The 47022-nt window shown below is 44.2% G+C and carries 41 protein-coding genes and 1 tRNA gene; 11 read left to right on the top strand and 31 right to left on the bottom strand.

Annotation, left to right across the window (positions count from 1 at the left end):
• Positions 1-100: 100 nt before the first annotated feature.
• The 20 genes from AC5EF3_RS10535 to dapA form a co-directional block, all read right to left on the bottom strand.
• Positions 101-889 (bottom strand): type III pantothenate kinase, encoded by a 789-nt coding sequence (locus AC5EF3_RS10535; RefSeq protein WP_015827563.1) that lies wholly within the window; start codon positions 887-889, stop codon positions 101-103.
• Between the two features lie 45 nt (positions 890-934).
• Positions 935-1696, bottom strand: coding sequence for a biotin--[acetyl-CoA-carboxylase] ligase (locus tag AC5EF3_RS10530; RefSeq protein WP_493548019.1), 762 nt, complete (start codon positions 1694-1696; stop codon positions 935-937).
• On the bottom strand, positions 1696-3123 hold the full coding sequence (locus AC5EF3_RS10525; protein ID WP_015827565.1) for an NADH-quinone oxidoreductase subunit N: 1428 nt from the start codon (positions 3121-3123) through the stop codon (positions 1696-1698). The genes AC5EF3_RS10530 and AC5EF3_RS10525 overlap by 1 nt, the downstream gene beginning before the upstream one ends.
• 13 nt (positions 3124-3136) lie before the next feature.
• Positions 3137-4618, bottom strand: coding sequence for an NADH-quinone oxidoreductase subunit M (locus AC5EF3_RS10520; RefSeq protein ID WP_015827566.1), 1482 nt, complete (start codon positions 4616-4618; stop codon positions 3137-3139).
• A complete protein-coding gene (gene nuoL / locus AC5EF3_RS10515) occupies positions 4618-6903 on the bottom strand; it encodes an NADH-quinone oxidoreductase subunit L (protein WP_493548018.1) in 2286 nt (761 codons plus the stop codon). Before nuoL ends, AC5EF3_RS10520 begins: the two co-directional genes overlap by 1 nt.
• 20 nt (positions 6904-6923) lie before the next feature.
• Entirely contained in the window at positions 6924-7232 is a 309-nt protein-coding gene (gene nuoK, locus AC5EF3_RS10510; protein ID WP_015827568.1) for an NADH-quinone oxidoreductase subunit NuoK, read from the bottom strand.
• 12 nt (positions 7233-7244) lie between these two features.
• Entirely contained in the window at positions 7245-7859 is a 615-nt protein-coding gene (locus tag AC5EF3_RS10505; RefSeq protein WP_015827569.1) for an NADH-quinone oxidoreductase subunit J, read from the bottom strand.
• 88 nt (positions 7860-7947) lie between these two features.
• Positions 7948-8436, bottom strand: coding sequence for an NADH-quinone oxidoreductase subunit NuoI (nuoI, locus tag AC5EF3_RS10500; RefSeq protein WP_015827570.1), 489 nt, complete (start codon positions 8434-8436; stop codon positions 7948-7950).
• Between the two features lie 20 nt (positions 8437-8456).
• A complete protein-coding gene (nuoH, locus tag AC5EF3_RS10495; protein ID WP_015827571.1) occupies positions 8457-9536 on the bottom strand; it encodes an NADH-quinone oxidoreductase subunit NuoH in 1080 nt (359 codons plus the stop codon).
• A gap of 9 nt (positions 9537-9545) precedes the next feature.
• Positions 9546-11675 (bottom strand): NADH-quinone oxidoreductase subunit NuoG, encoded by a 2130-nt coding sequence (gene nuoG / locus AC5EF3_RS10490; protein WP_493548017.1) that lies wholly within the window; start codon positions 11673-11675, stop codon positions 9546-9548.
• A 5-nt stretch (positions 11676-11680) separates the two neighbouring features.
• Entirely contained in the window at positions 11681-12991 is a 1311-nt protein-coding gene (nuoF, locus tag AC5EF3_RS10485) for an NADH-quinone oxidoreductase subunit NuoF (RefSeq protein ID WP_015827573.1), read from the bottom strand.
• Positions 12991-13191 carry a hypothetical protein gene (locus tag AC5EF3_RS10480; RefSeq protein ID WP_015827574.1) on the bottom strand — a complete coding sequence of 67 codons (201 nt, stop codon included), beginning with the start codon at positions 13189-13191 and terminating at the stop codon, positions 12991-12993. The genes nuoF and AC5EF3_RS10480 overlap by 1 nt, the downstream gene beginning before the upstream one ends.
• 7 nt (positions 13192-13198) lie before the next feature.
• Entirely contained in the window at positions 13199-14299 is a 1101-nt protein-coding gene (gene nuoE, locus AC5EF3_RS10475; protein WP_493548016.1) for an NADH-quinone oxidoreductase subunit NuoE, read from the bottom strand.
• A gap of 3 nt (positions 14300-14302) precedes the next feature.
• On the bottom strand, positions 14303-14653 hold the full coding sequence (locus AC5EF3_RS10470; protein WP_493548015.1) for a nuclear transport factor 2 family protein: 351 nt from the start codon (positions 14651-14653) through the stop codon (positions 14303-14305).
• Positions 14650-15849 carry an NADH-quinone oxidoreductase subunit D gene (locus AC5EF3_RS10465; RefSeq protein ID WP_015827577.1) on the bottom strand — a complete coding sequence of 400 codons (1200 nt, stop codon included), beginning with the start codon at positions 15847-15849 and terminating at the stop codon, positions 14650-14652. The genes AC5EF3_RS10470 and AC5EF3_RS10465 overlap by 4 nt, the downstream gene beginning before the upstream one ends.
• Before the next feature lie 3 nt (positions 15850-15852).
• Positions 15853-16482 carry an NADH-quinone oxidoreductase subunit C gene (locus tag AC5EF3_RS10460; protein ID WP_493548014.1) on the bottom strand — a complete coding sequence of 210 codons (630 nt, stop codon included), beginning with the start codon at positions 16480-16482 and terminating at the stop codon, positions 15853-15855.
• The gene (locus AC5EF3_RS10455) at positions 16479-17036 is read right to left on the bottom strand and encodes a NuoB/complex I 20 kDa subunit family protein (protein ID WP_493548021.1); all 558 of its coding nucleotides are present in this window, start codon (positions 17034-17036) and stop codon (positions 16479-16481) included. The genes AC5EF3_RS10460 and AC5EF3_RS10455 overlap by 4 nt, the downstream gene beginning before the upstream one ends.
• A gap of 10 nt (positions 17037-17046) precedes the next feature.
• Positions 17047-17421, bottom strand: a complete 375-nt coding sequence (locus AC5EF3_RS10450; RefSeq protein WP_015827580.1) for an NADH-quinone oxidoreductase subunit A — start codon at positions 17419-17421, stop codon at positions 17047-17049.
• Between the two features lie 510 nt (positions 17422-17931).
• Positions 17932-18408, bottom strand: a complete 477-nt coding sequence (smpB, locus tag AC5EF3_RS10445) for an SsrA-binding protein SmpB (protein ID WP_015827581.1) — start codon at positions 18406-18408, stop codon at positions 17932-17934.
• A 9-nt stretch (positions 18409-18417) separates the two neighbouring features.
• Positions 18418-19296 (bottom strand): 4-hydroxy-tetrahydrodipicolinate synthase, encoded by an 879-nt coding sequence (gene dapA, locus AC5EF3_RS10440; protein WP_493548013.1) that lies wholly within the window; start codon positions 19294-19296, stop codon positions 18418-18420.
• 114 nt (positions 19297-19410) lie between these two features.
• On the opposite strand from dapA, the gene AC5EF3_RS10435 reads away from it, so the two are divergent.
• From AC5EF3_RS10435 to meaB, 6 genes are all read left to right on the top strand, one after another.
• Positions 19411-21456, top strand: a complete 2046-nt coding sequence (locus tag AC5EF3_RS10435; protein ID WP_493548012.1) for a lytic transglycosylase domain-containing protein — start codon at positions 19411-19413, stop codon at positions 21454-21456.
• Between the two features lie 115 nt (positions 21457-21571).
• Positions 21572-23596 (top strand): methylmalonyl-CoA mutase family protein, encoded by a 2025-nt coding sequence (locus tag AC5EF3_RS10430; RefSeq protein WP_493548011.1) that lies wholly within the window; start codon positions 21572-21574, stop codon positions 23594-23596.
• A gap of 85 nt (positions 23597-23681) precedes the next feature.
• A complete protein-coding gene (scpA, locus tag AC5EF3_RS10425; protein ID WP_493548010.1) occupies positions 23682-25871 on the top strand; it encodes a methylmalonyl-CoA mutase in 2190 nt (729 codons plus the stop codon).
• A gap of 27 nt (positions 25872-25898) precedes the next feature.
• The gene (locus AC5EF3_RS10420; RefSeq protein ID WP_015827586.1) at positions 25899-26225 is read left to right on the top strand and encodes a hypothetical protein; all 327 of its coding nucleotides are present in this window, start codon (positions 25899-25901) and stop codon (positions 26223-26225) included.
• A gap of 30 nt (positions 26226-26255) precedes the next feature.
• Complete coding sequence (locus tag AC5EF3_RS10415; protein WP_149037389.1) at positions 26256-26774, top strand: CC0125/CC1285 family lipoprotein; 519 nt, start codon at positions 26256-26258, stop codon at positions 26772-26774.
• Positions 26775-26776: 2 nt separating this feature from the next.
• On the top strand, positions 26777-27742 hold the full coding sequence (gene meaB, locus AC5EF3_RS10410; RefSeq protein ID WP_493548009.1) for a methylmalonyl Co-A mutase-associated GTPase MeaB: 966 nt from the start codon (positions 26777-26779) through the stop codon (positions 27740-27742).
• Between the two features lie 50 nt (positions 27743-27792).
• Here meaB and AC5EF3_RS10405 read toward each other — a convergent pair whose 3' ends face one another.
• Both AC5EF3_RS10405 and AC5EF3_RS10400 read right to left on the bottom strand, forming a co-directional pair.
• Positions 27793-30363 (bottom strand): helix-hairpin-helix domain-containing protein, encoded by a 2571-nt coding sequence (locus AC5EF3_RS10405; RefSeq protein ID WP_493548008.1) that lies wholly within the window; start codon positions 30361-30363, stop codon positions 27793-27795.
• Positions 30363-31826 (bottom strand): OmpA family protein, encoded by a 1464-nt coding sequence (locus AC5EF3_RS10400; RefSeq protein WP_493548007.1) that lies wholly within the window; start codon positions 31824-31826, stop codon positions 30363-30365. The genes AC5EF3_RS10405 and AC5EF3_RS10400 overlap by 1 nt, the downstream gene beginning before the upstream one ends.
• A 157-nt stretch (positions 31827-31983) precedes the next feature.
• On the opposite strand from AC5EF3_RS10400, the gene AC5EF3_RS10395 reads away from it, so the two are divergent.
• On the top strand, positions 31984-32811 hold the full coding sequence (locus AC5EF3_RS10395; RefSeq protein WP_493548006.1) for a TrmH family RNA methyltransferase: 828 nt from the start codon (positions 31984-31986) through the stop codon (positions 32809-32811).
• The gene (locus tag AC5EF3_RS10390) at positions 32792-33709 is read left to right on the top strand and encodes a class I SAM-dependent methyltransferase (RefSeq protein ID WP_493548005.1); all 918 of its coding nucleotides are present in this window, start codon (positions 32792-32794) and stop codon (positions 33707-33709) included. The genes AC5EF3_RS10395 and AC5EF3_RS10390 overlap by 20 nt, the downstream gene beginning before the upstream one ends.
• Positions 33710-33716: 7 nt before the next feature.
• On the opposite strand, the gene AC5EF3_RS10385 is transcribed toward AC5EF3_RS10390, so the two are convergent.
• The 5 genes from AC5EF3_RS10385 to AC5EF3_RS10365 all read right to left on the bottom strand — a co-directional run bounded on the left by AC5EF3_RS10385 (position 33717) and on the right by AC5EF3_RS10365 (position 42176).
• Positions 33717-34622 carry a hypothetical protein gene (locus tag AC5EF3_RS10385; RefSeq protein ID WP_015827593.1) on the bottom strand — a complete coding sequence of 302 codons (906 nt, stop codon included), beginning with the start codon at positions 34620-34622 and terminating at the stop codon, positions 33717-33719.
• 157 nt (positions 34623-34779) lie between these two features.
• Positions 34780-36084: a NupC/NupG family nucleoside CNT transporter gene (locus AC5EF3_RS10380; protein WP_233356657.1), complete on the bottom strand. Its 1305-nt coding sequence runs from the start codon at positions 36082-36084 to the stop codon at positions 34780-34782.
• A gap of 125 nt (positions 36085-36209) precedes the next feature.
• Entirely contained in the window at positions 36210-37064 is an 855-nt protein-coding gene (locus tag AC5EF3_RS10375) for a universal stress protein (protein ID WP_493548004.1), read from the bottom strand.
• A 61-nt stretch (positions 37065-37125) separates the two neighbouring features.
• Positions 37126-38619 carry a SulP family inorganic anion transporter gene (locus tag AC5EF3_RS10370; RefSeq protein WP_493548020.1) on the bottom strand — a complete coding sequence of 498 codons (1494 nt, stop codon included), beginning with the start codon at positions 38617-38619 and terminating at the stop codon, positions 37126-37128.
• Between the two features lie 200 nt (positions 38620-38819).
• Complete coding sequence (locus AC5EF3_RS10365) at positions 38820-42176, bottom strand: YhdP family protein (RefSeq protein ID WP_493548003.1); 3357 nt, start codon at positions 42174-42176, stop codon at positions 38820-38822.
• A gap of 106 nt (positions 42177-42282) precedes the next feature.
• Here AC5EF3_RS10365 and bcp point away from each other — a divergent pair, with 106 nt between their 5' ends.
• The 3 genes from bcp (at position 42283) to AC5EF3_RS10350 (ending at position 44703) form a co-directional block, all read left to right on the top strand.
• Positions 42283-42759, top strand: a complete 477-nt coding sequence (gene bcp, locus AC5EF3_RS10360; RefSeq protein WP_493548002.1) for a thioredoxin-dependent thiol peroxidase — start codon at positions 42283-42285, stop codon at positions 42757-42759.
• A 245-nt stretch (positions 42760-43004) separates the two neighbouring features.
• Complete coding sequence (locus tag AC5EF3_RS10355) at positions 43005-44240, top strand: peptidoglycan DD-metalloendopeptidase family protein (protein ID WP_493548001.1); 1236 nt, start codon at positions 43005-43007, stop codon at positions 44238-44240.
• Complete coding sequence (locus AC5EF3_RS10350; RefSeq protein WP_493548000.1) at positions 44224-44703, top strand: bactofilin family protein; 480 nt, start codon at positions 44224-44226, stop codon at positions 44701-44703. Before AC5EF3_RS10355 ends, AC5EF3_RS10350 begins: the two co-directional genes overlap by 17 nt.
• 201 nt (positions 44704-44904) lie before the next feature.
• Here the strand turns inward: AC5EF3_RS10350 and AC5EF3_RS10345 are convergent.
• The 4 genes from AC5EF3_RS10345 to AC5EF3_RS10330 all read right to left on the bottom strand — a co-directional run bounded on the left by AC5EF3_RS10345 (position 44905) and on the right by AC5EF3_RS10330 (position 46965).
• Positions 44905-44979 (bottom strand) — tRNA-Phe (locus tag AC5EF3_RS10345).
• A gap of 72 nt (positions 44980-45051) precedes the next feature.
• On the bottom strand, positions 45052-45243 hold the full coding sequence (locus tag AC5EF3_RS10340) for a DNA gyrase inhibitor YacG (protein WP_015827601.1): 192 nt from the start codon (positions 45241-45243) through the stop codon (positions 45052-45054).
• A complete protein-coding gene (locus AC5EF3_RS10335) occupies positions 45240-46328 on the bottom strand; it encodes a ribonuclease E/G (protein WP_493547999.1) in 1089 nt (362 codons plus the stop codon). Before AC5EF3_RS10335 ends, AC5EF3_RS10340 begins: the two co-directional genes overlap by 4 nt.
• 10 nt (positions 46329-46338) lie before the next feature.
• Positions 46339-46965 carry a Maf family nucleotide pyrophosphatase gene (locus tag AC5EF3_RS10330; protein WP_493547998.1) on the bottom strand — a complete coding sequence of 209 codons (627 nt, stop codon included), beginning with the start codon at positions 46963-46965 and terminating at the stop codon, positions 46339-46341.
• Between the last annotated feature and the right edge of the window lie 57 nt (positions 46966-47022).

Here is a 47022-nt window from a genome sequence, read left to right as displayed (position 1 = left end):
CGGTTAGCCCCGGAGCCAATAGCATAAGCATTTAGATTCATACCGATTTCTCGGCATCCGCCTACTGGCAGAAACAGTAATTCATCTTGAGTCATATTTTTTACTTTTTACGCGCGATATCTTTGTTGCGCTGATATAAAACCAGTAGACCGCGAATGGTTAGGTCTGGATCGAAATGATCAATGGTTGATGCTGCACCTTCAAAAAGAGATGCAACGCCTCCCGTAGCAACGGTTGTCATATTGGTTCCATACTCTTCTTTAATACGTGTGACTAGCCCATCTATGAGCGCCATATATCCCCAGAACACGCCTGATTGCATAGCGCTGACAGTGTCAGTCCCAATAATTTTTCCGGATGCGGGAGGTTGTATAGCAACCCTCGGTAATTTTGCTGATGCATCATGCAGGGCGCGCATGGATAAATTTATTCCGGGTGCAATAATGCCGCCTTCAAAACCACCATCAGCACCAACGATATCAAAAGTCGTCGCCGTTCCTGAATCTATAACAATCATCGGGCCATCATACACCTCTAATGCACCCACTGCATTTACGAGACGGTCTGCTCCAACCTCAGATGGTTTGGGAATTTTAACGGCAACATCCATTTCGACATTTTCGCCAATAACAAATGGTTCTACATTCAAATAGCGACGTGCAAGGTTTCTCATATTGAACAAACCTTGAGGCACAACAGAAGAAATTATGCATGCATCAATATCTTCTATTTTCAATCCGCCCAAATGCATAAGCTGCGTCAACCATACAGCATAATCATCTGCTGTTTTTGTTGAATCAGTTGCACTGCGCCATTGCGCGCGCCACTCTTTGCCATCGTGTATTGCAAAAAGTGTGTTTGTATTCCCCGTATCTACTGCAAGTAGCATTTTGATGTACCAATTGTTAGAATGTGCAATATTTTAGATTAGAGATTATCCAACCAAATTTACATCACCTGTTGTTACCAATTTGATTGTTCCATCTCCCATCTCCAGCATTAGTGCGCCCGTTTCATTGATCCCACGCATAATACCAGTCATGGTTGATTGAGAGTCTTTTACTGAAATTGAATGATTATAACCTTCAGCATTGGCCAACCAATCTTGTCTTATAGGTTCAAAACCAAACTTTATAAGTGAATGCAAGCGGTTACCAAAGGTCACCTTCAGACGATCAAGGAAATTATCTGCATTCACAATCGCATTTGCCGATAAATCCTTCAAGCAAACCGTTGGTTGATCTATGTCTGGCGCTCTTAAAATATTAACGCCAACCCCCAATGCGACCCAGCTCAAATCTTTTGAGACTTGACCGGTTTCTATAAGAACACCTGAAAATTTGTGACGCTCACACCGAACATCATTGGGCCATTTTAGCTGTAATTTACTTGCTGGCACCCCCTCAAGAAGCGCTGCATCATAAATAGCTAAACCTGCCAGAAAGCTCAATTTTGATATTTGATCGAAGCTACCATCAAATGGAAACAATGCCGTTGCCGACAGATTTCCTTCAGGGGCTTGCCAAGGGCGACCTAGCCGCCCCTTGCCATTTATTTGTTTTCTAGCAGCAATCCAACATGGTCCAAACTCACCTGTTGATGCACGCCGTTTGGCTTCAGCGTTTGTACTGTCTAACTCGTCATACCATTGAACCGGCCACGCATGCGCCAGCGCAGATTCAATAAGTTTGGTCATTATCCAGCAGCCGCAGCAGTTCCTATAATTCCGGTCATCCATCCAATCCAGATAACGAGAACAGGGAAAGCTAGAATAGTCGCACCATAAATAGACACTGACACCATACCATCGGCAGGTTCCAGAGCTTCTTCGTCTGATGTTTTGGCCCACATCGCCCAGATGAGACGAAGATAATATCCAAGAGATACAACCGACCCAATAACACCCACAGCAACCAACCAATAGAGCTCAGATTTAAGAGCTGCTTCAAACACAACCCATTTACCAAGGAAACCTGCCATTGGCGGAATACCTGCAACGGAAAACACAAGCACTGTCATTGCTACAGCTAAACCAGGACGAGATGTCGATAATCCATTCAGGTCTGAAATTTCTTCCACTTGTCCGTCCCGGCGACGCATAGCAAGCACTATCCCAAACATACCCAATGTCGTGATGACATAAATAGTCATGTATGTGAGAACAGATGCCGCACCATTTACCTCACCTGCAGCAACCCCCATCAGAGCATAACCAACATTTGCGATAGAAGAATATGCAAGCAAGCGTTTAATGTTGTTTTGAGCAAGTCCGCCAAAAGCACCAACCAGCATTGAAATCGCAGATACAATCGCAATAATCAGCATCCATGACTCTTCATACACACCAAATACGGTGAACATGATATTTGCCAACACTGCAACAGTTGCCAATTTTGGAGCTGTCGAGAAGAAGGTTACGACCGGTGTTGGAGCACCTTCATAAACATCAGGCGTCCAAACATGGAATGGAGCAGCGGATGCCTTGAAGGAAAGCGCCATCAAGATAAGTACAAGCCCGAATGTCAGCCCTATGCTTTGGTCTGCTGCCGCGATTTGTTCGAAACTTGCAAATCCCGTGTAACCATAAACCAAGGAACAACCAAAAAGCAGTAATCCAGATGCAAGTGCACCCAATACAAAATACTTCAAACCAGCTTCAGCGGATCGACGACTATCTCTGTTAAACGCAGCTAACACATATGAAGACAGAGAAAGTGTTTCTATCCCCATATAAAGCGTCATCAAATTATTGGCTGAAAGCATAACGCCCATACCAGCACTACCGAACATAACAAGTAGAGTATACTCAAACTTATTCATGTTCTCGCGATGCAAATATCCACCTGCAACGAGCAGAGCGATAGCACCAACACCATAAGATACAGCTTTAGCAATCGCGATAAATGGTGTGACTTTATAAAGCCCATTAAACGCTGTACTTGCATCTACCGCAGACTGGCTAGCAGCAAGAAATGCAGCACCAGCTAAAGCAAGAGCACCGAGCAATCTCGACAATCCATTGAAGGATTGTTTGAAAGTTGCACCGAGCAAAACACCTATAAGTGCGACCCCAATGAGCAACGCTTCAGGCGCTGCTATGGAAATGTCGTTTAGAATATCCATTTTACACCTCTACCTATTTGCTCATTAAACTTAGAATTTCGACAGCTGATGTTTCTGAAATGTCGAAGACCAATGATGGGAACACACCTAGAAGCAGTGTACCAATCGCAAGGATCGCCAATATGGCTCCTTCGATAAATGTGACATCATAGGCTATTTCTGGTTTCTCGAGTTCAGGGTTTTTAATAACGCCAAACACAGTCGCTCTAAACAATGTAAGCATGTAAACAGCCGACAAAATCATACCAATAGCTGCACCAGCAGCCGCCCAAGGGTTAGCTTTAAATCCACCCACCATAGACACGATTTCACCGATAAATCCTGATGTTCCCGGCAAACCAACATTCGCCATTGTAAAGAACATAAACAAGGCTGCATAAATCGGCATTCTATGAACGAGACCACCATATGCGGCGATATCCCGAGTGTGCAGACGGTCATATACAACACCAACACACAAGAAGAGCGCACTAGATATCAGACCGTGAGAAAACATCTGAAAAATCGCACCTTGGATACCTTCTTCATTAAAAGCAAAGATACCAAGCGTCACAAGCCCCATGTGAGCGACGGAAGAATAAGCAATGAGCTTTTTCATATCGGTCTGACGGAATGCAACAAGCGACGCGTATATAACGGCGATAACCGACAAAGTGAAAACCAATGGTTGGAAAAGCACAGATGCATCTGGGAACATCGGTAAAGAGAAGCGAAGCATCCCATAACCACCCATTTTCAAGAGCACACCAGCTAGAATAACAGATCCAGCGGTTGGTGCTTGCACGTGCGCGTCAGGTAACCAAGTATGCACTGGGAACATTGGTAACTTAACTGCAAATGAAGCAAAGAAAGCTAACCACAACCAAGTTTGCACTTCCGGTGCAAAGGCGTGTTGTTGCAACGTTGGAATATCTGTTGTTCCTACAGTTACGTATATGTAGATCAAAGCAGCCAACAGCGCTAACGATCCAAGCAATGTGTAGAGGAAGAATTTAAACGCAGCATACAAGCGATTTGCGCCACCCCAGATACCAATGATGATAAACATCGGTATCAATCCACCTTCAAAGAAGATGTAAAACAGCACGAGATCCATCGCACAGAAAACACCTAACATAAGCGTCTCTAAAACGAGGAAAGCAATCATATATTCAGCAAATCTGATCTTGATGTTATTCCAGCTAGCTAGAACACATATCGGCATCAGAAATGTCGTCAGCAATATAAGCAGCATGGACATTCCATCCACACCGAGCTTGTACGAAATCTGCCCAAACCAAGAAACATCTTCAATGAGTTGATATCCCGGTGCAGAAGGGTTGAACTCGGACATTGCCCACAATGACAACACGAATGTTGCAAGTGTCACCACAAGTGCCGCGAGACGAACTGTTTCGCGAGATTGCTCTCCGACAGCTGCTCGCGTCAATAAAATGATCAACGCCCCGACGAGAGGTAAGAATGTGATCATTGAAAGGATGGGAAATGATGCCATCAGTTCGCTCCTGATTGGCCAGATAAGGCCACTGCACCAAACACCACTGCTGCAATGAGAATGATGAATGCGTAATGATAAAGGTAACCAGTGTGAAGACGAGAAAGTCCACCGGCACTAGCTTTTGTTAAGTTCGAAATTCCATTCGGTCCCAGTCCATCAATGATTTTCATATCAATGATTTTCCAGAAAAAGTCTCCCAACGCTTTCGATCCCTTTACGAACACAAAGTCGTAAATCTCATCAAAATACCATTTGTTAGACAAGAATGCGTGCATTGGCCCTGAGCGCTCACCCATTGATCTTGGAATGTGCGGCACAAATCCATAGAAAATTATTGCTAACACTAGACCAGACATCCAAGCACAGAATGGTGCCCATAGGACCCATGTTGGAGGGTGGATACCGTGATGACCGTCCCCATGGTCTGCGTCTGCAGCAGCATGACCAGACGCCTCAGCATGATCATCACCGTGGTTTTCTTCACCATGAGAATTGGCCGCAACAACATGTTCTGTAACAGGAGCATGACCATCTTCACCGTCGTGTGACGTTTCCGCAATCTCTGCTTTATAGATAGAACTTCCCCAGAAGTCTTTGTTGACCTTAGTTAAGTCTCCAATAAACGCGCTGTAGAATACCACACCAGCTAAGACTGCTCCCCCTGCGAGTAGATAAAGAGGCATTCCCATTACCAGTGGCGCGTCATGAGCGTGATCGAAATCATGTTTATTCGCACGTGTTTTTCCGTGGAACGTCATGATCATGAGGCGCCATGAATAGAAACTTGTTAGGAGTGCTGCAACTATACCTGCCCAGAAAGCAAATTGTGCATACATACCGCCCGATAAAAATGCTTCTTCCAAGATAGCATCTTTAGAGAAGAACCCAGCAAAACCAATGTGTGTTCCCGGAATACCAACCCCAGTAATTGCCAATGTTCCAATCAACATCATCAACCAAGCAATTGGCATTTTGGCGCGCAGACCACCCATTTTGCGCATATCTTGTTCATCAGCCAATCCATGAATGACGGCACCAGCAGTCAAGAACAACATGGCTTTAAAGAATGCGTGTGTGAAAAGGTGGAACATTGCAGCATCATAAGCGCCCACACCTGCCGCAAAGAACATGTACCCAAGCTGAGAACAGGTTGAATACGCGATAACGCGTTTGATATCATTCTGCATAAGCGCAACGGTCGCGGCAAAAATTGCAGTGGCTGCACCAATGAAAGTTATCATTGCCGACGCATATGTTGTGAATTCATAGATCGGAGAACAAAGAACGACTAGAACAACACCAGCCGTCACCATTGTTGCAGCATGGATCAGAGCGGATACGGGGGTCGGCCCTTCCATCGCATCTGGCAACCAAACGTGAAGAAGTAGCTGAGCTGATTTACCCATTGCACCGATAAAGAGAAGCACACCGATAATTTCCATCGCAGGCGCAGTTACGCCCAGAACAGAAACAACCACATCTTGAGCGTGACCTGCTTCACCAAATGCAAATGGAGTAACTGTTGCATTTGTTTTGATGGCTTCAAAAACTGGCGCGAATTCAACTGTCCCAAATACCAAGAAGACAGTCATAATCCCCAAAGCGAAGCCAACATCACCAACACGGTTTGTAACAAAAGCTTTTATTGACGCCGCATTTGCTGAAGGCTTGTGATACCAAAACCCGATCAAAAGATATGAAGCCAGTCCCACACCTTCCCAACCAAAGAATAGTTGGAGAAAATTGTCGGCTGTAATCAACATCAGCATCATGAAGGTGAACAATGATAGATATGTGAAGAAACGAGCGCGGCCCATATCGTGGGACATATATCCCCATGAATATATGTGAACCAGCGAGGATACGCTTGTTACAACAAACATCATCACAATCGACATTGTGTCGATACGAATAGCCCAATTAGCCTGCATCGCACCCACATCAATCCAACGCGCAATCAACACTGATTGAGTTTCAGCAACGCCTGAACTCGCAGCAAAAAACTGCGCGAAGAACAATGATGCCGCACATAGTGCAGCCATCACAACTAAGCCAGTTGTGACTATCATCGCTAATTTATCGAGTTTTGCTCGATTTGCAGGAATAGATGCGTGACCGTGATGATCATCATGATCGTCATGCCCGTGCGCACCATCATCTGCGGTTGCTAATTTCGTGAAAGCGTCATTGAGAGGCGTGAATAAATTCACGGCTCCACCAATAATCGCACCAATAAGTGGTGCAAAAACAACAACTACTGCAGCAAATGTTTGCCAGCTCATGCCCCGGTCTCCTTACCCGCTCAACCGCGCATCATGTTCACGTCATCCACGGCAATTTGGCCGCGGTTACGGAAGTAAACAACGAGGATAGCCAAACCTACGGCGGCCTCCGCTGCTGCAACCGTCAAGACGAGCATGGCGAATACCTGACCAGTGATAGTTCCGTTAAAAACAGAAAACGCTGCCAGATTTATGTTAACAGACAACAGGATGAGTTCGATTGCCATCAAGATGACAATGATATTCTTCCGGTTTACGAATATTCCAAAAACACCAATGGTGAATAGAGCTGCCGATAAGGCTAGAAAGTGTCCTAATGTTAGGTCCATTTGAGCCTCCTACTAATCCTGTTCAGGGTGAACATTAATACCCTGACCTGGATTGACTTTAATTAGTTCTACCGCTTCTTCGCGACGACGTGCTGTTTGCTCTTCTACTTTCTGGCGTTTCACATCAGGTCTATGACGCAAAGTCAGAACAATCGCTCCAATCATCGCAACCAGAAGGACAATCCCTGCCATTTGAAAGAGAAGTAAATAATCTGTGTACAAGACATTTGAGAGCGCTTCTGCATTCGTATCAGCGCCTGGTGAAGGATCGAAATTACGCCCTTCAACAGAGTTTGCAGACGCTGCAACAACTCCGATTTCTGCGAGCAGTGCCAGTGCAACCAATCCACCAACGACAAAATAATCTGCAAAGCCTTTTCGCATTTCAGCAAAATCGACGTCCAACATCATAACAACGAACAAGAACAGAACTGCCACCGCCCCGACATAGACAACGATGAGTAGCATAGCCAGGAATTCAGCACCGATCAAAACAAGCAAACCTGCCGCCGTAAAAAACGATAGGATCAACCACAATACTGAATGAACAGGATTGCGTGATGCAATAACAGATATAGCCGAAATGAGAACGACTGTTGAGAGTATATAAAAAGCGATCAGCTGCACGCGCCCGCCTCGTCTTTCTTCTTGCTTCAGCAACTAATATCAGTTGCCAATCAGCTAGTTGCCTAGCGGTTCATAGTTTCACTCACACCTAACGGTAACGAGCATCCAGTTCTAAATTCTTAGCGATCTGTCTTTCCCAACGGTCACCGTTAGAAAGCAAACGATCCTTGTCGTAAAACAATTCTTCCCGAGTTTCTGTGGAGAACTCAAAATTAGGTCCCTCCACAATTGCATCAACGGGACAAGCCTCTTGGCAAAATCCACAATAGATACATTTCGTCATATCAATATCGTAACGAGTCGTCCTACGTGATCCATCAGAACGCGGCTCAGCTTCAATAGTAATCGCTTGAGCAGGGCACACCGCTTCACATAATTTACATGCAATACAACGCTCTTCACCATTGGCGTAACGACGCAATGCATGTTCACCACGAAAACGCGGACTCAACGGCCCTTTTTCAAATGGATAATTCACCGTTGCTTTTCGCGTAAACATGTAGCGCAGAGCGAGTCCAAGAGCTGACACGATATCAGAAAGCATTGCGCCTTTAATAGCTTGGGATATTCGAGACATTGAAATCTATCCTTTCTGAACTACGCGACTGCGCCGTTTTTAACGAAAACCACGTAAGCAGAAACTGCGATTACGGCGATAAGTGATGTTGGGAGGAATATTTTCCAACCAAGGCGCATCAACTGGTCATATCTGTAGCGTGGAACAATTGCCCGAACGATAGCAAATAGGAAAAACAAGAATGTGATTTTGACCATAAATGCAATGCAGTAAATGCCGCTAGACAGCCAAGAAGGCATTGCATCAGGTAAAGACAAAAATGGCAAATGCCATCCACCCAAAAACAGAACAGTCATCAACGCGCACATCAACACGATAGCGACCTGCTCAGCGAGGTAATAAAGCAAAAATGGTGTCGAGGAATATTCAACCTGATACCCAGCCACCAATTCTGACTCAGCTTCTGGAAGATCAAATGGAGCACGGTTGGTTTCCGCAAGTGCGGATACAAAGAAGATCACAAACATTGGGAACATAATCACCAACATTGGAAGATGACCTCCTCCAAAGATGTTCCAGTTCCAGAAACCACCTGATTGAGCTGCGACGATAGTGGAAAGATTCATTGAACCTGCCAACATCAACACTGTGACAATCACAAACCCAATAGACACTTCATAGGAAACCATCTGCGCGGCTGAACGAAGTGCGCCAAGAAATGGGTATTTCGAGTTGGAAGCCCACCCGCCCATGATGATCCCATAAACACCAAGAGATGACATGGCGAACAGATAGATCACTCCAACATTTAGGTCAGCATTCACCCAACCCGGCGCAACAGGAATAACGGCCCAAGCCATCAAAGCTGTTACAGTTGAAATAATAGGTGCTAGAATAAAGACAGTTTTGTTCGCACCGGCAGGAATGATAATTTCTTTTAAAAGAAACTTTCCAAAATCAGCAAATGACTGAAGCAAACCAAAAGGACCAACTACGTTTGGACCTTTTCTCAGCATAGACGCGGCAAGCACTTTGCGGTCCATCCACAAAAGCATCGCAATTGCCAGCAGTAATACGACCATAAATGCCAAAACTTGCGCAGCAGCCAATGCCACTGCAAGCCAAGGGTTGTTGTTTGTCCATTGCAGAAAGAGTTCCATATTCTTTTCCTATTCTGCAGCTGTTGCAACTGATTGCGCAGCAAGCTCGGCACATTCGGCCATGGTTTTTGATGCCCGTGCGATAGAGTTTGTTAAGTGAAATGCACCAATGGCAGCGGCAAAACTTGCATCGGCAACTTCTCCAGCTTTACCGTAAGGCGGCGCAACACTCTCTTCTGTCGTAAGGGGTGCATAATCCATCCCTTTGAAAACTGGCAACGTCTCGTTCAAATCTGCGCGGAGCGCTGTAAGGCTATCATAAGGCAATGGTTTATCTAATTTTGCAGACAACGCGCGGAAGATAGACCAATCCTCACGTGATTCACCTTTAAGGCCAACAGCTCTCTGAGTGCGCTGAACACGTCCCTCAGTGTTTACATAAGTTGCAGATTTTTCGGTGTAGGCAGCAGACGGCAGGATGACATCTGCACGATGCGCACCTTCATCGCCATGCGTGCCGACATAAACTACGAATGCCTTGCCAAATGAATCCCCAACGATTTCGTCAGCACCGAGTGAAATAATCGTTTCAATACTGCCATCTTGAGCACCCGCTAAAATACCAGCGAGATCCAATCCGCCATCTATTGGCAAGAAACCAAGATCTAGACCACCGACACGAGCAGCGGCATTGTGAAGAACATTAAAGCCATTCCAAGCAGGTTCGTTTTCTGTCTTCGCTGTAAAGCAACCAACATCCGCTGCGAGTTGAGATGCCAAAGCTAATACAGCAGAACCATCTTCTCTAGCTAGCGCGCTTTGTCCAACAATAATCATTGGGCGCTTCGCTGCCTTCAGGGCTTCAAACACACCGTCGCCAGACTTAATTCCTTTGAGTGTCTCTGATCCATTACCCAAATGAGTGTATTCATAGGAGAGATCAACAGCTTCACCGATTAAGGCAACCGGCATATCACGGTGTAACCAGTTTTTGCGTATTCTTGCGTTTAGAACTGCAGCTTCTTTACGAGGGTTTGCACCAATAATTAATACGGCATCAGCCTCATCAATCCCCATAATGGAAGAATTGAAAAGATAACTTTCACGCGGCAGTTTGTTGCCCTCATTATCAAGCGCCAATTTAGCACCATCTTGACGACAATCAGTTGACTTCACACCGATTGATCGCAGCAAATCAAGAGCAGCTTTCATACCTTCAACACAGGCTAGATCACCAGCTATTGCAGCAATCTTAGACGCGTCACCTTTAAGCTTGCTTGCGACAACCTCTAAAGCTTCATCCCAAGAGGCTGGAGCCAGCTTACCATTTTTACGGATATAAGGCTTATCTAAGCGTTGACGCCCAAGACCATCAATCGCGAAACGTGTCTTATCAGAAATCCACTCTTCATTGATTTCTTCATTTATACGCGGCATGACTCGCAAAACAGCAGATCCACGTGCATCAACACGAATAGCTGCTCCCATTGCATCCATAACATCTACTGATTCTGTTTTACGCAATTCCCATGGACGTGCGTTGAAAGAATAAGGTTTAGACGTCAATGCGCCGACTGGACAAAGATCAATAACGTTACCTGACAGCTCCGACTCAAGCGACGCCTCTAGGTAAGTCGTGATTTGTGCGTCTTCACCACGGCTGATAAGACCAATTTCTTCAACTCCAGCAACCTCAGCAGCAAAACGTACACACCGCGTACATTGTATACACCGCGTCATCACTGTGCTGACCAATGGTCCCATATATTTGTCATCAACGGCACGTTTTGGCTCTTGATAGCGACTTGCTGCGCGGCCAAAACCCATTGCCTGATCTTGTAGATCACATTCACCACCTTGATCGCAAATTGGGCAATCAAGAGGGTGGTTGATCAACAAAAATTCCATCACACCGTTACGCGCCTTTATTGCACGCTCAGATTTTGTAGAAATTTTAGGCGGCGAACCGTCGCGATCAGGACGCATATCCCCTACAGCCTGCGCACAGGAAGCGATCGGCTTAGGTGCCCCCACCCAATCAACCAAACACATCCGGCAATTACCAGCTATGGAAAGACGTTCATGGTAACAAAAACGGGGAATTTCCGCACCCGCTTCTTCACAAGCTTGAAGAAGTGAATAATTACGCGGAACTTCGACTTCTACGCCGTCGACAACAACTTTAGCAGTATCAGACATTCAAACTACTCCGCTGCTGCAATGTTAGCGCCCGGCACATGCGGACGACCAATACGATAACTGGAAATACGTTCTTCAATTTCGGAACGGAAATGGCGAATAAGACCTTGGACCGGCCATGCTGCCGCATCTCCTAGCGCACAAATAGTGTGACCTTCTATCTGGTAAGAAACATCTAGAAGCATATCTATCTCTGAAGCTTCAGCTTCACCTTTGACCATCCGAGTCAGAACACGCCACATCCAGCCGGTTCCTTCACGACAAGGCGTACATTGTCCACAGCTCTCGTGTTTATAAAAGTAAGCCAAGCGAGCAATTGCACGAACAACATCTGTTGACTGATCCATCACGATTACAGCCGCTGTCCCCAGACCAGATTGCACTTCACGCAGCGCATCAAAATCCATCAAGACGTCATCACATATATCTTTGGGAATCATAGGCACAGATGAACCACCTGGGATAACCGCTTTAAGGTTTTCCCAGCCGCCACGAACGCCGCCACAATGTGTTTCTAGCAATGTCTTTAAAGGAATAGACATTTCTTCTTCAACATTACATGGACGGTTTACATGACCTGAAATCGCAAACACTTTTGTACCAGCGTTATTGTCACGTCCGAACTTTTTAAACCATCCAGCACCGCGACGTAAAATAGTCGGAGCAACTGCAATAGATTCAACATTATTCACCGTGGTTGGCGCACCATAAAGCCCAGCATTTGCTGGGAATGGTGGCTTCAAACGAGGCTGCCCTTTTTTACCTTCAAGGCTTTCTAGCAATGCTGTTTCTTCACCACAAATATATGCACCAGCACCATGATGAACATGTAGATCGAAATCCCAACCAGATCCGCACGCATTCTTACCAATCAATCCAGCTTTATAGGCCTCATTGATTGCTTGCTGCAGACGTTCTCGCTCGAAAATATACTCACCGCGTAAATAGATATAACACGTATTTGCGCGCATTGCGTATGAAGCAATCAGACACCCTTCAATCAAAAGATGAGGGTCGTGACGCATGATATCACGGTCTTTACATGTACCTGGCTCAGATTCATCAGCATTGACAACTAGATAGTGCGGGCGGTCTTTCACTTCTTTAGGCATGAAAGTCCATTTCAGGCCTGTTGGAAATCCAGCTCCGCCACGCCCTCGAAGACCTGAGTCTTTTATTTGATCGCAAATCCACTCAGGACCAAATTGCATAAGCTCTTTGGTTGAATTCCATGCGCCGCGTTGCTTCGCCCCTTCAAGGGACCAGTCATGATGACCATACAGGTTTGTAAAAATGCGATCTTTATCGAGCAGCATTACTTTTGCCCCTTGTTTGCGCGCACGTAAGTAATAATGGCAGGAATGGAAAATCCAGTTCCTGCTACTACGCCTATAGCGAGCCATATAATTTTATCAGTTGAAAGCCATGCAGCGACACCAGCACCAATGCACAGAGTCTCTAGCAGTGCTGGAACCAGCAACGCCTTTATCTGTGATTTTTGGTCTTGGTTGTTCATATTCGCCTTAGTCTTTCTTTGGTTTAGTTTCAGCTTTACGTTTTGAGAAATCAGTCTCGCCACCAGCCGCTAACAATCTTGATTGAGAAATCCACTCTTCGCGATCAACTCGGCCTTTGAAGCTTAAAAACGCATCTATCCATGCGACATTTTCTCTGTTCCAATCGGCAATTTGAGAAAAATGAAACACACCCAGTGAATTTAAAGTCTCTTCAATTTTGGGTCCGACACCTGAGATACGCTTTAAGTCATCTTTCACACCATCATTTGGCGCGTCCAATGAAACAGGACGATTCACGTCTTCCAATGTCGGCTTAGCTGTTTCTTCACCTGAAGCAGTAGTTTCACTGTCGTCAATCTCTTCTGATTTTTCATCAGCAACCAATTCGACTTTAACTTCTTCTTTTACTTCAGTAATTTCTTGCTCGGCCTCAATTTCAACGACCGCTTCTACAGGCGCACCAGGAATAACCGTAAGAGGCTTGGCCATGGAGCCATCATAAAGGGTTTCATCTAGCAAAGAAGTAAGTCCACCTTCAGGCGCACTGTTCTTGCGGTCTGCTCGTGTGCCTGGCGCAGGATTTTTCCCGGCAACAAAATCATCAAGAAGAGACGTCATACTCGCTTCGTCTAAGTCTTCATAATAATAGTCGTTGATCTGTGCCATTGGTGCATTCACACATGCTCCTAAGCATTCAACTTCTTCCCAAGACAACTTTCCATTAGCACCGACATGACCTTTTTCACCGATCTTAGATTTGCATACTTTCATCAAATCATCTGATCCGCGTAACATGCACGGCGTTGTCCCACACACTTGTATGTGAAATTTACCAACAGGCTGCATACGAAACATTGTGTAAAAAGTCGCAACTTCGTAAACGCGAATATATGCCATTCCCAAACGGTCAGCGACTTCTCTCATAGCAGGTTCTGACAACCAGCCTTTATTATCCTTTTGGGCCATCCACAACATTGGGATAACAGCGGAACGTTTACGTTCTTCCGGATATTTAGATAACCAGAATGCTATTTTTTCTTCTGTCTCAGCTTTAAAAGCAAAGCTTTCTCCGCCTGCCTCAATGTCAAATCGACGAATACTACTCATTATCTAACTCGCTTTGACGTATTCAACGCGTGTGATGCGCGCATTTTTTATCGTGTAAATACAACCGACCAGAAAATTAGCATCGCCATTTCCACGGCTCACATCTTCATGATCAATAACAGTTTCACCTAAAACAATTCTGTGGACCAAGTTAGCTGTATTGTTTGGAAATTCTGCAAATATTTTAACATGACGCTGCTTCCAAGCTTCAATACCTTGGCAGATCACGTCTCCTAGATACCCTGCTGCGAATACATCTTCAGAAAAATATTCACAAAATTTCTCAACGTCTTGAGCATTATATGCCTCAAGCTGCGCTTGTACGATCTGTTCCGGCGTTAGGTCTGCGATCATCGGTCTATTTCTCCGAATACTATATCCAGAGAACCTAGAATTGCAGATGCATCCGCCAATTGATGCCCCTTACAAAGGTGATCCATAGCTTGCAAATGCGCATAGCCCGGTGCTTTAATTTTTGCGCGATAAGGACGATTACTTCCATCCGAAACAAGATACACGCCAAACTCACCTTTAGGCGCCTCTACAGTCGCATAAACTTCGCCTTCAGGTACATGAAAGCCCTCAGTGTAAAGCTTGAAATGGTGGATCAACGCTTCCATTGATGCCTTCATTTCACCACGACGAGGAGGCGCATATTTTGAACGTTCAGGCAGAACCGGACCGATCGGAATCATATCAATACATTGCTTGATAATCTTTATAGATTCACGCATCTCATCCATGCGGCAGATATAGCGGTCATAACAATCGCCATGTTTACCAACGGGAATTCCAAAATCCAATTCAGAATAGATTTCATAAGGTTGAGACCGTCTTAGATCCCAAGCCATGCCTGAACCACGCACCATCACTCCGGAAAATCCCCAGTCTAATGCTGTTTGCGTGGACACCTGACCTATGTTCACATTCCGCTGTTTGAAAATACGACTTTCTGTCAAAAGCCCTTCAATATCATCAAGTACTTTAAGGAATGGGTCACAGAAATCATAAATATCTTCTAACAATTCCGGTGGCACATCCTGATGAACACCACCTGGACGGAAATATGCAGCATGCATACGGCTTCCAGATGCACGCTCATAAAATACCATCAATTTTTCGCGCTCTTCAAATCCCCAAGTGATAGGTGTCAAAGCACCCACATCCATCGCCTGAGTGGTTACATTCAACAAGTGAGATTGAAGACGACCAATTTCAGAATACAAGACCCGAATAAATGAAGCACGACGCGGCACTGTAATACCTGCAAGCTTCTCGATAGCGAGACACCATGCATGCTCTTGGTTCATTGGCGCACAATAATCTAACCGATCAAAATACGGCATCGCCTGAAGGTAAGTCTTGTATTCGATTAATTTCTCAGTCCCGCGGTGCAAAAGACCAATGTGAGAATCAACACGTTCTACAATTTCTCCATCCAGCTCCAACACCATTCTAAGCACGCCATGTGCCGCTGGATGTTGAGGGCCAAAGTTTATTGTAAACTTACGGCTGTCTGGGTCGTGTGATGATGAAGTTCCGTCAGCCATAATCTAAGCCTCTTCCCCATCTGCTTTTTCATCACCCGGCAGCACGCTTTGCATACCTTCCCACGGTGACATAAAATCAAAATTTCTATATTCTTGAACAAGTTTGACAGGTTGATAAACAACGCGTTTTTCAACTTCGTCATAACGCACTTCGACATGTCCAGTTAGCGGGAAATCTTTCCGCAAAGGATGTCCTTCAAAACCATAATCCGTTAATATACGGCGCAAATCTGGGTGTCCGGAAAACAAAACACCATACATGTCGAATGCTTCACGTTCATTCCAATTTGCACAAGGGAACAGTTCCACAAGGCTTGGCACAGGGCTTTCCTCATCCGTTGAAACCTTCACACGAATGCGTTGGTTCAAACTCATTGAAAGCATGTGATACACAACTTCAAATCGCTCCGCACGCTCTGGATAGTCAACAGCGCAAAGGTCAGCCAAAGTTTCAAACCGACACTGAGAATCGCTTCTCAAAAAACGCATAAGCGACATTATCTGATCACGCACAGCATAAACGACTAATTCATCATTCACCACAGCACATGATTTCACAGAATGCGGTTGCTCTGTTTCAATATGGCTAACCAACTCTTCGAGAGTTTCACCATTGATGTAGGACAAGCTCATCGGTCGATAGTCCCCTCGCGTCGAATTTTCTTTTGAAGCTGCAAAAGACCGTACATCAAAGCTTCTGCAGTTGGTGGACAACCAGGAACATACACATCAACCGGCACAATGCGGTCGCATCCACGAACAACAGAATAAGAATAATGGTAATATCCTCCACCATTCGCACATGAGCCCATAGAGATCACATAACGTGGCTCTGCCATTTGGTCGTACACTTTTCGCATGGCCGGTGCCATTTTGTTTGTAAGCGTACCAGCAACGATCATCAGATCAGATTGGCGCGGTGTACCGCGCGGAGCCATACCAAAACGCTCCATATCATAACGGGGATTGGCTGCGTGCATCATTTCGACGGCACAACACGCCAAACCGAAACTCATAAACATTAGTGATCCGGTGCGCGCCCAAGAAATTGCATCATCGAGCTTCGCAACAACAAAACCTTTATCGGCTAATTCATCAGAAACGCCAGCAAAGAAAGGGTCATCGCCTCTTATCTTGGCACTAGCATCCGAAGCTGACTGGGCGCTATTTATTGTTGGAGTAGACATCTTATTCATTTTATTCCCACTCCAATGCGCCAGAACTCCACTCATATATGAAGCCAATCGTCAAAACGCCTAAAAACACCATCATAGACCAGAAGGCAGCGATATTTCCTGCATCGACCTGAAAAATCCAAGGAAACAAGAATGCGACTTCTAAATCAAAAATGATGAACAAAATTGCCACGAGATAAAAACGAATATCAAATTTCATCCGCGCATCATCGAACGGGTTGAAACCACATTCGTATGCTGAGTTTTTTTCTGGGTCCGGATTATTTGGCGACAACACAGCTGAAGCAACGAGAAAGGCCAAACAAAGAGCAAGGCCAAGCGCGAAGAAAATAACAACTGGTAAATAATTTAGAACAAGTGATTGAACGTCTTGCATTACGTATTCCTAGCAGTTTGCGGATCGGCCTAAGACGCTTTGGCATTACATGCAAGGGACCTAAAGCCCAACATTTTCGTTCTTGTCAAAAATGAAGCACTCATATGGCAATATTGCCGCACATAGTCATAGCGTCAGCTGGCGATTAGCGTTCATGGCTTTAGCAAAGGTTACCTTACTCGAAAAGCACCTTAATTATAATTTATCAAAAACACTCACAGAGAATTCATTGGCCTAATTACAGTAAGGGAAACTAGCCTTTCTCATAAGAAAGATTAGCCAGTTGAAAACTGTAGATTTTTGACGCTACTTGATAACGATTTTCAATTCCAAGGTTTCAAACAATTCTCAATTAAATTTTTCGCTAAAGCTCAGAAATTATTTGATTTTGAGCGTTCACACCCATTTTTTAGCCGTTCAAACTAGAATCACAACTAACAAGACAAGATGCGTCAAAATGACCAGATAAAAATATCGAATTTTGCGTCAAATTGAAGTCCTACAAGGAATTTAGCCTTTCGCCCTCATCAATCGCGCCTTTTGTTTATCCCAATCACGCTTTTTCTCCACATCGCGTTTATCATGATTTTTGCGCCCCTTGGCCAACCCCAATAATAGCTTTGCGATACCGCGTTCATTGAAATACAATTTCAGAGGGACGATTGTCATACCGTCTCTTGTTATCCCTTGCATCAACTTCGCAAGTTCTTTCTTTTTCAGCAACAGCTTCCGCATACGAAGCGGCTCGTGATTGAAACGCGAAGCAGGTGGGTAAATTGGAATCGTCGCGTTCACCAATACCAGTTCGCCCTGTTCATCCCTCGCATAACTCTCCGATATATTTGCCCGCCCCAAACGGAGGGATTTCACTTCCGTCCCAACCAATGCAATGCCGGCTTCTAATGTATCAACAACTTCATAATTTCGGCGAGACTGACGGTTTTCTGCAACCAGACCGCCCCCATCCTGTTTTTTCTTTTTTGCCATTATAACCTTCTAGGACAGTAGACCAGCTTCACGCATGGCTGACCTTATATCTTCCTTCACCTGTTCTGATTGAATTTCAAGAATAGGACTTCTAACTTCTGGATCACACAAACCTAGTTCAGCCATTGCAAATTTAACAGGGGCAGGACTTGGTTCAAAGAACATCGCACGATGTAATTTTTGTAGCGTTGCGTTAATTTCACGTGCTTTTATATAATCTCCCGCCATTATTGCATTTTGCAAATCAGCACATGCTTTGGGTGCTAGGTTGGCGGTTACCGAAATACATCCAACTCCGCCCAGCGCATTAAAACCGATTGCGCTGGGGTCATCTCCACTTAACAGAATAAATTCATCTTCACACACATTCGCATGCCACGCCACACGCCCCAAATCCCCTGTGGCATCTTTTAATGCAACAATATTGGGATGCTTAGATAACTCACCTAAAGTTTCAGGTTCCAAATCAGACACTGTTCGCGCAGGAACATTATAAAGGACTAATGGAAGCTCAACTGCATCAGCAATTGCTAAAAAATGAGCGCGCAACCCTGGTTGTGATGGTCGGTTATAATATGGACACACTGTTAGCGCAGCATGTGCGCCAACAGCTTTCGCATGAGCAACAAGACCTATTGCTTCTTGCGTTGAATTGGAGCCAGCACCAGCTATGACAGGAATTCGACCTGCTACAATTTCTACACATAATTCTACGACGCGACGATGCTCGTCATGTGATAAAGTCGCACTTTCCCCAGTTGTTCCACACGGTACAACGGCATGGCTTCCAGCGTCGATTTGTCGAATCACCAATTTTTCAAAAGCTTGTTCATCAACCTTCCCATTGCGAAAAGGTGTAATAAGAGCTGGGATTGACCCTTTAAACATGGTGTCCTCCAATACGAGTAGACATTTTAGATATTTATTTAAAACGCTCACTGACCGTTCACGTTTATCGATTACTAAGGTGGTTATTCGCGCCACAATCAGGTTTTGCAAGTCATGAAACGAATTCTTTGCCTCGCTCTTATTCTATTTTCCGTCGGCACGTCGATGGCAAATGCGATTCCTTCTGCTCCATCTCTAAAACCTGTGGAAGAAATTCGCTCCAAAATAGTAGAGAAAAATGTCTACAAAGACCTGACAGAAGCCCTAGATGCAGCTGATTTAGGCAATTGGACAATTGTCAGAAATATCAAGAAAAAAACTACCGACCTAACTGTAAGTGATTTGCTGTTATGGAAATTAACGACAAATTCCTCTGCAAACCCGACATTTGACGAACTTGAATTGGCATTAGAACGCTTATCCGACTGGCCCAAAACGATTGAAATGAAAAAACAGGCCGAAAGCATTCTAAGTTATTCCGGTTTTAGTGACACACAATTGTCAGCATGGTTCAAACTTCACCCTCCTGTCACCGGCACAGGAAAGCTAACCTATGCACGCCTTCTCAAACGAAAATCGAACTCAAAACAAGCTTTAGCCACTATAAAAAATATCTGGTGGCATCATTCACTTTCGCGTTCAGATGAACGTCAAATCTTGTTAGAGTTTGGCAAAGACCTAACACAAGAAGACCACTCAAAACGTGTCGATATGCTTTTGTGGGGCAATCAACGCAGTAGTGCGAAAAACCTTATCAATAGACTTTCATCTTCGGAAAAAAAACTAATTCAGGCAAGAATTGGATTAATGGAGGGACTTCGCGGTGTCGATTCCCTCATCAACGCCGTACCAAAGAACAATCAATCTGATCCTGGCCTCTTATATGAACGCGCAAGATGGAGACGTAAGCGCTTAAACAATTATGATGGCGCAATAGAAGCCATACTAGAAATTGACCCATTCCTCACCTCAATAACTGGTCGAGAAAAGATATGGTATGAACGCCGCCTCCTTCTGAGGACACTGATCAAAGAAAAACGTTGGGATGAGGCTTATAAAATGGCCGCTCATCACGGCTTGGCAGAAGGCACAGGCTTCGCCGAAGCTGAATTTAATGCCGGCTGGGTCGCCTTAAAATACCTAAATAAGCCCGAAGTCGCATACGAACATTTCGACACCCTCTCAAAAGGGGTCGGTTCTCCTATTAGTTTGGCGCGAGGTTTATTTTGGCGAGGCGAAGCTTTGACCGCTCAAAATAAGACAACTGAGGCAATCCAAAGTTATGAGCAAGCTGCCCACTATAATTTTGTGTTTTATGGTCAGATGGCAGCTCAAAGGCTAAAGGACGCCGGAAAAAGTGACGCCCAGTTAACGCTAGCCTTGCCAGAACCTGCAACAACTGAACAAAGAACATTATTTGAGTCTAAGCCCGTCATCAAAGCCGCAATGTTAATGGCTGAGTCGGGACGACTTCAATCATTTGAGCGTTTTTCTTTTTTCGTAGACGATACCCTCACCACACCTCAAGAACATGAGATGTTATCAGACCTTGCAGTGCATTATCTCGAACCAAGAGCTGGAATTAGAAATGGTAAAGCTGGTTTAGCAAATGGACATATCGCTCCTAATGCGGCTTTTCCTGTTATCAGTCTCCCAGATAGCCCAGGCTCAGGCATAGCAGAACCAGCTTTAGTGATGGCATTGTCTCGGCAAGAAAGTGAGTTAACACCAACTGCTATCAGCCATGCGAATGCGAGAGGAATGATGCAACTCCTGCCAGCAACAGGGCGTCAAACAGCCAGAAGTATCGGCCTGCCATTCCGCCAAAGCTGGCTAACTGATGACCCAATTTACAATTTGAAGGTCGGTAGAAGTTACCTTGATGATTTAATTGAGGATTTCAATGGATCCTATATTCTAGCATTAGCAGCTTATAATGCTGGACCAAGCCGCCCCAAACGCTGGATTGAAGAATATGGTGACCCGAGGAAAGACGAAATTGACCCAATAGATTTTATCGAAAGCATCCCTTTTTCTGAAACTAGAAATTATGTGCAACGAATATTGGAAAACACACAAGTCTATCGTCACAGATTGAGTGGCAACCCTACCGACATAAGTCTAATCAACGACCTAGCTAGAGGGGGTATCGCCAACTAGAATTCCTGTTTTATGTTCGCTCAACGATATAGTGACTGAATGTCACGCCCCTAGCGGGTCGATATGATTTATGCTGTAGTGCAACAAAAATAAACAAAATTCGGGAAATCGCGGGATGGCAGATACTAACACTTTTCAACTCTCATCCGAGTTTGGCAGAACAAATGAGTCTGAATGGCTCGCACTATTGGATAAGGCCTTAAAAGGCAGAAGCGTCGATACTTTAGGGACTAGCACCTATGACGATTTAACGATCAAAGCGCTTTATAGAGATACGGACTGGCAATCCTCAACTGATAAGACCGGGCTTCCAGGGCAATACCCCTTTATCAGAGGCGGCAAACCATCCTCAGACCCATTTTTGCCTTGGGACATTCGTCAGATTATTTCCTATCCTTCTCCTGCTGATGCCAATCAATCCATTTTAGCCGACCTTGAACATGGCGTTAGCTCTATTGAACTTCGCATAGACGAAGAAGGAGAGCGTGGTGTATGTATCAGAACGCTATCTGACTTTGAAAAAACACTTCAAGGCGTGAAACTCGATTGGGCACCGATTGGACTAGAAGTCACTGGTGCTTCTATAGAATCCGGTAAAGCTGCCGCAGCTATGCTCGCCGCATTTGCCCATGCAAATTCTGACGATACCAATTCATTAAAACTTGCATTCAACTATGACCCAATTGGTTGCCTGACGCGTTCAGGTCACTTGAACGGCGATTTAGCGCAATTAACAATGGAATTAACTGACTGCGTTCAATCTTTGGCAGAAGATTTTAAATGCTCCACTTTTCTAAGAGTAGACGGGCGTCCTGTGCATGAAGCAGGCGGTTCAGAAGCGCAGGAATTAGCGTCGTTAATTGCTAGCGGGACTCAATATGTAAGATTACTTGTAGAATCGGGTGTTGATGCAGTGACCGCCATTTCAAGCATCAACTTCACTGTAGCTGTTGGCTCAGACTATCTAATAGAAATCGCAAAAATCCGTGCCGCGCGTAGAATGTGGGCAAAAGTCGCACAAGAATTTGGTGTGGCCGAAAACGAATTCTCGATAAGCTTACAAGCTGTCTCCTCACGCAGAATGTTGACCGCCCGAGACCCTTGGGTGAACATTTTAAGAAATACTGCAGCCTGTTTCGCAGCTGGTGTTGGCGGCGCTGACATTGTCACAATTAGAACATTTACGGATGCTTTGGGACTTCCCTCACCTCAGGCGCGGCGCATCGCTAGAAATACCCAAATCATAGCACAAGAAGAATCATTTTTGGGCAAAGTCATGGATCCGTCTGGTGGAGCATGGAGCATTGCATCAATTTCCGATGAGCTTTCTCTGAAAGCGTGGGGAATTTTCCAGTCGATTGAAAAATCAGGTGGTTATCTCTCATCTATATTAGATGGAAAATTCCAACCGCAAGTCAACAAAATCAGATCAAACAGACTTATCGATGTCGCACATCGAAAGGTTCAGATAACTGGCGTTTCAGACTACCCTCAACTACAAGAAACTGCCGCCACCTATATTACGCCAGATGTAGAAACAACAATATCCCAAGCAGCCCAACCGACTGGTAAAACTCCAAAATCCTATTCGATGGCTGATCTTATAACCGAAAGTGAAAATAACCTCACGCTTAAAGATCTGACGTATTCGAACGAAAATGTTTTAGAAACAAATCCTTTCTGGCCTATGCGTCTTGCCAAACCTTTTGAAAACTTGAGAGATTACGCTGAGAAATTTGAGGCTAAAAACAACATCAAACCCAAAGTGTTTCTCGCCGCTCTTGGCCCTTTGTCCGAACACACAGCCCGCACATCATTTGCGACAAACTTTTTTGCTGCTGGCGGCTTGGTCGCCGAATATCATTCAGGTACAGCCGAAGAATTAGCAGAGGCATTTCAAAAATCTGGGTGTATCCTTGCATGCTTATGTGGAAGCGATGAACGCTATTTACAAGAAGCGGCAGATACAGCGAGAGAACTCGGAGCAGCAGGCGTCGCTCGATTATATCTCGCAGGTAAACCACCCATGGAAAGCAGAGATGCATGGCAAGAAGCCGGCATAGATGAATTCATTCACATCGGTGTTGATGTCATTGCCAGCTTAGAGCTTGCTCACTCTGAATTGGGCTTAGCTCTTTAATCTAAATATTCTCAGATACAGGCCGAATTTATTTGATGAAGGACAAACCTCAAACAATTTCAGGCCGCTCCTTTGGAGATGAACAATGACTATTTCTACACCAGACTTTACGAAGATAGACTTGGATCAGCCAGAATCTGGGCAAGTCACCGATAAAACGATTGAAAACTGGAAACGATCAGCTGGTGATGGGGCTGACGCAATTTGGGAAACACCAGAAGACGTAAAGGTTAAATCACTTTACACGGCAAAAGACACCCAACACCTAGACTTTCTTGATGATTGGCCTGGAATTGCACCTTTTGGCCGTGGCCCCTACCCGACCATGTATCCACAACGCCCTTGGACCATTCGTCAATATGCAGGGTTTTCTACTGCTGAAGAATCAAATGCTTTCTATCGCCGAAATTTAGCGGCAGGGCAAAAAGGTCTTTCTGTTGCTTTCGACCTCGCCACACACCGCGGATATGATAGTGATCATCCGCGTGTATCGGGCGATGTAGGTATGGCCGGTGTTGCTATTGATTCAATCCTCGACATGAGAACATTGTTTGATGGCATACCCTTAGACAAAATGTCGGTATCCATGACGATGAATGGAGCGGTGCTGCCTATTCTCGCGCTCTTTATCGTCGCTGCCGAAGAACAAGGTGTGCCGCCTGAGAAGCTTTCGGGAACAATCCAAAATGATATTCTAAAAGAATTCATGGTGCGTAATACTTATATTTATCCACCAAGCCCTTCAATGCGCATCATCTCAGACATTTTTGCATACACGTCTCAGAAAATGCCGAAATACAATTCGATATCTATCTCAGGATATCACATGCAAGAAGCCGGAGCGAGCGCTGACCTTGAATTGGCATATACGCTTGCTGATGGAGTTGAATACATCAAAGCTGGTATTGAAGCCGGTCTAGATGTTGATGCCTTCGCACCTCGCTTGTCCTTCTTCTGGGCGATAGGTATGAATTATTATATGGAAGTTGCAAAAATGCGGGCGGGTCGACTCTTATGGTCCAAGCTCGTCAACAAATTTTCACCTAAAAACCCCAAATCTTTATCACTACGCGCACACTCACAAACCTCTGGATGGTCACTGACTGCACAAGATGTGAACAATAATGTTATACGAACCTGCCTAGAAGCTATGGCTGCAGTCAACGGACAGACACAATCCTTACACACAAACGCGCTAGATGAAGCACTGGCTCTACCCACTGATTTTTCTGCCCGCATAGCTAGAAACACCCAAATTTTCCTTCAACAAGAAGCTGGCACCTGCCAAACCATCGATATGTGGGGTGGGTCATATTATGTTGAACGCCTAACGCACGACCTCGCTGAAAAGGCTTGGCAACATATTGAAGAAGTTGAAGAAATGGGTGGAATGGCTAAAGCCATCGAAAAGGGTCTTCCCAAAATTCGAATAGAAGAATCCGCTGCAAGAACACAAGCACGCATAGATTCTGGTGTCCAATCTGTTATCGGAGTCAATAAATATCAGCTTGAAGAAGCCGAAGACGTCCCTGTTTTAAAAGTCGATAATGCTAGTGTTTACAAGCTACAATTAGAAAAATTAACAAAACTAAAAGCCAATCGCGACAATGTAAAAGTTGCAGAATCCCTTTCCGCAATTTCAGCCTCTATGAAATCTGGTAAAGGTAATTTGCTAGAGCTAGCAGTGGATGCTGCCCGTGCTAATGCCACAGTTGGCGAAATCTCATTAGCGATTGAAAACGTCGTTGGCAGACACAAAGCAGTTATCAATTCTATTCAGGGGGTATATGCTGCTGGCATGAAAGCAAAATCTGATCGTGTAAACTTAGCACTTGAAAGCGCTAATAAATTTGAAGAAAACGAAGGACGGCGTCCTCGAATACTCATCGCCAAAATGGGTCAAGACGGTCATGATCGCGGTCAAAAAGTTGTTGCTTCAGGCATGGCGGACCTAGGCTGGGATGTTGATATTGGCCCCCTATTTCAAACTCCCGAAGAAGTTGCCAGACAAGCCGTAGAAAACGATGTTCATGTTGTCGCCGCATCTTCATTAGCTGCAGGACATTTATCTCTCGTACCAGCACTAAAAAAAGCACTTACTGATGAAGGACGTGAAGATATCATGATCGTCGTTGGCGGAGTCGTTCCTCCACAAGATTATAAAGAGCTGTATTCTGCTGGTGCTGCAGCAATTTTCGCTCCAGGAACAATAATTGCTGAATCATGTATTGAACTTATTGCCAAGCTAGGGTCACAATTGGAGCATAACTCCTAAATACGAACTTCTAGAATCGGAGACCCAATGCCTAAAGCAGATATGGAACTGGACCGTTGGCTGAAAGGCCTCACGCAGATCATAGGTGAAGTCCTTTGGAGGGATTGGGATCCAATGGATATCAATGAAGACCCAACATCAATTGATGTTTATGATCCTCTTGTTCCGGGTATTCTTAGATTGTTATTAAATGATGCAGAACCTTCGGAAGTCGCGGATCATTTGTGGAAACTTGAAGAAGAAGATTTAAAACTATCTGTTTCTCAAGCTGATACCGTTGATGCTGCCAATATGTTAGTGAACGAGACGCATATCTATATGGATGAACACCCTCAGCCTAACACCTACAAATAGACGTATCGGGGCATTTTTACCGTCCTGAGAATGGAGAAATTTATGCCCCGTATAATCACGACCTGTATATTTGCCTGTGTTCTCGTTGCTTGTGCTTCTCCCTCTACGGTGTACGCACCCATGAGTAAAAATGGCATCGGGTACCAAGATCAAAAAATTGAATCAAATCGGTTTAGCGTCGTGTTTACAGGCGCAAATGACGCTCCCTCACTAGCGGTAGAGAAGTTAGCGCTGAGAAGAGCAGCGGAAATTACTCTTGAGAATAATCATGATTGGTTTCGGCTGGTTTCCAAATCAACTTATCAAGTTGGTGGCAGAGAAAATAATGGCACACAAATTGGTGTGTCAGCTGGTGGCGGCTCCAGAGGCTTTAGCGGTGTAGGTGTTGGAATAGGTTTTGATCTCACGCCACCAAGCAAGTCATTTGAAAGCCGTTTGGAGATCATTACAGGAAACGAATTGTCTCCGACAGATTCTGAAGACCTAGTCTATGATGCCAGATCCATTCTTGAAAATTCAGTACAAGACATCGACGAATCAGGTCGTTAACTTTGAAAAGCTTAAACATATCACCAGAAGACCTTTATTCTCGAGCTGGTTTAGCACGAGCGATAACATGGGTTGAATCAAAAAGAGAAGATCATCAACAACAAGCACGTAACCTGCTAGCTGACGTTATGAATCGCACAGGTAAGGCACGTCGAATTGGTATTACAGGGGTGCCGGGGGTTGGAAAATCTACTTTCATTGATAATTTTGGATCCCACCTTACCAGCCTTGGACATAAAGTTGCAGTTCTGGCCGTAGACCCAACCTCAAGACGATCAGGAGGTTCCATTCTGGGTGATAAAACTCGAATGGATAAATTGTCAGTTGATCCGTCAGCCTTTATTCGCCCTTCGCCAGCGGGCGAAACTCTAGGGGGTGTCGCTCGCAAAACCCGAGAAACTCTATTGTTATGTGAAGCTGCTGGATATGACATAATCCTAGTAGAAACAGTGGGGGTTGGACAATCTGAAACGGTTGTAGCAGATATGGTCGATGTTTTTCTCGTCCTAATGTTGCCCAATGCAGGAGATGAACTTCAGGGTATAAAAAAAGGTGTATTAGAAGTCGCTGATATTATTGCTGTCAACAAATCTGATATTGATGAAAAAGCAGCGATAAGAGCAGCCCGACACTATAAAAATGCTTTGCACATAATGACACCAGCAGATCCTTCTTGGTTGCCGCCAGTGGCGACCATTTCGGGAGAAACTGGATCAGGACTGAAAGCGCTCTGGGAAACAATAGAAAATCATAAAATTGTAACTAAACGCTCTGGATCGCATGACAAAAAGCGATCTGAGCAACAATTAAGATGGATGAATTCTCTTATCAATGATGGTTTAATGCACGCATTCAAACAACATCCTGTCGTTAATGCAGAAATGTCATCGATAATACAGAAAGTCGCTGCTGGAGAAATGCCTGCCAGTCTCGCATCCGACACACTGTTGAAAACGTTTTTACAGTAAGCTGATCTTCTAACTATGGTCATTGCGCTTTGGCAGGCACTCAAACAAATCTATATATGTTTACCAGCTCTATATTTTCGCTGCCCATCAGTAGCCTCACCTCGCGCAAGCATTTTACACTGCTCGATCCAATTTTCTCGATCAATCCGGCCTTTAAAGGTCAAATAATTGTCGACCCATTCCACCTCACGGCGCGTCCACGCAGCAATTTGGTAAAAATGATAAATACCTAAATCATGTAGAATGCGCTCAATTTTAGGTCCGACACCTGCGATTTCACGCAAATCATCAACTTCACCTAATAATGGTTTCGTCAAATAAGCTGGTCTGCCGGTAGTTTGATCGCCTTCGACGAAGTATTCAGACGACTTAAAACTCGTTTGAAATGCTTCCGCAGTTAGCTTTGGAGCATCATTTTTACCTGTGCCTGTTCGTGATTTCGCTTTTCGCGAATTGCTTGATTCATTTTTGTAGGAAGCCGAAAATTCAGAGAAGTTTTTGTTTTGCTTCTCGGCATCAGACTCTTTCTGCGTAGATGAATCCTGTGAAAGCCTTTCAGACCGGTTCTGTTTGAGCTCAGATAATGCTTCAAGATTATCCAATTCATCTCCAGGTTTTTTATCGGTTTGCACGGATTTTACAAAGGATTGCGGCTCACTTGATGTATTGTCTTCTAGATATCCAATTCGCCCCATAAGATAGCTATTGCGCCATTTTAATCGCGCAGTATCGCTCTCATCTCCATACACATCTTCTACTTGTTTACTAGATGCATTGGATCGGACGGTTTCTAGTTCTGCATTCGAGTGAGATAGGTTCTCTTCAAGATACTTCACGCGACCGCCAAGAAAACGATTTCTCCATTCTAAGCGTTTTAGCTCCGCTTCTATTTCTTTCAAATATGCTTCTTCAAACTCGTTGGCTGGAGCGTCAGAAACCTGTATCTCGTCTGATTGAACAGGATTATCAACCTGCCTTTCTAACAATGCTTTGAGATACCTCTCTCTCCACCGAAGTTTTGCTAACTCTGTTAGGTCTTTAACATCAGACTTTACAACCGTCTTTTCAACGATTGTCTCAATCCTCTCCACTTTCGTATCGGAAACATCTTTTGATGGCTGAGAGTTTTTACTGCTATTTTCCAAGCGCGTTTCTAGATAGCTTGATCGCCAGCGCAACCGATCCATTCCCAAATCTGTAACCAATTCCCGAACTTTAGGCTGTTTCAATTTCTCTTCTGCTAGTTTTTCTTGAGCATAGCTAATTCTTTCCTCAAGATACATTTCACGCCATTTTGCACGATGCTTTAAAGCAAACCCTTCGGTTTCCTTTATCGGTATAGCAGCAGATGGCTTCTCGCTGCTCTCGCTCACTTGAGCAGCGCTGAGTATTTCGAGTTTTTCTTCTAAATACTGATTTCTCCAATCAACCCGCTCTTTTTTTGTACGTTCTTTTTCAAGAATGGGGTCAAAATGCTGCAGTGACTCATGAATTTTAGATTTCTCAAACGCAAGAGCTGCGTCAGCAGCTTCTTCCTCTAGAAAACGGATCCGTCCTTCTAGATATCGAGTTCTCCACCTTAATCGTTCAATATCTTCATCATTATGAATCTCAAGATTATTACTCACGACCTCAGACTCACCGTCCAATGATTCAATAAACGGTGAGATCGGATCAATGTTCTCCATATCGTTCGTAAGCATCGAACTGGAGTTGTCATCTTGTACAGCGTTTTTGTCTTCTTCTAAATACTGAACACGGCCTTCCAAATAACGGTTCCGCCATATTAAAGACTGGACTTCAACGAGTGATAATTCTTCACTATGCTTGGCGACCTTCTCATGTTCTTGAACGCTCAATCCAGATTTATATTCAGCGATTGCTTCACTCTCCTCAGAAGAACTTACACCATTAAGCAATGTATGGTTTGCAGATAAGTCTTTGTTGGCAAAAATTTCGCTACGCTTTAACCCCTCTGCGGAGGCAATAGATGTAGGCGCATCAGATACCGAATTTACATTAGACGTCAGACTTTCTTCCGCTAAAACATCGAGAGGAAGATCTTCAACATCCATCAACAAATCAGACACAGACGGGACAGGTTTTGCGTTGGCGTCTTCTAAATCTAGAACACTATTGGATGCAGTGATTTCTAAGTCTGACACTTTACTTTCAAGAAAACGTACACGGCTTTCAAGATATCGATTACGCCATTTTATTTCGCCATCTTTATCTGCAATATCCTGACTTCCTGAAAAAGCAGTCATACCTGTATAATTATGGCTAAAACTCTGTTTACCGGTTGCACCAACAAGCGAAAGCCTCGCTTTCAAACCAGCAACTTCTTCCTTCTCAGCTGAAAGCTGAGTCAATAAATCAGTATATCGCTCATCAGCGACCGACACATATGACTTTGCATTTGGCGGTATATGCCCAATGCCACCCGATACTTTCAGTTCTTCTGGTTCAACATAATTATTCGCATAAGCCTTCTCTAAGCTTTTGCGCAATCCTTCGGTTTCATGAGCACATTTACGACAATGCAGTGCCCAACCAATAAGTCCACCTGCAAGCGCACCTAGGAATATCCAACCCAATATTTGTGTAACTAGCCAGATCATTAAGGGTTTTCCTCACTTGTTACGATAAACTCGATACGGCGATTTCTAGCACGCCCCTCCGGAGTTTCATTATTTGCGGCGGGTTTATCTGATCCATAACCGATCGCAGATAAGCGATAATCTGGATAACCACGACCGATAAGGTAATCCGCAACTGCTTGGGCGCGTTTGTCACTCAATCTAACATTCGCTTCACGACCACCTACATTATCAGTATGGCCTTCAACACGGATAGCAACATTGTTACAACGCCTAGCTACAGCAATGAGTTTGTCCAAAGTGTCACCACTCTCTCTTGAGATGGTAGCTTGTCCGGTTTCAAAGTAAATTCTATTTGCGTCCATAATTAATGCAAATGCGTCCTGACAAACATCCGACAAATTATTTCCGTTCTGACGCAATTCCAAACCATTTAATTCATCTAATTCGCCAAGGTCAGCTTCAGCAACATCAACATCATATTGAACGCCTAATGCCTCCCCGATATTCCCCAAATCATCAGTTAAAAAGGAATAGACGCTATCGGATGAGTTGCCTTTTACAAAAATAGTGCCGTTCGAATAGGAAAGTATTCCGCTATTAAAGCGCGTAAACTGGGGGAGCGCTTTCAATATTGTTCGTACCCAACCATATTCTCCGCCAATTCCCATTTCATCTATTATTGGACCATCGAAATTTTCGCTAACCGCAGAAACAATCGCACGTTTAGATTCTAAGTCGGGAGCCAACCCTGATAAACGGATTTGATTGGCTGTCTTTTCTGCAAACCATAGGTAAGGGCCGGTTACACTGGATGTAGCGCTAAATGGAGAGGACAGATTTGATACAATAGATGAAATTTGATCAACTTTATCATTGCTGGACGCTGCACCGCTAATATCCATGTGAGAATTTGAAAGAACAACTTTACCCGGCTCCAGACCATCTAATTGGGCCAAGCCTAGTTTGACCATATCAATCCATTTTCGTTCATCATCGACACCAACACCCACACTTAATGTGTTTGATATGTTTTGCCATGATCGCTGCGAAGCACTATCAATGATTTCCTCAATGGCTTCTGTTGATGGCGCATGACCACTTAGCGTAAGTGCATTGTCTTCCACGGAAGCAGCCAAAACAAATGGACTTATAAGTTCACCTATCGTCGCATTATCGACAATGCGTGTCACTCCGCCCAAAATTAATCCACCTTGAGCGGTGCTCGATCTAACAACATTCAGAGCAGATGATTTTTCTTCCACAGACGGAGCAATTCCTGAAATGGACAGAACCTGTCCGCTCGCTGTAATCGTGGCCCATTCAATTCCATTGGTTTCTAAATTTAACTCTGCTGCTCTAAGTAATTTTTCTTCAAGTTTTTTGGGAGACTTATCACCAAAATTTAGGGCACCCAAAACAGCGAAGGTGAGAAGTGCTAAACCTACCCAGAGAAGAGGTTTACACCAGTCGCGTTTTTTCATGTCAGACCCTCCTCTTTTAGGATTGAAAATATAAAAATATGGCACTATCGGCAAATTTGTGTTCAACACACTTCTAAATTTACACGACCAAACTAGATGTTATCTTCTAACTCACCGAATTTTAGAAGGTTTTTCATCCTGAAGGAGAGTTAAATCGATGGCGCACGCGCCTTACGAGCATATTACAAGTACGTCCAACCCAACAATCAAGCTATTGAGAGGGTTAGATAGGAAAAAAGTCCGCAACGACACCGGTTTATTTCTTGCTGAAGGTGCCCGACTGATCGTAGATGCACTTAAATTTGGTTGGAAACCAAAATACGTGCTTGTCGGTTCGGAAACGGTTGATCGCCCAGACATCCAGCACGTTATTTCCCAATGTGCTGAAATTGGTGCTCGAACATTAACAACAAGCTCGAGAATTTTGTCTGCTGTTTCGCGCAAAGACAACCCTCAAACAATTATTGCAGCATTTGAGCAACAAACGACGACGCTCGAAGCACTAGAAACATCAGGAAAAAAACGTTTTATCGCGCTGTATGAGGCGCGCGACCCAGGAAATTTGGGCACGATCCTACGCACAGCAGATGCTGCAGGTATCGACGGTGTTATACTTGTGGAGCAATGTTGCGACCCTTTTTCCGTTGAATGTGTTAGAGCAACGATGGGTGCTTTGTTTAGTAACAATATTGTTCTTGCGAGCTTCACTGAATTTGATAATTGGCGCCGAAAAGCTCACATAAAAATGGCAGCAGCATCAGTGAACGGTACAATGCGCCATGACCAAGCTGAATATTCGAGCAAGTCCGTTATTCTGATGGGAAATGAACAATCGGGCATTCCTGAAGCAGCCGAGAACGCTTGCGATATTCTCATCAAAATACCTATGGCAGGAGCAGCGGATAGTTTGAACCTCGCGCAAGCGACTGCAATTATGACCTATGAAGTGTGGAAAGGATCTGGATATGACGGAGCCAACCAATAATAAAACAGCCCCTAATGGTAAATTCAAACTTCTTAGTGCTTCCGACTGGAAAGATTATAAACTTCTAGATTGTGGTCATGGCAGAAAACTCGAGAAATTTGGAAACTACACCTTTGATCGTCCCGATTCACAAGCGCTTTGGCCTCCGCAAAGATCTATAGACGAATGGGAAGCTGATGGCATTTTTCGCGGTGGAGACCATGAGGACAAAGGTGCATGGTCTTTCAAGGGAAAGCAACCACCTGAAAGTTGGCCAATGAATTGGAAAGGTCTTCAAATACAAGCACGTTGCGCTGCATTTAGACATATGGGGCTATTTCCAGAGCATTCCGTTCACTGGAATTGGGCCGTCGAAAAAATCCGCAATGCTAACCGTCCTACTCGTGTACTTAACTTGTTTGGATATACGGGTGTGGCATCATTGGCATGCGCTCAAGCCGGCGCAGAAGTCGTTCATCTTGACGCATCTCCAAAATCTATCGGCTACGGGAAAGAAAACCAAGAATTATCCGGTCTAAATGACAAAACAATCCGATGGATATGTGATGATGCTCTTAAATTTCTGAAACGCGAAGAACGTCGAGGCCGCACATATGACGGCATCATTCTAGACCCACCTAAATATGGACGTGGCCCTAAAAAGGAAGTTTGGCAACTAGATGAAGGCTTGGATGAATTGCTTGGCCTTATCCGATCGGTTTTAGCACCCGACCCGCTCTTCGTTATTCTTACAATTTATGCGGTGAGGCTTTCCTACATTGCCGTAGGTCAAGCTTTAGCATCACAATTGTCTGGTTTAGGAGGTGGACTTGAATGGGGAGAAATGTCGCTTCCAGAAGAAGGCAGGGGCTTTGACCTACCAACAGCTGTATATGCGCGTTGGTCTTCTGATCTTTAGAGTAACCTTATCTTAAAAGATAAGGCCTGCTAACTGGCTGACACGCTTTATTTGCTGCTGCGTCTCCTTCAGGTGGATCGGCTATCCATTTTCCTTCAGGACTACGACAGGCTTGCATAGTCTCCGTTCCCATATCGGTTTCATATGCAAGCTCTCGACATGTCACAGTCGCTGGTATTGGGTCTCGCATTGTTGGACCAGTTACACGATGATAAAAATCAACTGGATCACTATCAATAGCCGGCCTCAAATCTGCAGGTTCCATATACCCATAAGATCGACCATCAGCTCCCACCATATACCAATCGTCTGAATACATACCTCTAACGCGGCCCATTAACTGAAGTCTCACACCTGCTGGTACTGTATCAATACGAACATTGCTTGAAGAAGTCGGAGATGGGCGCAAAGCAGCTGATTTTGTCGTGATAAATTCACCCTGCTCTACTCGGAAACTTTCTGGTGTTTTACCCACTTCATCGGCTCTGGGAACTGAAACAAGCCTAAAGGATGATTTTGTTTTTCCCGGCCGCATAATAACTTTTTGGCCGGTGGAAGGTGCCTTCCAGTCAAGTTTGCGACCATCTGTTTCATCATCAAGAACTTGCTGAACTTTCTTTTCCAGCGCTTCACGGTCTTCAAGCGCGATTAAAGGCCCCATCCCCATCATCATAGTACTTATGACATAAGAACCTGCGGTTAGCCCGTGAATGGGTGCAATACCTCCAGCACCACCACGCCCCATCAAACGTCCATTTGGATCAGCCTGACAATAAAGGTCTACAGCGCGTGTCTCTAAAGATTGTATGGTATTCGTGTTCGTAACAAATTGCTGATTTGATGCCTGATCTACCGTTGCACAAGCTCCTAAACTAAGCACAGCAACGGACATATAATAATAGCGATAGGTCATTTACAAAGTTTTCCAGCAATCGTTTCGTGTTAAATTCCTTGTCATTCCAATTAACAGAATAGGAACTAAAACAACAAGCAATTTCAGAGCACTCAACTGCAACTAACGGGCCATACACCTCGCTGCAAATGAAATCTCTACCTGAAACAAGGCATTTCTAATTTACAAATAAAGCTTCTGGAAGAAATCCGACAACAGCTCCCGACATACAAGTTGCAAGCGTTCCAGCCAGTAATGTCTTCCATGCCAAACTTAGAAAAGTATCCCTGCGATCAGGTTCTACTATGGCAAGACCACCAATCAGAATGCCAATAGAACCAAAATTTGCAAATCCGCATATTGCATGAGCCGTAATGATTCTAGATCGTTCACTCAACTCAGCATCAGGTGTCTCACCTAGGTTTGCAAAAGCAATAAATTCAGTGAGGACAGTTTTGATGCCCATAAGAGAACCTGATTTTTGAGCTTCTTCCCACGGCACGCCGATCAACCACATTAGTGGTGAAAACACCCAACCTAAGACACGTTGAATCGAAAGCGCTTCGCCATTGGGCTGAATAGGTAATAAGCCTAAAAGGCTGTTTCCCAAATGCAATATAGCGAGTGCTGCTATCAACATCGTGGTGATGTTCATCACAATGGAAAGCCCATCTGTGGCTCCTCGCGAAAACGCGTCCATCGTTGATTGATACTTAAAATCCGGTTCATGAGCTCTATCGGTAGAAGATGTTTCTTCAGGAACAATCACAAGCGCAATGGCAACTGCTGCTGGTGCGGCCATAAAAGAAGCTGTCAATAATTGCGACAAAGGATTTGCAATTACACCTTCTAAAAAGCTGACATAAATAACTAGAACTGAACCTGCTATGGTAGCAAATCCTGTCGTCATGAGAATAAATATCTCAGACCTACTCATACCTTTCAAATAAGGCTTCACGAGTACAGGCGCTTCCGTCATTCCCATAAAAATATTAGCGGACACGGCAAGGCTCGTTGCACCACCCAACCCCATTGTCTTTGCAAAAACATACGCAAAAGCACGTGTAATTGCTCTCAATATTCCCCAATGCCAAAGCATAGCTGACAAGGATGCAACGACAATTAATAGGGGAAGTATCTGAAAGACAAAAATCGGTGCAACAAATCCTGTGTCAGATACAGGAAAAGACGTGTTGTCACCTAGATATCCATATACGAAAGATGTTCCGGCTTTGGTCGCATCTTGCAGTAGTTGAATGACAATATTGGGCTCACCACTATCTCCAAACGCACTGCTTTTTCCAAATAACTTTGGGAGACCAAAAAGTAATAGGGCAAATATAAATTGAAGCCCTATTGCACCTATCACCGTCTTTAATGGGAAGGCGCTACGCTTTTCCGATACAAGCCAAGCAATCGCGACAATTACAATCATCCCTATAAGGGCCCTTGCATTATCCCATCCCCAATCAACCATAGCCATCAATCCAAACACCACATCATTTCAAATACCTATATATTTCAATTGAGACCATTCAAGACTTAAGTGAACAAGCTGCAAATTTAGACCGCATCAACTTACCAGCAAAAAGCAAGATTTATTGCCAGTTATCTATATAGAACAACCGGTATAAGGCATTTACGGATAACCTCAGTTGTCGTTGATCCGATTATTAAACTACGAATATGAGAATGACCGTAAGCGCCCATGATAAGCATATCAAAATCTTGATCGGCACATACTTGCGAAATGACGGTTGCTGGTTGCCCTATCTTCATTTCAACCGAAACAGCAAAACCTGCATTTTCCAGTTTTTGCTTGGCCGCTTCTAATTTATCAGCCAATGCTGATTTTTCAGTATTTGTCACAGATATTAGGTGACAAGATAATCCAGCATACATCGCGTTTGTAGATACTGCATCTATTGCTTTTTCTGAGGAAATTCCTCCGTCATAAGCGATTAAAAGCTTTTGGGGTTCTTGGTATTTTCGAGACGCAACCATAACAGGCTTTTGTGCTGCGCGTACGACACGCTCTAGATTAGACCCCAAATGCATCTTAGCAAAATCAGCGGCTTCACCCCGTTTTCCGATAATGATTAGATCCGCATCTTTTTCGAAGGTAGTTACAGTTTCAACCAAGTCGCCATTGCGCAATTTTGATTCAACATTGTCCACCCCGAATGCAGCGACTCGCGTATCAGCATCTTCAAGAATAGCACGTCCCTTTTTTTGAGCAATTTTGGCGCGCTGCGCGTCAAGCTCCGCTAATTCTTCCATAATAGATGTCCGTGCACCTAATCCAATATTACCGGAAAGGTTTGACGTCGAACTAGAATGATTACGGTCGTCAAGTACATGTAGAAGATCAAGTTTGCCTTCAGAACGAAGGGTGGCCCATGCCGCGTAATCACACACACTTTGCGAGTATGCAGAACCGTCTATCAATGCGACTAACTTCATATGTTCCAGCCCTTCAACAACTATCGTAACATAAGGGCTTTAGACTTTGCCCTCTTCAATATTAGTGATCTAGCAGACGATCCATCGCACCCGGCTTGTCATGAATGGCAAGATTATCAACGATGGTTTCACTTGCCTTATTCAATCCCTTCAGTTCGACTTCTGCACCTTCTCGTCTAAATTTCAAGACAACAGCATCCACAGCAGCAACGCTTGAAATATCCCAAATGTGCGCGCCGCTGACATCTATTACGACTTTTTCTAGTGCTTCCTTAAAGTCAAACGACGCATTAAAGTCTTCGACAGAAGCAAAGAATAATTGCCCTTCAATCCGGTATAATCGCGTACGGCCATCTTCACTCAACTCTGATGATACGCGGAAGATTTGAGCGATTTTCCAAGCAAAGAACACGCCCGATAGCAACACCCCAACAAGTACACCGATGGCGAGGTTGTGAGTAGAAATCACAGTTAGCACTGTCGCCAGCATAACAATGCTCGAGCTCCTAGGGTGCGTCTTCAAGTTTTTAACAGACGACCATGAGAAAGTACCAATGGACACCATGATCATGATGGCTACCAATGCGGGCATTGGAATTTTACTTACCATATCCCCCAAAACGACACATAAAATTAGGAGAAAAACACCGGCGATAAATGTAGAAAGCCGACCACGTCCACCTGATTTTACATTGATCATTGACTGACCAATCATGGCGCATCCTGCCATCCCACCAATAAAACCAGTGCAGAAATTGGCTATCCCTTGACCAATACATTCTTGTTTTCGATCGCTTGTCGTATCGGTCAATTCATCAACAATATTCTGGGTCATCAAAGATTCTAACAACCCAACGGCAGCCACAGCGGCAGAATATGGGAATATGATCTGTAAAGTTTCCAGCGTAAATGGCACGTTGGGAATCAGAAAATTCGGCAAACTTGAGGGCAGCTCACCAAGGTCTCCAACCGTTCGCACATCCCAACCCAGCCATAAAGACAAAACCGTCAGCACAACAATGCATACTAGTGGTGATGGAATAGCCTTTGTTAATAACGGAAATAAATAGATGATTCCCAATCCAGCAGCGACCATTCCATATGTGATGTAAGGGATCTGACCACCAAATGTAGATGGATTTAGTTCAGGAACTTGCGCTAAAAAGATCAAAATGGCGAGTGCATTCACAAAACCAGTCATCACTGACTTAGATACAAAACGCATGAGATATCCAAGTTTGAGATACCCTGCTATCACTTGTAATATACCTGCAAGAATTGTTGCAGCTAACAAGTAATCTAGCCCAAATTCTTTGACCAGATTGATCATTAAAACCGCTGTTGCAGCAGTTGCTGCGGAAATCATACCGGGGCGCCCACCAAAGAACGCCGTTAACACTGCAATTGAAAATGATGCATATAGTCCGATTTTAGGGTCCACGCCTGCAATCAAAGAAAATGCAATAGCTTCTGGTATCAAAGCCAGCGCCACAACGAGTCCAGACAGCAAATCTCCACGGATATTGCCAAACCATTCTGATCTCATTCGATACATAAACTCTTGATTCACAGATATTCTCCATACGGGAAAGGGCGCGAAGACACTTTGTATCATGATTATGATTTCACGCTTGAAACCGCTGTCTGGCAGAGATTTACACGAATCTCTACCCCCTCTTTAAAAATTGAGTGAAACTTGGCAAATTCAGCACAAACTGAACTCAAACTAATCAGAACAACTCTATAATGCTTTTTTTACTCAGCATCAGGTGTTGGAATCGTGCTTGGGTTTTCCATTATTCGTCTTAGAAAGCCCGGTGTAACGGCTGAAAGTGGGTTTATGGAAACGCGCGCGCGCTCCAAAGCACCCCGAACAGAATAAGTTACAGCAAATACACCTTCTCCCTGTCTTGAAACAAAGAGATCACCGATAATTGGAATACCACCCAAAGCCGAGTTTACGCCAAATGACGGCACCACAACTCCATCTAGGTTCAGTTCCCCACTATCCAAATTTAACCATCCTCTCGTCGTCAGCCCCATTGCGGGCCCAGACGCCTTAACACCAGGAAGTTCAATTTGACCGTTGTTTATCCGGATAGGTGCTTCTACTTCAGTGAAAAATACACCGTCTCCATTGAGAACATCAGTAAGCCCTCTCAAACTTGCCAATGCAAATACTTGTGCGAGAATTGGAGCTCCCTTTAAACGAATATCCTTCATAAACATTTCGGCAGTCCCAAATTCTTTTCCAAAGACACCATTCATGTTCAGCGTTCCTCCAATGAGGTAATCTGTCTTGAACAGTGTTTTCAAAATATATCCGGCATCATCTGATCGAAGTTGAAATGCTATATCTCCACCATCACGTTCAAACGTTGCTTCAACACCTTTCCCTCGAGAAATAGTTCCAGAAACCAACCCCCGCTCCAATGTCTCTGGATTCATATCCAAAACGATTTTGGAATTTAGTAACTCTATGTTTTCCCTCAACTTTAATTTATCAACTGAGACATTGGCTAGAATGTTGACACCAGGACCAGGGCCTTCTTTGCCAAACTCAGATAAACCATCTATCCATCTGCTGGCATCAAGAAACGGACCTGACACATTGATCTGCACATCACCATTAGTTGCACGGTTGAGATCCCCACGCATATCAAGTCGATTCTCAGAATAAATACGTTCGATATTAGCCCGTTGTAATCCATTTTCATCGTCAAACGTCAGTTCACCAGCAAGTTCCAGTCCTTTAGCTTCAATGTCTCCTGTCAGGACTGCTTCTCCACTTGGCCCTTTACCATACCTAATTTCACCAGAAGCAGGTACATATAGAGGTTTCAGCCAGCCAATTTCTGCTAAATTAATTGCGGCCCCAGTTAAATCCACATGCATATCGATACTGTTGAAGTCTCGACCTTTCCCATATGCTTCCAACTCCAAATCAGCTTCACCCTGCATAATAGAGCGTGCCGCTAATCCTAATGAATTGAAAAGATCGGGGGTTATGACTGCGTTCGCAACCAAGCTGGTGTCAGCATCATCATTGAATAATTGTTTCCAAGTAAATTCAGCAGGAGCAGATCCGAAACGGCCAGCTCCTTTGATTTCCAGAGACTCGTTTACCAACTTCACAGTCAAATCAGTGTTAACTAAACCAAAACCGGAAACCAAATCTGGTATTTCCGTTTCTACAAACCCACCTGACGCGTCAAACACTATATCTTGAATGGTCGTCTTCTCACTCATTGGCCGTTTTATATTGACTTCGAGACCACCCTCTCCCCTCATTTGATCACAGGCTAAATCGTAACGAGAACATACATTTAACCTAGAACCTTCAAGTATCTCCATCAAAGCCTTCAGGTTTCCTCGACCTGTTGCAGAATATTCAGAAATCGCGCCAGCAGGATGGAACGCTGGTAGATCAACGCTCCCTTCATCAATAAGCCAATCTCCAAATTTCCCACTTTCAAGGTTGATTTTCATGCTATTTCCACGGAGCCTTCCCACACCTGAAGCTTCCGTTATGGGAGGTAAATCTTCCAAAAATTTCACTTCCGCATCTTCTACTCGAAAATCAAGCGTCAGCGCCTTGTCGGGTACAATCGGCTTAGAGTTTGTACCGGGAGGAAAATCCATGAAGAAATTAAGCTTGGTCGCACGACCATCCTTAATGTTTCTTTTTGCCCAATCACGCGCTCCTGAACCAAGTTTAACAGGCCAATATGAGATTATTTGTTGCGGCGATGCTTTTCCTTCACCCGTCGCCTTGACCTCAACACCTATTCGTTGACCAAACGACTTTTTGGTATCGCCCTCTTCTACAAGAAGCTCAGGTTCGAGATAAACGCGTCCAGATCCAGCACCTGAAAACCCAGGTACTGAGCCACTCATTCGGTCAATGACAACCGATAGAATACTGGTATCTAGTACACCATCCACTTCAAATGCATTTATATCCCATGATTGAGAGAACATAGGCTGAAAGTCCACCCAGACATTTTCAGCGACTATTTTGAAAGGAAACTTGTGGACTTCGCTACCGCTGAACAGACTAGAAAAATCTGCAACTCCGGAAAAACCACCTTCAACTTTTTGGGTGTTTAAATTCAACTGAGTAAGATTTACTTCTCTGGCTTTAATATCAAAGAGTGCCTCGAAACTCATTGAATTTAAAGAATAGGGGGATTGCTTATACAACACCACTCCATTTTCGCCAGCCGCAGACACTTGTGCCGTAAGTAGCCCATCTTTTTCGTTTGCAGTCGCACCAATATTGAAATCCACTACCCCCTCATAAATGAGGTCATAGTTTTCTTCGGTCAGAAAAGCAGCAAGTTTTGCTGGGTCAGCACCGACAACACCTAGTTCAACGGAAAAATTCTCTATTGCAGCATCTGAGAAAAAACGGAGTTGTACAGCATTTGGAGCATCAATGCCTTGCAGATCACCCGATACATCCAACATCAGACCATCTTCATCCGCTGACCAAATACCTTCCGCACCAACGGTTTTCCAGTTAAGCCCTGTGATACTATCTGTAAGCCTCAGGTTAAAATTGGAAAATTCAACGCTCTGAAAAGATTGGGTTTCAACGTGGTCTCTGAATTGAGGAATCCATCTTCTCCAATCCCAGATAATAGTTGCATCTTTAGTTGGTTGATTGTTTTCAGTTTCGGGAAAAACCTCCATCTCAGGTGGAACTATTTTCCAGTTTCCGTAAACATCCCGATGTAGAGCTGATGAACCGTTTTCGAGCCTAATTTTTACAATATTTATTTTGCCTTGAATTAAAGTTGCTGTGTCAAACCAAACAGCTCCCTTTTCAGCTTTTGCATGAACCTGATTATCAAAAGTATAAGTTGTAATACCTCCAATAGTCGCTTCAATCCGCTTTTTATCAGGCGACCATGCAAGTGCCAAAGTCTCAATATCTACCCGTTGACCACCACGCGCCTTCGTCAGTGCTGCTTCGACCTGAGGCCGAAACACATTCATATCCAAAGGTCCTTTCGTCAAACGCCAGGCTAGAAGCCCGCCAGCAACGAGAGTAAGAATTACAAGTAACGCTAGAAATTCAAGAAAGAGCATTCTTAGAGAAAATTTCATTTTAAACGCCACATTCTTTATGTCCGTACACTATACTCAAACCAGAACAACTGATCTTCTTAATCAAGGAAGACTCAACTTCAATCACTATACAGGTTATATTTCAATGAACGAAGAATTATCATCAGGTTTATCAGCTCCTGATTTTGAAATAAAAACAAACATTGGGCATGCTCTGAGCAAGGAAAGCTTTAAGGGATCAAATCTCGTGCTGTTTTTCTATCCCAAAGACAACACACCTGGATGCACAACAGAAGCATTAGAATTCTCACAAAAACTTGCTGAGTTTGAATCATTAAACACCAAAATTCTTGGAATTTCGAAGGATTCTCTAAAAAAACATGAAAACTTCATCACAAAACATAATCTAACTATTGAACTAGGATCAGATGAAGATGGCATTGTGTGCGAATCTTATGGCGTATGGAAAGAAAAGAAAAATTATGGAAAAACCTATATGGGCATTGAAAGGTCCACATTTTTAATTGACACAAATGGTGATATTGTAAACATATGGCGGAAGGTAAGAGTGAAAGATCATGTCGAGACAGTCTTACAATCCGTTCGGACAATAATATTGTAAATATCCACTTTTGCCACTTTCCGGCCCCAAACTTGCTTCATGCTGGATAGTTAACGCGCAACAAAGAAAAATTTAGCTATTTAAGCTAATTTAACAGTCTAATTGTATTTTATCGTTGTTATTTGCATAATTAGGCTTCGCTTGTTGCACTTTGTGAGTTATTCATAATATGTGTCTTTAAGAGCACGGTTTCGAATAAAAAGAAGCAGTAGAGCAGAGTACGATTACAAAATGGGCGAATTTTGATGGCGGATGAAGTTAAAGCTCAAGCCAGAGCACTTTTTGATCGGGTTTTTCCTGAACGTCAAATTTATCACCGTAGTGGTGGTTCAGTAAGATACGTATCCGTATCTCCCTTCCAGCAAGCGTTGTTTGCTGGTGGTGCGACCCTTGTGGCAGGTTGGTGCGTATTTGCATCTGTCAACACTCTCCTCCAAGGGCCGACGAATACTTTTCAAACGAACGCTGATGAACGCAAAATAGCTAAAATTGAACGCTGGCTCCAAGCTTCACAAGCACGCGAAGCAGCAGCCCTCTCTCTTCTGGAAGAAAAAACAATAGCATTTACGAATGCGACCTCTGAATTTGAACGCCGACACGCTACCTTAAAAACTCTGCTAGGTGCCCTAAAGGGACATGAAAGCAATGAAGGAGAGTTGGCTTTAAACGGTACTGACGGAAAAATTCTTCTAAATTCTACAATTGAAGAAGCGGATGCACGCACATCACGTCCATCAAAAGGTATCACAGCCAGCTTAGAAGTTGCCGGATTTAGAGCACAAATAGATAGTCTTCGGGCTGAACAAGCCGCCTTTCTTGATAATGCTGAAGACAGGGCCGTAGAACGCGCAGAGCGCATGCGCGGTGTGTTGAGGCTAACAGGTGTTGGCGTTGGTCGCGTTGTTGATCAGTCCAACACATTTGCTGGTGGCCCTCTTCACGAAGTCGAACCGACAAATTTTTCATCAGTAGATCTTCAGAGTGAAGGTGAAGATTTTTCGCTTCGTGTGAGAGAAGTAAAGACAAGATTGGCTGAAGCTCAGTTTTTCGAAGATCTAATTCTAGCAATGCCTTTAGGTGCACCGGTCGGTGTGTCTTTTCGTGAAACATCTGGTTACGGAAAAAGACGAGATCCATTTACGGGTCGTTTAGCTTGGCACTCTGGATTAGACATGGGCGCATTTAGAAATGCACCTGTAACAGCGACTGCTCCTGGTAAAGTTGTTTTCGCCGGAAGAAAAGCCGGATATGGGCGCGCAGTAGAGGTTGATCACGGGTTTGGTTTTATGACTCGTTACGGACATCTTGCCAGCATCAGTGTAAAAAAAGGTGATTCCGTCATACTTGGTCAAAAGGTTGGTGGTATGGGTACAACAGGTAGATCTACTGGAGTACACCTTCACTATGAAGTACACTTCCGTGGTAAAACGTATGATCCAATTAAATTTCTAAGGGCCGGAAAACATGTTCACCAAGGGTAAAACACCAGATAACACGACTCCAGTTGGCAATAAGCCGACAACACCGTCAGTTTCTGTGCCGGAGCAAGCCAAACGCGCTCCTTCATCCCCCAACAGAGCAGCACCTTCTATCATCAGTGCTGATGTTAAGATGAAGGGATCCATTGTATCGCAAGGCGAAGTTCAAGTTGATGGCAACATCGAAGGCGACATTCGCGCATCTTCCCTCACTATTGGTAATACAGGCGCTGTATCAGGCGAAGTTATCGCAGAAACAGTTATTGTGCGCGGTTCTGTTAAAGGACAAGTGCGCGGCAAAAAAGTTCAACTTTGCACAGGTGCGAAAGTAGAAGGCGACATCACTCACGCATCTCTGTCCATTGAGCCAAACGCAATCTTTGAAGGCCAAGTGCGCCACTCCCAAGATCCCCTCAATGATGCTCCACGTCCAGCAGCAGCTGCACCGGAATCGCCCAAAGTATAAATTTTTTAAATTGGTTCAAAATTTAAAAGGTGCGCGATCTTAGATTGTGCACCTTTTTTTGTGACATCCATATTATGTCGATCGAACCAAAATCCACTATAATTGGGAAACATTACTCATTCTTGTTTGCCACTCATACTGAGTGGCAAATTTTGAATAGGCAGCAATTTTCAGGTAAAAGACACTTATTTAACAACGTGATGGTGCCCGAGGGCGGAATCGAACCACCGACACGAGGATTTTCAATCCTCTGCTCTACCCCTGAGCTACTCGGGCACGAACACCAACAACGTTGTTGAAGCGCGATGTATAATCAAGTGATTATCGTATGTCTACGGTAAATTTCAATTATCTTTCATCATCCTGTGAAGAAGTGAAAGAAGGTGCGTTTTCCTCCACATCCAATCCGCTCCCAGGGATGACATAACTACCCTGCATCCAATGATGCAGGTCCACATCAGCACACCGTTTCGAACAAAATGGCTCAAAGCCTTTAGTGTCAAAACTTCTTTCACAGTTAGTACAAATTTTCTGACTCATTTCTGCGGCCCTATCTTAAATTCACTCTTTTCGAGTGTCGCATCCTCTACAATTTCGAATCTCTTCCCGACACGCTCCACCAAACGCTTTGACCATTCGATAGAAGAGGCTTGCAGCCACCTATGAATAGGCTGAGATACGTTACAAAGGAAAAACGCCCCACGGCTCACAGTGGCTTGGCGTTCCAACTCTCGAAGAAACCTCAAAGAATACCACTCCCCATTGTCTAAGCTTGCTACAATGTGAGGTATAGGAGAGAATGTATGAGCTATATTCACCTCCAAAATGCCAAATTGAGAAAGCCGTGCCAGCTGACTTTTACGTCCTAAGTATTTTGAAAGCGCCCCCTCAAAAGCGGACGGAACTTGAATCGCATGCTCTTTGGTAGTCATTTTTAAAAAATCAATGACAACCAAACCCGCTAGAGATGATAGGGATAACTTATTTGCTATAGCGTCAGCTGCCAGCAAATTTGTCTCGACGGCAAATTGAGACCTATTACCTTTATTAATCCTATTTCCTGCATCAACATCAACGGAAATTAGAGCACGTGTTGGCTCTACATAAATGCATCCGCCACCAATTAGGTTACATTTAGTCTGTAAAGCTTCATCTATAGCTTCAAGTGCTATGTCAGCTGCTTCCTCACCCTCAATGAGCCCAGCTACATCCACGCCGATATAAAAAGGGTCTTCAGCAGCCTCAATTAGAAATCCGACGTCAGAAGATTGAAGTTTTATGTTGCTTGCGCGGTTATCAAGAACAGAAACTGCACTTTTTTCAAATCTCGCTTCAGATTTTATTTTTACATCTACAAGCGCTCCATTGGGGGGTGCAGTTTTATTGATTTGCAGGAAGGTCGGTTGTTTTAAACCAATATCAACAAGGCATCCGCGCGCGCCAGGTTCTTTATTTAGCACACGCCCACGCCAAATCTGCCCGAGCTCTGCGCGTTTATTGCGTGTGCTCCAAGGGTCTAAATGAAGCCGTACAAGCCTACCTTGCATATCGGCCAGCACGCGTACCCGTAGGCCTATATGGTCACATACATATTCGCTAACTTTAAGCTTATCAGGCCCCGGCATAATAACACACCTATTTTGCGTGCTTAGTTATATATCCCATACCCTCTAGCATAGAATTGGTTTCATATAGCGGCAACCCAACAATTGATGAGTAAGAACCTGATACGTTGATTACAAACGCAGCAGCAAGGCCCTGAATAGCATAGCCACCAGCTTTACCCTGCCATTCTAGGCTCTCTATATATCGGCTTTGCTCTGTTTGCGATAACCGTTTAAAGCTAACCCTCGTTTCAATCACTTTGGTAGACTGTTTCCCATCAGGTGATGCGAGACTCAAACCGGTAAACACACGGTGAGTACGCCCTGAAAGCAATTTAAGACAAGCCTTAGCTTCTTCCAAATTTTCGGTTTTGGGTAGTATTCTGCGTCCCACAGATACGACAGTATCAGCGGCCAATACAAAAGCTGGCTCCTTTAGCATTCCCAAAACTTCCCTGCATTTTTCATGTGCAAGTCGTTTTGCTAATGGACGCGGTAATTCACCTTCCAATGGAGTTTCATCCAAATCAGCAGGTTGAATAATATCTGGATGAATACAAATCTGATTTAATAAGTCACGACGCCGCGGACTTGCACTCGCGAGCACAAGCCTTTGCGGCAGGTTAGACGTCTGAATATCAGGCGTATTGTCCGTCACAGAATGTTATTTAAAACGGTAAGTGATACGACCTTTAGTCAGGTCATATGGTGTCAT

The sequence above is a fragment of the Hirschia sp. genome (assembly GCF_058892565.1).
This window is presented reverse-complemented; position numbering and strand designations above follow the sequence as displayed.

What these genes read in the sequence shown, in the direction of transcription:
- AC5EF3_RS10535 (WP_015827563.1), bottom strand. Translation starts at nt 889, where the DNA reads ATGCTACTTGCAGTAGATACGGGGAATACAAACACACTTTTTGCAATA.
- AC5EF3_RS10530 (WP_493548019.1), bottom strand. Translation starts at nt 1,696, where the DNA reads ATGACCAAACTTATTGAATCTGCGCTGGCGCATGCGTGGCCGGTTCAA.
- AC5EF3_RS10525 (WP_015827565.1), bottom strand. Translation starts at nt 3,123, where the DNA reads ATGGATATTCTAAACGACATTTCCATAGCAGCGCCTGAAGCGTTGCTC.
- AC5EF3_RS10520 (WP_015827566.1), bottom strand. Translation starts at nt 4,618, where the DNA reads ATGGCATCATTTCCCATCCTTTCAATGATCACATTCTTACCTCTCGTC.
- nuoL (WP_493548018.1), bottom strand. Translation starts at nt 6,903, where the DNA reads ATGAGCTGGCAAACATTTGCTGCAGTAGTTGTTGTTTTTGCACCACTT.
- nuoK (WP_015827568.1), bottom strand. Translation starts at nt 7,232, where the DNA reads ATGGACCTAACATTAGGACACTTTCTAGCCTTATCGGCAGCTCTATTC.
- nuoI (WP_015827570.1), bottom strand. Translation starts at nt 8,436, where the DNA reads ATGTCTCGAATATCCCAAGCTATTAAAGGCGCAATGCTTTCTGATATC.
- nuoH (WP_015827571.1), bottom strand. Translation starts at nt 9,536, where the DNA reads ATGGAACTCTTTCTGCAATGGACAAACAACAACCCTTGGCTTGCAGTG.
- nuoG (WP_493548017.1), bottom strand. Translation starts at nt 11,675, where the DNA reads ATGTCTGATACTGCTAAAGTTGTTGTCGACGGCGTAGAAGTCGAAGTT.
- nuoF (WP_015827573.1), bottom strand. Translation starts at nt 12,991, where the DNA reads ATGCTGCTCGATAAAGATCGCATTTTTACAAACCTGTATGGTCATCAT.
- AC5EF3_RS10480 (WP_015827574.1), bottom strand. Translation starts at nt 13,191, where the DNA reads ATGAACAACCAAGACCAAAAATCACAGATAAAGGCGTTGCTGGTTCCA.
- nuoE (WP_493548016.1), bottom strand. Translation starts at nt 14,299, where the DNA reads ATGAGTAGTATTCGTCGATTTGACATTGAGGCAGGCGGAGAAAGCTTT.
- AC5EF3_RS10470 (WP_493548015.1), bottom strand. Translation starts at nt 14,653, where the DNA reads ATGATCGCAGACCTAACGCCGGAACAGATCGTACAAGCGCAGCTTGAG.
- AC5EF3_RS10465 (WP_015827577.1), bottom strand. Translation starts at nt 15,849, where the DNA reads ATGGCTGACGGAACTTCATCATCACACGACCCAGACAGCCGTAAGTTT.
- AC5EF3_RS10460 (WP_493548014.1), bottom strand. Translation starts at nt 16,482, where the DNA reads ATGAGCTTGTCCTACATCAATGGTGAAACTCTCGAAGAGTTGGTTAGC.
- AC5EF3_RS10455 (WP_493548021.1), bottom strand. Translation starts at nt 17,036, where the DNA reads ATGTCTACTCCAACAATAAATAGCGCCCAGTCAGCTTCGGATGCTAGT.
- AC5EF3_RS10450 (WP_015827580.1), bottom strand. Translation starts at nt 17,421, where the DNA reads ATGCAAGACGTTCAATCACTTGTTCTAAATTATTTACCAGTTGTTATT.
- smpB (WP_015827581.1), bottom strand. Translation starts at nt 18,408, where the DNA reads ATGGCAAAAAAGAAAAAACAGGATGGGGGCGGTCTGGTTGCAGAAAAC.
- dapA (WP_493548013.1), bottom strand. Translation starts at nt 19,296, where the DNA reads ATGTTTAAAGGGTCAATCCCAGCTCTTATTACACCTTTTCGCAATGGG.
- AC5EF3_RS10435 (WP_493548012.1), top strand. Translation starts at nt 19,411, where the DNA reads ATGAAACGAATTCTTTGCCTCGCTCTTATTCTATTTTCCGTCGGCACG.
- AC5EF3_RS10430 (WP_493548011.1), top strand. Translation starts at nt 21,572, where the DNA reads ATGGCAGATACTAACACTTTTCAACTCTCATCCGAGTTTGGCAGAACA.
- scpA (WP_493548010.1), top strand. Translation starts at nt 23,682, where the DNA reads ATGACTATTTCTACACCAGACTTTACGAAGATAGACTTGGATCAGCCA.
- AC5EF3_RS10420 (WP_015827586.1), top strand. Translation starts at nt 25,899, where the DNA reads ATGCCTAAAGCAGATATGGAACTGGACCGTTGGCTGAAAGGCCTCACG.
- AC5EF3_RS10415 (WP_149037389.1), top strand. Translation starts at nt 26,256, where the DNA reads ATGGAGAAATTTATGCCCCGTATAATCACGACCTGTATATTTGCCTGT.
- AC5EF3_RS10405 (WP_493548008.1), bottom strand. Translation starts at nt 30,363, where the DNA reads ATGATCTGGCTAGTTACACAAATATTGGGTTGGATATTCCTAGGTGCG.
- AC5EF3_RS10400 (WP_493548007.1), bottom strand. Translation starts at nt 31,826, where the DNA reads ATGAAAAAACGCGACTGGTGTAAACCTCTTCTCTGGGTAGGTTTAGCA.
- AC5EF3_RS10395 (WP_493548006.1), top strand. Translation starts at nt 31,984, where the DNA reads ATGGCGCACGCGCCTTACGAGCATATTACAAGTACGTCCAACCCAACA.
- AC5EF3_RS10390 (WP_493548005.1), top strand. Translation starts at nt 32,792, where the DNA reads ATGACGGAGCCAACCAATAATAAAACAGCCCCTAATGGTAAATTCAAA.
- AC5EF3_RS10385 (WP_015827593.1), bottom strand. Translation starts at nt 34,622, where the DNA reads ATGACCTATCGCTATTATTATATGTCCGTTGCTGTGCTTAGTTTAGGA.
- AC5EF3_RS10380 (WP_233356657.1), bottom strand. Translation starts at nt 36,084, where the DNA reads ATGGCTATGGTTGATTGGGGATGGGATAATGCAAGGGCCCTTATAGGG.
- AC5EF3_RS10375 (WP_493548004.1), bottom strand. Translation starts at nt 37,064, where the DNA reads ATGAAGTTAGTCGCATTGATAGACGGTTCTGCATACTCGCAAAGTGTG.
- AC5EF3_RS10370 (WP_493548020.1), bottom strand. Translation starts at nt 38,619, where the DNA reads ATGTATCGAATGAGATCAGAATGGTTTGGCAATATCCGTGGAGATTTG.
- AC5EF3_RS10365 (WP_493548003.1), bottom strand. Translation starts at nt 42,176, where the DNA reads ATGAAATTTTCTCTAAGAATGCTCTTTCTTGAATTTCTAGCGTTACTT.
- bcp (WP_493548002.1), top strand. Translation starts at nt 42,283, where the DNA reads ATGAACGAAGAATTATCATCAGGTTTATCAGCTCCTGATTTTGAAATA.
- AC5EF3_RS10355 (WP_493548001.1), top strand. Translation starts at nt 43,005, where the DNA reads ATGGCGGATGAAGTTAAAGCTCAAGCCAGAGCACTTTTTGATCGGGTT.
- AC5EF3_RS10350 (WP_493548000.1), top strand. Translation starts at nt 44,224, where the DNA reads ATGTTCACCAAGGGTAAAACACCAGATAACACGACTCCAGTTGGCAAT.
- AC5EF3_RS10340 (WP_015827601.1), bottom strand. Translation starts at nt 45,243, where the DNA reads ATGAGTCAGAAAATTTGTACTAACTGTGAAAGAAGTTTTGACACTAAA.
- AC5EF3_RS10335 (WP_493547999.1), bottom strand. Translation starts at nt 46,328, where the DNA reads ATGCCGGGGCCTGATAAGCTTAAAGTTAGCGAATATGTATGTGACCAT.